Genomic DNA, 52,634 nt, shown 5'->3' with positions numbered 1-52,634 from the left:
GCACGTTTGAAAGGGTCGCAAGGACCGGACACTTCGTAGTGAAGGGCCACGCAATCAAGCGCGCTTTATAACCCATCGTTATAGGCGAGTCAACTCAGCGGCTGATATGGCCTGACCGAACCTCAGCACTCACTGGGCAGTAGGCCACAATTGCTAAAGGTGTAATTGACACATTGCCAGCATTAGGCCACTGTTCGAAACTTTGGATCCAATGAGCTAAATGTCATGTCTGCGGACCTCTCGTCTGTACCATCATCGCGTGTCGTACGGCCTAGGCTGTTTTGGCGCATAGTGTTTGCTCAGGTCTTCGTTCTAGCGGCTTTCCTTTACTTCAGCCTGTTGTGCCTGGGCGGCTATCTGCTGATGATCGGCTTTGATGCACAGCACACCGTTGAGCAGAGGGGGCTGGCCATCGCGGCTGGCGGCGGCGTTGTGTTGGCATGCCTGTGGCTGCTTAAGGTATCGATGCCACGCAGACTCAGCCCGGTTTTGGTCGAGCGTGAGACCTGAAGAGTTTCGCTTGATGGCCTGAGGGCGAGTAGACTCTGAACTACGCTCAACTTGTCTTTCCCTGCGGTGCCCGTGGAGCTTGCATGGTTTCAATCGACCGCCTGGACCAGCCTGAAGTGCCCACCAACCGCTATGAACAGCTGGTTCAGTCGGTAGTGGACTACGCCATCTATATGCTCGACCCTGCCGGTACCGTGGTGTCGTGGAACGCCGGCGCTGAGCGCATCAAGGGCTACCGCGCCGATGAAATCATCGGCCAACATTTCTCGGTTTTTTTTACCCACCGAGATTGTGTCGAAGGGCGCCCTGGGCAATTGCTGCGCCAGGCACTGGAGCAGGGCGTTGCCCAGGATGAGGGCTGGCGAGTACGCAAGGACGGCACGCAGTTCTGGGCCTTGGCGGCCCTGGATGTGATTCGTGACGAGCAGGGCCAGATTGTCGGCTTGGCCAAAGTTACCCGTGACATCACCGATCGGCGCGAGTCGGCACTGCAACTGGATGCCATGCGTGCCCAACTATTCCAGGCGCAGAAGCTCGAAGCCTTAGGGCAGTTGACCGGCGGCTTGGCGCATGACTTCAACAATCTGCTGACCATCATCCTCAGTTCTGCGCGCCTGGCTGCAAATAGCCAGGATCCTGAGCGCGTGCGGCGCCTGCTCGAGCATATTCTTGACGCTGGCCAGCGCGGAACCCAGCTCACCCAGCGCTTGCTCAGCTTTGCTCGTCATCAGCAGTTGAACGTCACGCGTATCGCGCCAGCCGAGCTGATCGATTCGACCCGTGGCCTGTTGGAGCACGCGCTGCCCAGTGAGATAGTACTTGAGCAACATCTGCAACCGGATGTACCGATGATCCAAGCCGATGCCGGGCAGTTGCAGATGGTCCTGCTCAACCTGTTATTCAATGCCCGTGACGCCATCGACGGTGAGGGGAGTATTCGGCTTGAGGTGAACGCTGTTGAGTTGTCAGGCGAAGTTGAGGGGCTGCACGGCAGCTTTGTGTGTTTCGATGTGCAGGACACCGGTCAAGGTATCGAGGCGAAGGTGCTGCCACGCATCTTCGAGCCGTTTTTTACCACCAAGGCCTTCGGCAAAGGCACTGGGCTTGGTTTGAGCCAAGTCTATGGTTTTGCCAAGCAAAGCAATGGTGCGATCTGTGTAACCAGCGAAGTGGGGATTGGCACGCGCATGAGACTGTACTTGCCCGTTGCCCAGATCGGCCCATAGCACGACATCCAATTAGGTGGACACCATGGTAGAAGCACTCAAGCGCCTGACCACCGGCATAGACGGGCTAGATGCGCTGCTCAAGGGCGGCTTGGTGGTAGGCGCCTCCTACATCGTCCAGGGGCCACCTGGCGCAGGCAAGACGATCTTGGCCAACCAGTTGGCCTGGGGGCATGTGCGTGAGGGCGGCAGAGTGCTGGTGGCCACCTTGCTTAGCGAGTCTCACGAGCGCTTGTTTCAATACCTTTCGACACTGGAGTTCTTCGATCAGGCCCTGGTCGGCGATCAGATCCAGTTCGTCAGTGCCTTCGATACCCTGGAGCAGGAGGGGCTGGAGGCGGTGGTCAAGCTTTTGCGTCAGGAAATCGCCCGGCAGCAGGCGACCTTGCTCATCGTCGATGGGTTGCTCAACGCCCGGGTGCGCGCTGAAACGACCCTGGATACCAAGAAATTCGTTGCTGAACTGCAGGGCCATGCCGCCTTCGCCGGTTGTACGGTGTTGCTGTTGACCAGTGCCCGCCTACAGGAAGGCAGCCCCGAGCACACGATGGTCGATGGGGTGGTTGAGCTCAGCGAGCAGTTGGTTGGAAGCCGCGCAATACGCCATATCCAACTGCGCAAGACCCGCGGCAGTGGTGCTCTGGCAGGGTTGCATGAGTGCCTGATCGACGAGGCTGGGCTCAAGGTGTTTCCACGTCTGGAGTCGCTGTACAGCCATCCTAGCCAACCAGGCACCGCGACCCTGAACCAGGTCACCACCGGTGCGCCTACGCTGGACGAGATGCTCGGTGGTGGTGTGGCCACAGGCTCAACCAGTCTGGTGATGGGGCCCTCGGGGATTGGCAAGACATCGCTGGGGCTGGCCTTTCTCGGCGCTGCCACCGCGCAGGCGCCTGGTTTGCATTTTGGCTTCTATGAAACCCCAGCGCGTTTGCGCCTGAAGGCCGCCGCGTTGGGTTATGACTTTGCCACTCTGGAACGCTCGGGCGCTGTGCAGCTGTGTTGGCAACCGACCACCGAAGGTTTACTCGATCAGCTGGGCGCGCGGTTGCTCGCTCAAGTTAAGGCGTTGGGCGCCAAGCGAGTGGTCATCGATAGTCTGGGGGCGTTCAGTCGGCTGGCTGCGGACTCCACGCGACTCAATGGTTTTTTCCGTGCGCTGATCGGCGAGCTGCGCGCTCAGGACGTCAGCGTGCTGATGACCTGGGAGATGCGTGACCTGTTCGGCGCCGAGATCAGTGCACCCGCGCCGGATCTGTCGAGCATTGTCGACAACCTGTTGCTGACTCGCTTCGTCGAGCTGGATGCGCAGTTGCGCCGCATGCTGTCAATTCTCAAAGTGCGCGACAGTCACCACGACCCTGCGCTTCATGAGCTGTGCCTGGGGCCTCCTGAGGGTGTCACTCTGCGCAAAGCGTTCGAGGGTGCCTCGGGAGTGCTCTCCGGTAGCGCTGTGCCGCAGGAGGGTGGGTGATGGGATGAGGCGATGAATACCATCCTGATCGTCGATGACGAGTACCTGATAGTCGAAATCCTTGCCTATGCATTGGAGGATGAGGGCTTTGCGGTTGAAAAAGCGGGCGATGGCACCAAGGCACTGGAAGCCTTGAAGGAGAAGCGGGTAGACCTGGTCATTACTGACTTCATGATGCCGAAGAAAAACGGCGAAGAGCTTGCCAGGGCAATCCGTGACGAGCTGGAGCTTGCAGACCTGCCGGTGATTCTCATGAGTGGCGCGCAAGCCAGTCAGGCGAGCCCTGAGCTGTTCGTTGCGGTGTTTGAAAAGCCATTCAATCCGATAGAGCTGATCGCCAAAGTGCGGGAACTGCTGGGCAGCTGAAAGCCAGGCAAAATCCCGCATCGGCGGGCCGATCGGTCAAGCGCATCCGTGCGGCTTCAAGCGATGCAGATCAGTGCTATTCGTCGTTATGTTTTTCCGGCGCCGGGTTGCCAGCCTGGATACGTTTGAAAATCTCTTCACGATGAACCTGAACATCCTTCGGTGCATCGATGCCGATCCTCACTTGCATCCCTTTAACGCCCAGAATGGTGACTTTGATGTCATCGTTGATGACGATGCTTTCGCCAACCTTGCGGGTGAGTATCAGCATGTAGTTCTCCTTGGTAATGATGAAAACCGCGCGGCTATTTACCGCTGCGGCGGGAGCTTGTCCCTCTTCCTTCTCATTAAAGACGCTTTCGGCGGACAGGAATTCCCCCGCTGACAAAATCTGTTGCTTGTCTCTAGTTGCAGGTGCCGATTTAACCCATTAAGGCGCCATCGGCGAAGGTGCTCGGTGGCAAGAATAGGGGGCTTACGCTCATATTGGAAATTTCTCTGCTTGATGGTGAGGATAGGGTGAGTCAATCGAGGGTTTGCAGGTCCTGCAGAAACCGCAGCAAGGCGACTTCTTCAGGCTCCAGGCCCTTGCGCGTGCGGGTTTTGGGCAATGCGGCGAGTCGGCCCAGGTGGAAGTGCTCCAGCACCGCTGGGTGAATGTAGCAACGCCGGCACACCGCAGGGGTGTTGCCCAAGCGGCTGGCAACCTGGCGAACGATTGCGCTGACCTGGCGCTTGGCTTCGCTGTCCGGCTCCCAGGCCAGGGGGCGCAGCAGGCTCAGGGCCAAGCTGCTGCCGGCCCAGGTGCGGTAGTCCTTGGCCGTGAAGTCGGCACCGGTCAGCTGTTGCAGGAACAGGTTGATTTCACTGGAACCGACGCTGTGACGTTGGCCATTTTCATCCAGGTATTGAAACAGCGACTGCCCTGGTAGCTCCATGCAACGCTTGATCAACCCGGCTAGACGACGGTCGCGCAGCGTCACGTTGTGCTCCACGCCGCGCTTGCCGCGAAACTGAAAACGAATCGTGCTGCCCTCGACCTTGACGTGCCGCGCGCGCAGGGTGGTCAGACCATAGGACTTGTTATCGCGCAGGTATTGGCGGTTGCCGATGCGAATCAGCGTGGTGTCGAGCAGGCTGACAACCAGCGCCATGACCTTTTCCCGGTCCAGGCCTGGCCGGCGCAGGTGGCTGTCCAGTTGCTGGCGCAGCGCGGGTAATACTTGGGCGAACGCCAGCATTCGGCCATATTTGTGCTGGTCACGCAGCTCGCGCCACTGGCTGTGGTAGCGGTACTGCTTGCGCCCGCGTGCATCACGCCCTGTCGCCTGCAAATGGCCCTGTGGGTCGGCGCAAATCCAGACGTCGGTATAGGCGGGTGGGATTACCAGCGCAGCGATGCGCGCCAGGGTCTGGTTATCTCGCACGCGATTGCCGTCGGCGTCCAGATAAATGAAGCGGTCGCGCCAGCGGCGCCGGCTCAATCCGGGCTGGCTGTCGTCGACATAATGCAGGGTGCGGGGCAGGGGGCAATCGAGCATGAGGCGCCATCCATCGACCAGTTACCTGATCAGTGGACAGCGGCAAAGTCGCTGATGCTCAGATCAATAGCGCCACTGATTTGATCTGTGCCCAGAGCATCTGCCCAGGGCGCAGGCCGAGCTGGTCTGCCGAGTAACGGGTAACACGTGCGAGCAGGGCACTGCCGGCGGCGTCCAGGCTGACCAGTACATGGGCGGGGTTGTCGGCTTCGCGGTATTCACGCACCCGCACTGGTAAGCGATTGAGGATGCTTGACGCGCTGTCGGCAGCCAGGGCCAGGCTGACGTCGCGCGCCTGCACCTTGAGCCGGTGGGTGCTGCCGACCACCAGCGACGGGTGGGCGATACGCAACAACTGAGTGTCACTGCCGGGTAGGCGCAGATCGAACAGCTGATAGTGCGGATCATGTCCCACCACCACGCCCTCGAGCACCACGCCCGCATCTTCGCCTTGGGCCAGCGACAGGTCGAGGCGGGCCAGGGTCTGGCCAATCGGCCCGCTGGCCATGGCCTTGCCCTGCTCGAGCAGTACCAGATGATCAGCCAGGCGGGCGACTTCATCCTGCGCATGACTGACGTACACCACGGGGATGTCCAGTTCATCGTGCAGCCGTTCCAGGTAAGGCAGGATCTCGCGCTTGCGCGGGCCGTCCAGGGCTGCCAAGGGTTCATCCATCAGCAACAGCCGTGGGCTGCTGAGCAGGGCCCGGGCAATGCCCACTCGTTGCGCTTCGCCGCCTGACAGCGTGGCTGGCTTGCGCTCGAGCAAATGGCCGATACCGAGCAGTTGGCAGGCCTGATCCAGGCTGACTTTGCGCTCATTGGCCTTGATGCGTCGCCAGCCGAACTCAAGGTTGCCGCGCACCGAAAGATGCGGGAACAGGCTAGCCTCTTGGAACACATAGCCGACCGGGCGCAGGTGCGGGGCCAGAAACAAGCCGCGTGCGCTGTCTTCCCAGACCTCGCCATTGACTTCGATGTAAGCGCTGCTGGCGCGCTCAAGCCCGGCCAGGCAGCGCAGGCAGGAGGTCTTGCCGGAGCCGGAGTGGCCAAACAGCGCGCTGATCCCGCGCCCTGGCAGCTGCAGGTCGACATCCAGGGTAAAATCGTCGCGGCCAAGGGTCAGCCGCGCCACTATCGATGAACTCATTTCAGCTCCAGCCAGCCTTGCCACGCCGGCCCGCATAGAGCAGGAGCAGCACCAGGAAGGAGAATACCAGCATGGCCCCGGCCAGCCAGTGCGCTTGCGTATAGGCCATGGCCTCGACGTGATCGAAGATCTGCACCGAGACCACCCGGGTCTTGTCCGGAATATTGCCACCGATCATCAGCACCACGCCGAATTCGCCCACGGTGTGGGCAAAGCCAAGGATGCTGGCGGTGACAAAGCCGGGTCGGGCCAGCGGTAGCACCACGTGCACGAAGGTATCCCAAGGGCTGGCGCGCAAGGTTGCGGCGACTTCCAATGGGCGTGGGCCGATGGCGTTGAATGCGTTTTGCAACGGCTGCACCACGAACGGCATCGAATACACCACCGAGCCGATCACCAGCCCGGTAAAACTGAACACCACGCTACCCAGGCCGAGCGCCTGGGTGGCCTGGCCGATCCAACCGTGCGGCCCTAGGGCGATCAGCAGGTAGAAGCCAATTACCGTCGGCGGCAGCACCAGCGGCAAGGCCACCACCGCGCCGATTGGCCCGCGCAGCCATGACTGGGTACGCGCTAGCCACCAGGCGATGGGCGTACCCACCACCAGCAGGATCAAGGTGGTCAAGCTGGCCAGTTTGATGGTCAGCCAAATCGCCCCCAGGTCACTGGCGTCGAGTGGCATCAGATTTCATAGCCGTAGGATTTGATCAGCGCAGCGGCTTTTGGGCCCTTCAGATAATCGACCAGAGCTTTGGCCGCCGGATTGTCCTTGCCTTTGTTGAGGATGACTGCGTCTTGACGGATCGGCTCGTGCAGATCGGCAGGCACGATCCAGGCCGAGCCGTTCTCGACCTTGCCGTCCTTGTAGATTTGCGACAGGGCGACGAAGCCCAGTTCGGCATTGCCGGTGGAGACGAATTGGAACGCCTGGGTGATGTTCTGACCTTCGACGATCTTGCCTTTGGTGGCGTCGGTCAGTTGCAACTTGTCCAGAACCTGGGTAGCGGCCAGGCCGTAGGGCGCGGTCTTCGGGTTGGCGATGGACAGGTGCTTGTAGTCATTACTTTTCAATACAGCGCCTTTGTCGTCGACATAGCCAGGCTTGGCCGACCATAGCGCCAGGGTGCCGATGGCATAGGTGAAGCGCGAGCCTGCGACGGTTTCTTTTTCCTGCTCCAGTTTGGCCGGGGTGCTGTCGTCGGCGGCGAGGAACACTTCGAATGGCGCGCCATTCTTGATCTGCGCATAAAACTGCCCGGTGGCGCCATAGGCAGCCACCAGTTTGTGGCCGGTGTCCTTCTCGAAGTCCTTGGCAATGGCCTGGATCGGAGCGGTGAAGTTGGCGGCGACGGCAACCTGGACCTCATCTGCCCATGCACTATTGAGGGTAATCAGGCCGGCCAGTGCGGTGACGGCCAGGTGTGACAGATGAATACGCATGAAGCAGCTCCAGAGGGCAGGTTATCGTTATGTGGCTGACTATATAGCGATAACCCGCTGAGCGGGAAGAGGCGCGCCGTACTTGTAGAAGCAGGCTTGACCCGCGATAGGGGCCAGAACGATAACAATCCCTGACTCAGCGCCCCAATTGGGCCAATGCTTTCTCTGCAATGTCCCGGGTCAAGTCGCCCGCCGGCATCGCCCGCCCCAAACGCAACGCCTGGCCCGACCACAGATTGCTGAAATCACTGCTGCCTTTGGCATCACTGATTGCCCGCAACGGCATTAACGCACCGCCGGCCAGCGGAAAGCGCGGCGCCAGCTCACTCATCGGCCCCAGCTCGCGCATGATCCGATTATTGATGCCACGCGCCGGTCGCCCGGTGAACAGGTTGGTCAGTGCCGTATCGCTGGCAGGTGCGCTGTCCAGCGCCTGCCGGTGGGCAGGCGACACCTTGGCCTCGGGGCAGAACAGGTAGGCTGTGCCAATCTGCACTGCCGAGGCGCCCAGGGCCAGGGCCGCGACCAGCCCGCGGTGGTCGCTGATACCGCCCGCGGCGATCACGGGCACGCGCACCGCATCCACCACCTGCGGCACCAGGGCAAAGGTGCCGATCTGGCTGGTGATGTCCTCGCTCAAGAACATGCCGCGATGCCCACCCGCTTCATAGCCCATGGCGATGATCGCGTCGCAGCCATGGGCCTCTAGCCACAGCGCCTCTTCTACCGTGGTGGCACTGGACAGCACCTTGGCGCCCGTTGCCTTGACCCGTTGCAGCAGGTCGGCACGTGGCAGGCCAAAATGGAAGCTGACCACTTGCGGCAGTAACTGTTCGACCAATTGGCAGCTGTGCTCATCGAACGGCGCGCGGTTGGAAACAGGCGTGGGGGCGTCAAAGTCTGCCCCGACTTCTTCATAGTACGGCTTGAGTGCCTGCTTCCAGCGCGCGGCACGCTCAACGTCGGCGACTGGCGGTTGGTGGCAGAAGAAGTTGAGATTCAGCGGTCCCAGGCAGGCCGCGCGGAAAGCGTCGATCTCGCTGCGCACCTGCTCCAGGCTGAGCATGGCGCAAGGTAACGCTGCCAGCCCCCCGGCATTGCCCACCGCAATCGCCATGGCCGAGCCCGTGGCGCCGGCCATGGGCGCTTGGAGAATGGGCACATCGATGCCCAACAGATCGAGAATGCGGCGGTCTGACCAGGTGCTCATGCGCGACTCCTTGTGCGGTGTGACGACGGGGGCTTACCTCTGGGGGGTTACAGGGCCTTGCTGACCTGGATGTCGCTGATCTTCTCAGCGTCATCGCCATGGATCTTGCGCAGCGCTTGCAGGGCCTGCTCGGTGGAGCTGTCGGGCATCAGGGCGAAGTCCCAACGGCGCTCGCCATCGAGTTTGTACTTGATCACGTATTTGATGGTCTGGGTCATGGGGCTTATCTCAGTTGCGACGACGAGCGACGGATGATCTTGATCTTGTGGGTGAAGGTCGGCTTACGCGTGACCGAGATCGGGCGCGGGGTGACGGTATCGATGGTGATGTTCCAGAAACCGGTGCTCGGCACGGTGATCTTGGCCGGGAAGCGATCGAAGGCGCCGCCGTGGTAGGTGTGACGACCGCCATTCTTGAAGCTGCGGAAGTTGGCGTCGTTCATCAGGCGGATGTTGCAGCGCTGGGAACACTCGATAACGACGATATCGTCCTCGTTGAGATGCTCGCGCTGGTGTACGAATTTCATGTGATGCTCCGCAAGGTTTATCTCTGCAAACGCGAAAGATATCACGATGTAAGGGTACACTCGCGCCCCTGTTGACCGGGCTAGGGATAAATCCGCCAAAGCAGGGAGCAAATCCGCCCGGGCGTTGTCATACACAATCTTTAAAGGGCAGAGGTACAACGAATGAAGTGGGTGGTGGCGGCGATGACCTTGACTTTGGGCGGCTGCGTCAGTGTTTCGGAACTGGAGCAATCGCGAGAAACCATGGATGTGATTTCTGGCAAGACCCCGCGTGCTTACGCTGACTGCGTCAAAGCCGAGCTGGCTGACAGCCGCGATGCGTTGCAGGAAGAGCAGCGTGGTGATGGCTTGCGCTTGATCGTGCCGCAAAAGCTGACCGCAGGTACCGGCCCGGCCGCGCTGCTGGACATCGACAAACGCGGCAGCGGCAGCAGCATCAAGCTGCGTGAGCGTTTGAACAACTTCCCCCTGCGGTTGGGCGACGTGCGTAGCGCCGCGACCAAGTGCATCTCAGGATCTTGATCTAGCTCAGCTCAGGAGCAATTAACGGGCAGATTGCCATCTTCTTGTCCGGTAGGCGTTGTTCCCTGCCGGAGGATAAGCCTAGACTTTTTGTGCTTATACCCATTAAGCCTAAGCTTATAACAAGGAAATGGAGCGTCCCGTGATCAAACCGTTGAGTCGCGTCGCGATCAGCACTGCGCTGATCCTGGCCTGGCCTGCGGCGCATGCCGCCGATGGCCAGAAAATCTTCACGCAAGGCGGGCAGAATCCTGCCGCCATGGCTTGCCTGGGCTGTCATGGCGCCGATGGCAAAGGCATTGCCGCCGCAGGCTTCCCCCGCTTGGCTGGACTCCCCGCCGGATACCTCAACAAGCAATTGGGCGACTTTCGCAATGGCAGTCGCAAGCAGGCGGTCATGGAGCCGCTGGCCAAGGCCTTGAGCGAAGAAGAAGCCAAGGCCGTCAGTGCCTACCTGGCCAACCTGCCCAGTGACCCTGCCCCCGAGCAGCGCCGGCAACAGATCGCCACCGATCCGGTGACGCGCCTGGCGCTGTATGGCGACTGGAGTCGGCACATCCCAGGTTGTGTGCAGTGCCACGGGCCGGGCGGTAGCGGCGTTGGTGAGCACTTTCCGCCGTTGGCCGGGCAGCCGGCCAGTTACTTGGTGGCGCAACTCAATGCCTGGCGCGATGGCAGCCGCAGCAACGACCCCAACCAGTTGATGGTCGGCGTGGCCAAGGCGATGACCGATGCTGAGGTTACGGCGGTTGCCGCGTTCTTCGCCGAGCCTCGCGGCCAGGAGGCCAAGCCATGAAGCCGATGATCCCAGCCCTGTTACTGTTGGCCGTGGGCAGCCTTCAGGCGGCGCCGATTGCTATGGAAGATCAGTCCCAGCTCAAGGTGCCAGGCATGCAGGCTGCCCCGCAGTTCACCCCGCCAGCGGAAAGTGAGCTGCCAGACAATGCGTTTGGCAAAATGGTCCGCGAAGGTCATGCGCTGTTTGTCGATACCCGCAGACTGATGCCCGAGGCCGTGGGTAATGGCATGAACTGCAGCAACTGCCACCTTGACCAGGGGCGCATGGCCTTCTCTGCGCCGTTGTGGGGTGCGTATCCGATGTATCCGGCGTATCGCAAGAAGAACGACAAGGTCAACACCTTCGCCGAGCGCATCCAAGGCTGCTTCCAGTTCAGCATGAACGGCAAGCCACCGGCTGCCGACAGCCCGCAGATGACTGCACTCAGTGTCTACGCCTACTGGCTCTCGACCAAAGCGGCTACCGGTATCGAGACACCTGGTCGCGGCTACCCGGAGGTTCCTAAGCCCAAGGGCGGCTATGACTTCAAGCGTGGCCAGCAGGTGTATCGCGAGCAATGCGCGATTTGTCACGGCGACCAGGGCGAAGGCCAGCAAGTGGCAGGGGAATACGTGATGCCGCCGCTGTGGGGCAAGGACTCCTACAACTGGGGCGCAGGGATGCACCGGATCAACACCGCGGCGTCGTTCATCAAGTACAACATGCCGCTGGGCCGGCCCGGCAGCCTGAGCGATCAGCAGGCTTGGGATGTCGCCGCCTGGATCAATCGTCACGAGCGCCCGCAGGATCCGCGCCTGGTCGAGGGTTCCATCGAGAAGACCCGGGTGAAGTTCCACGCCAATGACGGGGTGAACCTTTATGGACAGACGGTCGAAGGATTGCTGATCGGCCAGGGCAGCGAGTAATCGTCCGGACGATAGGGGGGGGCTGCAAGGCAGCCCCTGTGCGTGTACCGCGGTTGCTGAATTCTTTGCTTCAACAGGCGAACCAAAGCGCTTCGAACAGCTGCAATCCCCTCAAAATCTTGGGGGTGATTGGTTTTCACTGAGTGCAATATTTACGATTGGTCGGAACTATCTACACTGGGTTATCTCTATCATGGCATCGGTCGCCCGAGGGCGGGGCATTGTAAGGTGCGTGCCGCCTGATTAGACTGCGCCGAATTTCGTACGCAAAGCCCTTGTTAAGGACGTATATGATCAAAAAATGCTTGTTCCCGGCAGCCGGCTACGGCACTCGCTTCCTGCCCGCTACCAAAGCCATGCCCAAGGAAATGCTGCCGGTGGTCAACAAGCCACTGATCCAGTATGGCGTTGAAGAGGCACTGGACGCTGGCCTGAACGAGATTTCCATCGTTACCGGCCGCGGCAAGCGTGCCCTGGAAGACCATTTCGACATCAGCTACGAGCTGGAAAACCAGATCAAGGGCACCGACAAGGAAAAATACCTGGTCGGTATCCGTCGCCTGCTTGACGAGTGTTCATTCTCCTACACCCGTCAGACCGAAATGAAAGGTCTGGGTCACGCGATCCTCACCGGCCAGCCGCTGATCGGCGATGAACCGTTCGCCGTGGTGCTGGCAGACGACCTGTGCGTCAACCCGGAAGGCGATGGCGTGCTGACCCAGATGGTCAAGCTGTACAACCAGTTCCGCTGCTCGATCATCGCCATCCAGGAAGTCGATCCGCAGGAAACCAACAAGTACGGCGTCATCGCCGGCGACATGATCCGCGACGACATCTTCCGTGTGACCAACATGGTCGAGAAGCCGGCTCCAGAAGACGCTCCGTCGAACCTGGCGATCATCGGTCGTTACATCCTGACCCCGGATATCTTCGATATCATCAAGAATACCCCGCCGGGCAAAGGTGGCGAGATCCAGATCACCGACGCCTTGATGCAGCAGGCGCAGAACGGCTGCGTGATTGCCTACAAGTTCAAAGGCAAGCGCTTCGACTGCGGCGGCGCCGAAGGCTACATCGACGCAACCAACTTCTGCTTCGAGAACTACTACAAGACCGGCAAGGCTTACTGACTCGCCACGCCAGGTCGACAAGCCACCCCTCGGGGTGGCTTTTTTGTTTGTGGCGGCCAACGGCGGTATGCTGAGCGCCAGCCAAGGAGACTGAATACATGGCCTACGATTTTGATCTGTTCGTGATTGGCGCCGGTTCCGGCGGTGTGCGTGCCGCGCGCTTTGCAGCGGGCTTCGGTGCTAAGGTCGCTGTGGCCGAGAGCCGCTACCTGGGCGGTACGTGCGTAAACGTTGGCTGCGTGCCGAAAAAACTGCTGGTCTACGGGGCTCACGTGGCCGACGAGCTGGAGCAAGCTGCAGGCTTCGGCTGGACCTTGGAAGAAGGGCACTTCGACTGGGGTACCCTGATCGCCAACAAAAACCGCGAGATCGAGCGCCTCAACGGCATCTATCGCAACCTGCTGGTCAACAGTGGAGTCACCCTGCTGCAAGGCCATGCTCGCCTGACCGGCGCCCACGAAGTGGAAGTCGAAGGCCAGCGCTACAGCGCCGAGCACATCCTCATCGCCACCGGTGGCTGGCCGCAGGTGCCGGACATCCCTGGCAAGGAGCTGGCTATCACCTCCAACGAGGCGTTCTACCTCAAGGAGCTGCCACGGCGGATCCTGGTAGTGGGTGGCGGCTATATCGCTGTCGAATTCGCCGGCATCTTCCAGGGCCTGGGCAGCGATACCACGTTGCTTTATCGCGGCGACCTGTTCTTGCGCGGCTTCGATGGCTCGGTGCGTACCCATCTCAAAGAAGAGCTGGATAAACGCGGCCTGAATCTGCAATTCAACAGCGATATCCAGCGCATCGACCAGCAGGATGACGGCAGCCTCAAGGCCACCCTCAAGGACGGCCGCGAGCTGATCACCGACTGCGTGTTCTACGCCACCGGTCGACGGCCCATGCTGGATAACCTCGGGCTGGAAAATACCGGTGTGGAGCTCGATCCGCGTGGCTTCGTGCGCGTCGACGAGCAGTACCAGACCACCGAGCCGTCGATCCTGGCCATTGGTGATGTCATCGGTCGCGTACAGCTGACGCCGGTCGCGCTGGCTGAAGGCATGGCGGTGGCGCGGCGGTTGTTCAAGACTGAGCAATACCGCCCAGTGGACTATCAGAACATCCCGACTGCGGTGTTCAGCCAGCCGCCGATTGGCACGGTGGGACTGACCGAAGAGCAGGCGCTGGAAGCCGGGCACAACGTGCAGATATTCGAGAGCCGCTTCCGGGCGATGAAGCTGACCCTGACCGACATCCAGGAAAAGACCTTGATGAAGCTGGTGGTCGACGCTGACACCGACAAGGTACTGGGTTGTCACATGGTTGGGCCTGATGCCGGCGAGATCATCCAAGGCTTGGGTATCGCGCTCAAGGCGGGTGCTACCAAGCAGCAGTTTGACGAAACCATCGGCGTCCACCCAACGGCGGCCGAAGAGTTCGTGACCATGCGTACGGTAACGCGATGAGTAACCGCCCAGATACGTTCTGCTATGCATGTTTCTGATCAGCACGGTCGAGCTTTCCTGCCTGTTTTCTCTGCTTGTCTTACAGCGTGCTACTGACGCCTTCTTGATACTGCCCTGGCGCTGCCCAAGCAGCGTCGGTCGGTATTGGCTGATCGTATTCATCAGCGTTGAGAGGAAAGTGAACATGAGCACTTTGTCCAAGGTATTCTTTGTCGCGAGCAGTTTGCTGGTCTGGTCAGGGCAAGCGTCGGCTGATCGTGGTCAGATTAACTTCCAGGGTGAGTTGCGCTCATCGACTTGCGCCGTCAGCAACGAGAACGGAAACCCACAGGTGCAGCTTCCTGTCATCGATACCAGTGAGCTGAGCAGGGTAGGTAGTGTTGCTGGGCCGATACTGTTCCGACTTGAAGTGGAAAACTGTCCACCTGGGTTGAGTGAGATTTCTGTGCACTTCGAGGGCCAGAACATAAGCCCGGAGGGACGCCTTAATGTCGCAGAAGGTGGCGCTGAGAATGTTCAGCTGCAGTTGCTCAATAACCAACAGCAGCCAATGGACCTTGCCGCCGCGAAAGGTTCTCAAAATGTGCAACGCATTGATGTGCAAGACGGACGAGCCAACTTGGCCTTCTTCGTACGCTACTACTCAACCGGAAATGCCACGCCAGGCCCAGTAAGCTCCAACGTCCAGTACTCCCTCGACTACCTCTGAGTACTTCGCGCAGCGCGCATGCGGCTGCATTTTCCTGCGTATTCAAAGTGAAAGTTCATGGAACGTTTTCTCAACGTATTCAGGCGTGGAGCGCTGCTGGCTGGCTGTTTGCTTTCCATGCAGACCGACGCCGGTGTGGTCATCGGCGCTACGCGCGTCATCTTTCCTGCTGAACAGCGTGAAGTCACCGTGAAGATGACCAATGTTGGCAGTCACCCATCATTGGTCCAGTCCTGGGTCGATGATGGCCACCCTGAGGTCCCCCTGGAGCATCTGCGCGTTCCGTTCAGGCTGACGCCGCCGTTGTTTCGTCTTGACCCCGGCAAGGCGCAAAGTCTCAGGCTGTTTCACACGGGCGAAGTGATGCCAGGGGACCGGGAAAGCCTGTACTGGCTCAATGTCCTGGAGGTCCCTCCCAAGGGGGCGGGCAATTTCCTGCAGTTTGCTCTGCGCTCTCGGATCAAGCTGCTGTATCGCCCGCAGGGCCTGCCGGGCAAAGCCACTGATGCACATAGAGCTGTCACCTGGCAGGTGGTGCGTGATGGCCACGCCTGGGCGATGCAGGCAGACAACTCCGGGCCTTTTTTCGTCAATCTGGCAAGGTTGGAGATAATCCAGGGTGAGCAGGTAATCAGCCTTAAGCCTGCTCATGTTGCGCCTTTCGCGAGCGTTCGCTTTGCGCTAGAGGCTGGCGATCGGCCCGCCGCCATTGAACTGCGTTATGCGGTCATTGATGACTATGGTGCGGTGCGTGACGCACCTGCGGTTTCTGTGGCGCAATGGGAGCAGTGAGGTGGTGTGCTTCAGCCCTGGCAAGGGCCGGCTCCTTAGCCCCTGTGGCCAAGTGCTTGTTGGATCGCTTAGCGCACTTGGTGCTGCTGTAGCAGTGGCTGTCGAATTCGACGCCGCATTGTTACGCCAGGGTTCGTCGGCTGACTTGCGTCGCTTTGAGCAGGGCGCTCAAGCGCCGCAAGGGAGCTTCAGTATCGATATCACTCTGAACCAACAGTGGAAGGGGCGCCACGTCGTGGTGCTCAAGGTTCCACCGGGTGCCGTAGAGAGCGCGGCTTGTTACAGTGAAACGCTGCTGCACAGACTGGGGCTGGATACGCAGCGGTTTGGTGATAGTGTCCGCGAGGCGTTGGCAGGCAGAGGCGCGTGTATTGCCCTTGACAGGCTCGGCGTAGTTGCCACTGAAACGCTGGACTTCGACAATCTGCGTCTGGAACTACAGATCGCGCAGGACGCTTTGCGCCGACAGCCAAGCGGCTATCTACCCCCTGATCAATGGGACAGTGGAGTCAGCGCGGGCTTCATCAATTACAGCTTCAGCCACTATCAACGTCAGGACCGACAACAGCGCAGTAATTTGCAACAGAGCTTTCTGGGGCTGCGCACTGGGCTGAATACGGGTAACTGGTATTGGCGTCACGATGGCAGCTGGCAGGCTTCAAGTACCGGTGCGACCGGTTACCAAGCGGGTGCTACTTCAGTCAGAACCGACGTCCCGATCTGGTCGGCGCAGATTACCGTAGGTGATGGCTACAGCAGTGCGGGTGTGTTTCCCGGTAGCGCATTTCGCGGAGTACTGCTGGGCACTGATGAGCGCATGCTGGCACAGGAGCTGCGCGGCTTTGCGCCGACGGTAAAAGGAGTGGCCAACAGCACCGCTTTATTAACTGTTCGTCAGCGAGGTGTATTGCTTCATGAGTCTACGATCGCGCCAGGCCCCTTCGAGATCGATGACCTGCATGCCAGCGGTCTGAGCGAAGAGCTTGAGGTGAGCTTGCGCGAGGCCGATGGCAGCGTGCGCACGTTTTTTCTGCCAAATCAGGTAGCCCCTCTAGCCTTGCGGCCTGGTGCCAGCCGGTTCGAATTTAGCAGTGGCGTCTGGCGCAACGATTCAGGGCGGACCGGTCCAGGCTTCATTCAAGGTAGCTGGCAGCAGGGCTTGGACAATCGCTTGAGCTTGCATGGCGGCGTCTGGCTCGCTGAGGATTATCTTGCCAGCGCTATGGGGGCCGCAATCAATAGCGGTGTCGGCGCCTTTGGCTTGACCCATTACCACAGTCGCACCACGTTATCCTCAGGGCAGGCTGGCAGAGGCGATGCCATGCGCCTGAGTTGGCGTCATCGGCTGTCAGGGGCGGGAACGGACCTCGGTGCCACCCTTACCCAAAGCAACAGCGCGGATCACTACAGTTTCGATGAGTTCGCCAACGAAAGTCACAGAGGCCGCGCAAGGCCGCTGCGAAGACGCCTGCAGTTGAGCGTGCATCAGCACTTGGGCGACAAGGCCGGGCGTTTGAGCTTCACCACCAGCGACCGGCTTAATTGGTCGGGAGGTGGGCGCAGGATGGGCTACAACCTGGGCTACAGCAACTACCTTGGCGCGTTGACCTATGGGCTCAATATCAATCGTGAACAGGGCGCCTTGGGGCAAGCCTTCACGAACTATACGTTCAACGCCAGTGTGCCATTTGGTGAGCGCCGACGCTCGACACTCAGTAGTGGTGTCAATGTCGATTCCCTGGGACGTAGTACCTCCAACCTGCGCTGGAGTGCTGTCGATGGCGAGCAGGGACAATGGGGGTATGGACTTGCAGTGGCCCAGCAGCAGGGCGTGCGCAACGATGCAGGGCTGGATGCCACTTTGCGCCACAATGGCGCTGGCGGTCAGATCAGTGGCTCGCTGGTCAACCGCCGTGGCTATCGCCAGGCGGCGGTGGGGGCGCAAGGCGCGTTGGTCGCCCATGGGGGAGGGGTAATTGCCGCACCGCCGTTGGGCGATAGCTTCGCCATCGTGCAGGCGCCTGGCGCCGCCGGCGCGGGTATCCGCCAGCATCCACAGGTGCGCCTCGATCGACGCGGATACGCCGTGCTACCGTCGCTCGCGCCTTACCAGCTCAATAGCGTGGAACTCGACCCTAAGGGCACCGCTCAGGATGTCGAACTGCAACTCACTGGCCAGTCGGTGGCGCCGCGGGCCGGCGCCGCCACGCTGCTGCATTATCCGACGCGTGTTGGCAGTCTGCAGGTGATCGAAGCTCGACTGAACGATGGCACAGCGCTGCCGTTTGGCGCACAGGTCTTTGATGAGCAAGGCCTGGAGCTGGGTTTGGTTGGGCAGGGTAGCCAGTTGTATGTACGTAGCGCTGGCGATCAGCCTAAATGGCAGGTGGTGTGGGGCGATACTGAGGGTGAACAGTGCTGGATCGCATCCGAACCGAGGACTGAGCAAGAGCAGTCCGCGATCATTTGTACGCCGAGTGTTCGGGGCGGGTCTTAGGTGTGCCGGTAGCCTAGGAATCAAACAATCTATCGGTAACCCAGCTTTATAGCCAAAACCAATCAGCAGCATCAGGTTTGCCAATGAGCCTTTATCGGGATGAGCGGTTAGGATTCTCTGCGTCAACCCATTTCAAACCCCATGAAGGAGCGCATCTCATGCCTATCATCAACAGCCAGGTCAAACCGTTCAACGCTACTGCCTTCCACAACGGCGAATTCGTTCAGGTGAGCGAAGCCGATCTGCAAGGCAAGTGGTCTGTCGTGTTCTTCTACCCGGCCGACTTTACCTTTGTCTGCCCAACCGAGCTGGGCGACCTGGCCGACAACTACGCTGAGTTCCAGAAGCTGGGCGTGGAAATCTACGGCGTGTCCACCGACACCCACTTCACCCACAAAGCCTGGCACGACACCTCGGAAACCATCGGCAAGATCAAGTACCCGCTGATCGGTGACCCGACCCACGTCATCTCGCGCAACTTCGACGTGCTGATCGAAGAAGCCGGCCTGGCCGATCGCGGTACCTTCGTGATCAACCCAGAAGGCCAGATCAAGATCGTCGAAATCAACGACGGTGGTGTAGGCCGCGACGCCAGCGAGCTGCTGCGCAAGGTCAAGGCTGCCCAGTACGTTGCCGCCCACCCAGGCGAAGTCTGCCCGGCCAAGTGGAAAGAAGGCGAAGCTACCCTGGCGCCATCGCTGGACCTGGTTGGCAAGATCTAACGCCATGCCCCAGCTGCGGGCGGTGAGCAACCGCCACTTCTAAGTTGTCACCGCCCCGTAGAAAACGCCCGGGCGACCTCGCCTGGGCGTTTTTATTTACACGTTTGAACAAGGAATCGCCCGTATGTTGGACGCCACGCTTAAATCGCAACTGAAAACCTACCTGGAGCGGGTCACCCAGCCGATCGAGATCGTTGCCTCCCTCGACGACGGCGCGAAGTCCCGCGAATTGCACGACCTGCTGGTGGAAATCGCCGGCCTGTCGAACCTGATTACCTTGAGCAAGGATGGCACCGACGCCCGTCGCCCGTCGTTCTCGCTTAATCGCCCTGGTGCGGACATTAGCCTGCGTTTCGCCGGCATCCCTATGGGGCATGAGTTCACCTCGCTGGTACTGGCGCTGCTGCAAGTCGGTGGCCATCCGTCCAAGGCCAGTGCCGAAGTGATCGAGCAGATCCAGGCGCTGGAGGGTGAATTCACCTTCGAGACTTACTTCTCGCTGTCATGTCAGAACTGCCCGGACGTGGTCCAGGCGCTGAACCTGATGGCCGTGCTCAACCCTAACGTGCGCCATGTGGCCATCGACGGTGCCCTGTTCCAGGAAGAGGTCGAGGCGCGCAAGGTTATGGCCGTGCCGAGCATCTACCTCAACGGCGAAGTGTTCGGCCAGGGCCGGATGGGCCTGGAAGAGATTCTCGGCAAGATCGACACCAACTCCGGTGCTCGCCAGACCGAGAAGATCAACGCCAAGGGCGCTTTCGACGTGCTGGTGGTCGGCGGTGGCCCGGCCGGCGCTGCAGCGGCGATCTACGCCGCGCGTAAAGGTATCCGCACCGGTGTTGCCGCTGAGCGCTTCGGCGGTCAGGTGCTCGACACCATGGCCATTGAGAACTTCATTTCGGTTCAGGAAACCGAAGGGCCGAAGCTGGCTTCGGCGCTGGAAGAGCACGTCAAGCAGTACGACGTCGACATCATGAACTTGCAACGCGGCGAAGCGCTGATCCCGGCCACCGATGGCGGCTTGCATGAAGTGCGTCTGGCTGGCGGTGCGTCGCTCAAGGCCAAAGCCGTGATCCTGGCCACGGGCGCCCGCTGGCGCGAAATGAACGTGCCCGGTGAGCAGCAATACCGCGCCCGTGGCGTGGCCTACTGCCCGCACTGTGATGGCCCGCTGTTCAAAGGCAAGCGCGTGGCAGTGATCGGTGGCGGTAACTCTGGCGTGGAGGCGGCCATCGACCTGGCTGGTATCGTGGCCCAGGTGACCCTCATCGAGTTCGACAGCCAACTGCGTGCAGATGCTGTATTGCAGCGCAAACTGCACAGCCTGCCCAACGTCAAGGTGATCACCAGCGCACTGACGACTGAAGTGCTCGGTGATGGCGAGAAGGTCAACGGTCTGCGCTATAAGGACCGCACCACCGACCAACAGCACGATCTGGCGCTGGAAGGCATCTTTGTGCAAATCGGCCTGCTGCCTAATACCGATTGGCTCAAGGGTACGGTCGAGTTGTCGCCGCGCGGTGAGATCATCGTCGACGCCAAGGGCCAGACCAACATCCCGGGCGTGTTCGCTGCAGGTGACGTGACCACGGTGCCGTACAAACAAATCGTGATCGCGGTGGGCGAGGGGGCCAAGGCATCGTTGTCGGCGTTCGATCACCTAATCCGGACCTCTGCGCCAGCTTGATTGCGCTAGCTCAATGACAAACGCCGCCTGTTTGGGCGGCGTTTTTTTGCGCCAGTCAGTCCCGCCCTCATCGCGGGGCAAGCCCGCTCCCACGCCGACTTGCCCCGCGGTAAGCTTGGACTGACACTCGATGATCAATCGTACAGAGCGTTCCAAGTGGTGTGTCTATAGTGAAGACAGACACCTGCCAATGAGGCCCCTGATGCGTTTGATCAGCCGCGAACCCTGGTGGTTAGTGCCACCCCAGCCTGGGCAGAAAGAGCAGGACCTGCATTGGGGCTATCTGGAAATCTACGCCGACGGTAGCACCGTTTTTGTCGACCAGCGCCCCAGCGATCAGGAGCTGGCCGAGCGCAAGAGCTGCCGCAACTTCCCCGACCCCGCACCGCCCTGATTCAGCCTTCGAGCTGCGCCAGGCGCTCTTCCAGCGCAGCGATGCGTGCCTCGAGTGCTTCGATGCGCTCTTGCGAGACACCCGTTGCAGGGCTTCTCTCGCCACCACTTTGTTGGCGCGCAGCCAGAATGGCCTCGATTTCCGCCGGGTCACCCAGGGCATGGGTGTAGCGGTCTTCACGCTGCCCTGCCTGACGTGGCAAATGCACCGCCAACTCACGGGAAATCAAGCGCTCCAGCTGATGCTGAACCTGCTCGCCATCCTCGAATTCATGCAGACGATTGCTGCGTGTCAGCAGCTCATTGATAGTCTGTGGCCCACGCAGGAACATCAGGCCCATCAACACCAACTGCGCTGGCACCAACTCCAGCGCCTTGTCCACCCGCTGCTCCCAGCGGTCGGCACGGCTGCCCATCTGCAGGCGGGCAAAACCTTGCCCTTCGAGTGTGCGCAGGGCCTGGCCGACCTGGCCTGGAGAGAGGTTCATGACCGGCTCACGGCTGGTTTTCTGGTTGCAGGCCAGGACCAGGGCGTTGAGGGTCAAGGGGTAACTTTCAGGGCTGGTGGCCTGCTTTTCGATCAGCGAGCCAAGAATGCGGATTTCGGTGCTGGTGAAGCGGCCTTCGCTGGCGTTTTGGTGTTCTGACATGGCCCTGTCTCGTTGCGAGGAAAGGCCCCTAGACTAGGGGCCTGGCAGGGTAAAGACAAGCAGCCTCAGGCGCCGCGACGCGCCTGGGCTTCGCAGGCAGCAGCGGTGAAGATGACGTCGGTGGAAGAGTTCAGGGCTGTTTCCGCCGAGTCTTGCAGCACGCCGATGATGAAGCCAACCGCCACCACCTGCATGGCGATCTCGCTGGGGATGCCGAACAGGCTGCAGGCCAGTGGAATCAGCAGCAGCGACCCACCCGCTACACCCGAGGCGCCGCATGCGCATACCGCAGCGACGATGCTGAGCAGCACTGCGGTCGGCAGGTCGACAGCGATTCCCAAGGTGTGCACTGCGGCCAGAGTCAGTACGGTGATGGTGATAGCCGCGCCGGCCATGTTGATGGTCGCACCCAGGGGGATCGACACCGAATAGGTATCCTCGTGCAGGCCGAGCTTCTGCGACAGTGCCAGGTTGACCGGGATGTTGGCCGCTGAGCTGCGGGTAAAGAATGCGGTGATACCGCTTTCGCGCAGACACAACAGCACCAGCGGGTAGGGGTTGCGGCGGATCTTCCAGAACACGATCAGCGGGTTCATCACCAGCGCCACGAACAGCATGCAGCCAATCAGTACCGCCAGCAGGTGCAAGTAGCCAAGCAGCGCTTGCAGGCCGGACTGGGCCAGGGTCGAGGCGACCAGGCCGAAGATCCCCAGCGGCGCGAAGCGGATCACGACGCGTACGATCAGGGTTACCCCGTTGGACAGGTCATCGACCACGCTGCGGGTGGTTTCGCCGGCATGGCGCAGGGCAATGCCCAGGCCGATGGCCCAGGTCAGTACGCCGATGAAATTGGCGTTCATCAAAGCGCTGATGGGGTTGTCTACGGCGCTGAGCAGCAGGTTTTGCATCACCTCGGTGATCCCCCCAGGGGCACTCAGCGAGGCCTCGCTGGCGCTCAACACCAAGGAGGAGGGGAACAGCATGCTGGCGACTACCGCGACTACGGCAGCGGCGAAAGTGCCCAGCAGGTAAAGCCACAGAATGGGGCGGATGTGGGTTTCCTGACCGTGACGATGGTTGGCGATAGACGCCATGACCAGGATGAACACCAGCACTGGCGCCACCGCTTTGAGGGCGCTGACGAAGACCTTGCCCAGAAACGCCATATCACGCGCCACGGCGGGGGCGAGCAGGGCCAGGGCAATGCCGGCGACCAGGCCGATGACGATCTGGGTCACCAGGCTGGTACGGTTGAGCAGACGAAGGACGGGGGACATGTGCAGCACAATCTCAGGGACTTGGACGGGCGCGACTTTACCATAGACCTTTGTCGGCAGGTTTGGGCCTCTGCGCCGGTAATCGCTGCGCCGGACCGCTGGCGAACGCCCTGGCCATCACCAATTGAACAGCTCCCGCCGCGCGCCTTCGGTAATGGCCACGATCCCCGGATGCTTGACCTTGCGCTCCACCGAGATCGCATAGAAGGACTCGTTCACTGCCTCGGTCTGGCCGATCAGCACCACCCCATACTGGCGGCAGACCTCCTCGGCAATCACGCTGGGGGCGACGAAAATGCCGCTGCCAGACTGGCCGAAGGCCTGCATCAAGGCACTGTCGTCGAACTCGCCAATGATCCGCGGTTGCACATGTTGCTCGGATAACCAACGCAGCAGCCGGCTGCGCACCACGGTTTCCTGACCTGGGATCAGCAGCGGAGCATCGTTCAGGCAGGCGGGAAAGGGCTGGTGGTGGCGTTCGGCCAGGGCAGGGGTAGCGAAGAAGCTCAAGCCACATTCGCCGAGCTTTTGGCTGTAGCCCTTGATATCCAGGTGGCTAGGCATCGGGCTGTCGGAAATCACCAGGTCCAGGCGCTGGATGGCCAGGTCCGCCAGCAGTCGCTCAAGCTTGTCTTCCCGGCAATTGATGCGCAGCACGCCTTCAAGCTCCATGGTTGGCGCCAGTAGTCGATAGACGATCGACTTGGGCACCACGTCAGCCACCCCGACCCGGAACAGGATCTGCTCCTGCGGCCCGGCGCGCAGCATGGCCTCCAGCTCGCCGCCAATCTGAAACATCTGCTCGGCGTACACCAAGGCCTGGCGCCCGGTTTCGGTCAGCTCAAGCTGCCGACCGACCCGCTGGAACAGCTCCAGGCTGTGGGTCTGTTCGAACAGGCTGATCTGCCCGCTGATGGTCTGCGGGGTGAGGTTCAATTGCTCGCTGGCGCGGGCAATGCTGCCTGTGCGGGCGACCACCCAGAAATAATGCAACTGCCGGTAGTTAAGCATCTCGGGATTACCATTATTCGGAATAACCGAAGTATAACCGCTAAAAAAACGAATTTTCCGGATGTTTCCATTTCACTAGAATGCCTTCCCATCAGGCATCGTGCGTGCCGCCCGGACATGACAAGTGAGGAACCCATGCTACAACTGAAATCCATTGGCACCCCATTGGTGCTGGCTTTGGCGCTGTTCACCATGGCAGGCTGCGACCAGGCGGAAAAATCTGCCCAGCAGATGCTCGATCAGGCCGCCGAATCGGCCAAGCAGGCGATCGACGACACTAATAAAGCCGCCCAGCAGGCTTTGAATGACGCCATCGGCGGCGAGGGCGAGAAGTCGTCCAAGCCAGCCGCTGAGCAAGACAAGACCCAGGACATCTGATTTACAGACCCCAAACAGGATTGATTCATGGAATATTTGCTGGAACTCGCCGCAAGCCCGACCGCCTGGGTTGCCCTGGCCACTCTGGTGGCGATGGAAGTCGTACTGGGTATCGACAACCTGATCTTCATCTCGATCCTGACCAACAAGCTGCCGGTGGAATATCGCTCCAAGGCTCGCCGTATCGGTATCAGCATGGCCTTGATCATGCGCCTGGCGCTGCTCAGCACCGTGGCTTGGATCGTCCAGTTGACCGATCCTGTGATCGAACTGTTTGGTAATGCCTTCTCCTGGAAGGACATGATCCTGATTGCCGGTGGTCTGTTCCTGCTGTGGAAGGCGACCAAAGAAATCCACGAAAGCGTCGACCCGCATGGTGCCAAGGAGGAGGCCAAGGTTTCCAGCACCGTCACCCTGGGCTTCGCTGCAGCGATCTTCCAGATCCTGCTGTTGGACATCGTGTTCTCGGTCGATAGCATCATCACCGCCGTGGGCATGACCGAGCACTTGCCGATCATGATCATTGCCGTGATCGCTGCCGTGATCGTGATGATGGTTGCGGCCGATCCGCTGGCCAACTTCATCAACGACAACCCGACGGTAGTCATGCTGGCCTTGGGCTTCCTGATCATGATCGGTATGACCCTGATCGCCGAAGGTTTCGGTGCGCATGTACCGAAGGGCTATGTGTATGCGGCGATGGCCTTCTCGACCGTGATCGAGATGCTCAACATCTTCGCTCGTCGGGCGCGGTTGAAGCGTGAGGCGGCTGAAGGTTAAGCAACAGTTAGCTGCAAGTTGCACTCAGTATTGGGGCCGCAAAGCGGCCCCAAGTCTTTTAAGAGCAATAGCAGTTAGGGGCGGTGAAGGCTCAATGCGCCCCAGCATGCCGTCGAGCGCGGCGCACAGACTGCTGCTTGGGTTGGACCTGCGGCGGCAGGTGATGGTGCGAGTGACGACGCACGATGCGCAGTACACCCCAGAGCATGGCGGCAGCGACACTGATCCACATACCCACCAGCATAAGAATTGCCATTGTCAGGCTCATGTGTGCCTCCTTCTCTCAGGCAAGCCCCAGGCTCGCCCTCCAGACACTGCTTTAGTCTAGCTCGCCCCCCGTGACGTTCCATTGACCAAAGGTCTATCCCTTGGGTCGATTTGTTCCAAGCCGGTGTCGGACTATACCCATGCGCGTCTGCGATCTATGATCTATGCCCACGGCCGGGCGCTGCCTGCCTGGCATCCAGACAAGCGAGTGTCCATGTTGCAACACCCCCTCAATTCGTCGGGCAGCCTGCCGCGTCATATCCTCGCTGCGTGTCTGCTGATCGCCAGCCTGGCTGGTTGCGCGGGCGGCCCTGCGCCTGCATCCAAGGGCCTGCCACAGCGGGTCGAAATCAGCAGCGTGCCGTTCTTTCGTGGCAATGCCAACCACAGTGGCGCCATGGCCCTGGCAATGGCTTTGTCCCAGCAGGGCGTGCGCATTACCCCAGGCTTGCTCGATAAACCCCTGAACTTGCCACAAGGCGTTGACTCGCTACAGACGACCATTCCTGCAGCTGCGCGTGACTACGGCATGTTGGTCTACCCGTTGGACCAGCGCCTGGATGCCTTGTTGGCACAGGTGGCCGCCGGTAATCCAGTCTTGCTGCGCTATCAGGAAGGCTCTGCCTGGTGGAGCGAGCCGCGTTACGCCGTGTTGGTCGGTTATGACAGTTACAAGCAGCGGGTGCTGCTGCGCTCGGGCATGCATCGGCGCCAGCTGATGGCGTTCGACGACTTTGCCGCGGCGTGGGAGAGTGCAGGGAGTTGGGCGGTGCTCGTTCAGTCGCCACTGCAATTGCCGGCCCAAGTAGATCGCCAGCGCTGGCTGAAGGCCGCGGACGAACTGGCCCGCGCAGGCCAGGAAACTGCCGCCAAGCAGGCCATTGGCAGTATCGGCCAGTAACTAAAGACATAAAAAAGCCCACTCCTACCAAGACGCTATCGTCCCTGTAGAAGCGGGCTCTCCCGCGATGGGGCTGTTAAAGCCCCCGTACCTCTATCAGAAGCCCAGGCGATCGCGCAGGCTGTAGTACCAGGCCCCCATGGCGCTGAACGGTACGCGCAGCAGCTGGCCACCCGGGAACGGGTAGTGCGGCAGGCCGGCGAAGGCATCGAAACGCTCTGCCTGGCCACGCAAGGCCTCAGCCAGCACTTTGCCCGCCAAGTGGGTGTAGGTCACGCCGTGACCCGAGCAGCCCTGCGAGTAATAGATGTTGTCGCCGATGCGACCAACTTGCGGAAGGCGCGACAAGGTCAGCAGGAAGTTACCGGTCCAGGCGAAGTCGATCTTCACATCTTTGAGCTGCGGGAAGGCCTTGAGCATCTTCGGTCGGATGATCGCCTCGATGTTGGCCGGGTCGCGCGCGCCGTAGACCACGCCACCACCGAAGATCAAGCGCTTGTCGCCCGTCAGGCGGTAGTAGTCGAGCAGGTAGTTGCAGTCTTCGACGCAGTAGTCTTGTGGCAGCAGCGTGTGTGCCAGTTCATCGCTCAGTGGCTCGGTGGTGATGACCTGGGTGCCGCACGGCATCGACTTGGAGGCCAGCTCAGGGACCAGGTTGCCCAGGTAAGCGTTGCCCGCAACGATGATGAACTTGGCACGGACTTTACCCTGCGGTGTATGAACCACTGGATTGGCGCCGCGCTCGATGCGCACGGCTGGAGTCTGCTCGTAGATCACGCCACCGAGCGATTCGACCGCTGCCGCTTCGCCCAGCGCCAGGTTGAGCGGGTGGATATGGCCGCCGCTCATGTCCAGCATGCCGCCGACATAGCTATCGCAAGCGACCACTTCGCGTATGCGTTTTTGGTCCATTAGCTCTAGTTGGGTGTGGCCGTAGCGTTCCCACAGGCGCTTTTGCGATTCCAGGTGGCCCATCTGCTTGCTGGTCAGGGCAGCGAATACACCGCCATCTTTGAGGTCGCACTGGATGTTGTACTTGGCCACGCGCTCACGGATGATGCGTCCGCCTTCAAAGGCCATCGCGCCCAGCAGTTCGGCTTGCTTTGGGCCGACGGTGCGTTCGATGACGTCGATATCACGGCTGTAGCTGTTGACGATCTGACCGCCGTTGCGGCCCGATGCGCCGAAGCCAACTTTGGCTGCCTCGACGATAGTCACCTTGAAGCCGTTTTCAAGCAGGAACAATGCGCTGGAAAGACCGGTGTAGCCGGCGCCGATTACGCAGATATCAGTCTCCACCTCACCCTGCAGCGCCGGACGTGGCGGCACCGGGTTAGCCGAGGCGGCGTAGTAGGACTGGGGGTAGGGGGTATTGGCCATGCTCGAGAAACCTCGTGTTTTATATTTTTAACGAATGTACCGATGCTATCAATAATAATAAACACCCGCTAGTCGTATGGTGAAAATCCTTTACGAGCGGCGCTTCTTTAGTCGTGAGCAATAACGTTTAAGATTCAGGGGGTTAGCGTGAAAAAAAGTGTTGACAGCTAATCTGGAATGCGTAGAATGCGCCCCACGACAGGCACATAGCTCAGTTGGTTAGAGCACCACCTTGACATGGTGGGGGTCGTTGGTTCGAGTCCAATTGTGCCTACCAAATCGAAGAAGGGCGATCCGAAAGGATCGCCCTTTTTGCATTTCGGCCGGTGGCTTTTGCCTCGTGGCTGCGGCGCTTTCGCGGGCAGGCTCGCTGCCCTAGGCTCAGTTACTACAAATCGCAAAGTTTTTGATTTTTCTGAAAAAAACGCTTTACAGCTTGGTGCATCACTCGTAATATGCGCCCCACACGACAGGCACATAGCTCAGTTGGTTAGAGCACCACCTTGACATGGTGGGGGTCGTTGGTTCGAGTCCAATTGTGCCTACCAAATCAGAAGAGGGCGATCCGAAAGGATCGCCCTTTTTGCATTTCGCATTCCAGTTGGAAATACCCTGCGGCAGCCTGCCCATCGGCGGGAGAGGGGCGTCATGCTAGACTGCGGCCCTTCAAATTTGGAGATACACGCGTGCGCAAACTGGCAGTGGTAATGGCAGTGCTGGCCCTGGCGGGCTGTAACAACGAAGTTGACGGCGTGCATAAAAAGGTGGCCGAACACCTGAGCAATCCCAAGACCGCCAAGTTCGCCAACGTGCGCTTCGACACCCAGGGCTCCATCTGTGGTCAGTTCCGCGGCAAAGACGACGCGGGCAAGTTTGAGGCCTATCGCAGCTACGTGGCGATCAAGCGCGATGGGCAGTACGAAATTATCGTCGATGACACCGGCAATAATCTGCGCATTCGTGAGATTTGCGGCGGTGCCGACTTGCAGCGGCGTGCCGAGGCAGTGGCAGATCAGCCGGCGCCTGAAGGTTGGGATGTGGAAGTGATCCAGGGGGCCAACATGGGCGCCTTGAGCGACATGACTGCGCGCCTGATCGAGAAGGGCATCCCCTCTTCGGTCGAATACCGAGATGGCAAACCGGTGGTATTGATGGGGCCTTTCCCGACCAAAGAAGAGGCTGAGGCGCGCAAGGCCGATGTCATGGCGCGGCAGGGTACTGATTCGATCGTTATTCAGCACGGCGTCCAGCGCTGAGCTTCATTGGCTTTTCGGGCTCTTTCGCGGGGCAAGCTCGCTCCCACGCCGATCGCGCCAACCTTTCGTTTGTGGTGAGCCTGTGGGAGCGGGCTTGCCCCGCGATGAGGCTCACATCGGCGATAGAGCCTGCGCTTGCCATGTGCGGGCTGTCCTGCAACGCCCGTCCCAGCTATGCTTGCTCCTGAGGGCGCAGAGCAGGGAGGGGCCTCATGTCTACACTGGAGCGGGCCATCGTTGTGGCCGCCAGAGCGCATGAAGGGCAGTACGACAAGGGTGGCGCGGCGTATATCCTTCACCCGTTGCGGGTGATGATGCGGGTGTCCACGCCTGAGCAGCGCATTGTAGCCGTGCTTCACGACGTGTTGGAGGACACCCAGCTGACCGTTGCCGATCTAGCACGCGAAGGTTTTCCACTGAAGATTCTCGCGGCGCTGCTGTCGCTGAGTCGGCGCAGGGGGGAGAGCTACGAGGCATTCGTGGTGCGCCTGGGTGATGATCCATTGGCCAGAGAGGTCAAGTTGGCCGACCTTGCCGACAATAGCGATCTCACCCGCATTGCGTGTCCAGGGCCTGCTGACTTGGCCAGGTTGATCCGTTATCAGGAGGCCAGCGCCTACTTGCAGGCGCTGGCTTGAACTTCAGCTGCAGGCCTTGAGGTTCACCGGACCGACAAACTCGTTGCCGCGCCCCATCACGCAGGCCACCTGCTGATTACGTTGCAGCTCCCAGGTTTGCGGCGGGTAGGTCTTGTTCCAGGCTTCGAACAGTTGCCGGTCCTGTTTGGACAGGCGCAAGTTGTACTGCTTGCTCATATAGAAGTAGGTGCGCGCGATCATCCCGCGGATCGAAGGCCGCGGCATGACTTTCTTGGCCTTGAAATCCACTTGGGTCAGGCAGCTGCCATATTGCCCATGCTGCTCCGGTAGCCAGCCGAAACTGTAGTTGCTGCGGTCGCCATTCACCTCGCCAATACTGGGTACCAAGTTGTGCAGGTCAGCTTCTGCACGCTTGTACACGGTGTCATTGCGCGAGCAATTCTTGCGTCCGCCGTCTTGCCAGCACTGGCGTTGATGGCCAATCTGCCAGGCCGGAACGATGTGCTCCCATTCAATGCGCGAGGCGCGCTGGGCATTCTTGCGCGGCTGGTAACCGCAGGAGGCTAGGTCAACTTTGTTGCCGTTGTACTTGCAGCCGCAATAGAACTCGGTGGATTGCGGTGCATACAGTCGCCACGCGACCTTCTTGGCTTCTTGGAAGGTGCGCGGGGCGTCGGCGTGGGCAATGGGGGTGGTAAACAGCAGGCAAGCGGCGGCGAAAAGTGAAACTCTCATGTGCGATCAATCTTCCTTCGGCACGGTCCAGAAGATTTGCACGCCGCCGTCATCGCGGTGGGCGAGGGTGACGTTGTCGTTCTCGGCGATCTCATCGAGCAAGGTTGCCCAGTCTTCGGGTAGTTCATGTTCAAGGCGGAAGATCAGTGCGGCGCGGCTGCGCTGGGCGGTAGGGCTGTTGATGATCTTCTGAATGCGCTCCCCAAGCAGCTGATAGGGCGTAGGGGTGGCTTGAGAGGTACTGGCCATTGGGCTTTTCCTTGTTTTGCTGTATGCGCATACAGTATTTCACTGTAGGTTATTTCGCAACAGCATGTAAGTCGAAAAGCCTATAAGACCGTGGTAGAGAGTTTCGTTCCGAGCGATTCGAGATTTTGCTTACTCAAAAGAAGGTAAAAGCTGATTGCTCTTGGGGCGGGCCTGCCCGGGCGATAGGGTCGCAATGGTTCACATTGCGACCCCACTGACGCGCCTATCAGTATTCCCAGAAAATCCGCTGCAGCTCTTTACTGTCCTGGGTCTTGGTCATCGCGACCATGGCCAGGATCCGCGCCTTCTGCGGATTCAGGTCATGGGCCACCACCCAGTCATTCTTGTCATCGGGCTGTTCTGCGTTGCGCAGGACAAAACCGCCAGCATTGACGTGCGAAGAGCGAATGATCTGCACGCCATTCTTGCGCAGCTCTTGCAGGGCAGGGACTACCCGCGACGACACCGAGCCATTACCCGTACCGGCATGGATCAGTGCTTTGGCGCCGTTTTGTGCCAATGCCTTGTAGGCGGTATCGGTCACGTTGCCGTAGCCATAGGCGATGTCCACTGCGGGCAGGCTGCTGATCTGTTTGATGTCGAACTCGGAATTGACCGTATGGCGCTTGGCTGGCAGGCGGAACCAGTACGACTTGCCCTCGACCACCATGCCCAGCGGCCCCCAGGCGCTCTTGAACGCTTCGGTCTTGATGTTGACCATCTTGCTGACATCGCGGCCCGACTGGATTTCATCGTTCATGGTCACCAGTACGCCTTTGCCACGCGAATCTTTATTGCTGGCCACGGCGACCGCGTTGTACAGGTTGAGCATGCCATCAGCGGACATGGCGGTGCCTGGGCGCATCGAGCCAACTACTACGATCGGCTTATCGGTCTTTTCCACCAGATTGAGGAAGTAGGCGGTCTCTTCCAGGGTGTCGGTGCCGTGAGTGATGACGATGCCGTCGACATCATTGCTCTCGGCCAGCTCTGCAACACGCTTGCCGAGCTTGAGCAGGTCTTCATTGCTGATGCTCTCGGAGGCAATCTGCATCACCTGCTCGCCACGCACGTTGGCCAGTTGCGCCAGTTCAGGTACCCCGGCAATCAACTTGTCGACCCCAAGCTTGGCGGCCTGGTAGGTGGCGCTGTTGGCAGCGCTGGCACCGGCGCCAGCGATGGTTCCGCCGGTGGCGAGGATCACCACATTGGCCAGTTTCTGTTGTTGCTCGGCTTCTTTGGCCGAGACGGCGGTGGGCAGAATTAGCAGTAGGGCGAGTGCCCCAGGGGCGAAGGATTTCAGTGCGGTTTTCATCGTTATTGTTCTCTCTCTTCCTAATGAGATTTATGAGTCGCACAGCTGTGAAGGCAGTTTTCGTACCAGACAGCGGCATGCATCCTGTTGAACCAGCAGCAATTGCTTCTTTGTCAATTCGCCCCCCTCAGGTACAGGGGAAAGCAGGGGTGTGTGCGAAGTCTACGGCCGATGTTTTGAGCAGCAAAAACCAGGCAGCAGCCACTGTCATTCGGCTTCCCGAACAAGCGTAGGAAAAGATGTTCGGTTTTCCGGGTATTTTCCGGATATTCTCCACGCTCATGGCCAGGCGACACTACGGCAGAGGGATTTGACAAACGCGGGTCTTGTTTCCATAGTTATTTACCGCAAACGTTTGCGATCCGATAAAAAACACAAAATTCGGAGTCATCTTCCATGAAACTGCCGTTCCCCGCTCGTCTGTTGACCCTCGCTGTCGTCTCCACGCTGTCCTTGGCATTGCCTTTCTCGGTTCAGGCTGAAGACAAACCTAAAGTCGCCTTGGTGATGAAGTCGCTGGCCAACGAGTTCTTCCGCACCATGGAAGACGGCGCCAAGGACTACCAGAAACAGCACCCCAACGACTTCGACCTGGTGGCCAACGGCATCAAGGACGAGTCCGATACCGGCAACCAGATCCGCATCGTCGAGCAGATGATCGCCACCGGCGCCAAGGCCCTGGTAATTGCTCCGGCGGACTCCAAAGCCCTGGTGCCGGTGATCAAGAAGGCCATGGACGCGGGCATCACCGTGGTCAATATCGACAACCGCCTCGACCCTGACGTGCTCAAGAGCAAGAATCTCAGCGTGCCATTCGTTGGCCCCGACAACCGTAAGGGCGCGCGCCTGGTCGGTGATTACCTGGCCAAAGAGAAGCTCAAGGCAGGTGATCAGGTCGGCATCATCGAAGGCGTACCGACCACCACCAACGCCCAGCAGCGCACCGCCGGCTTCAAAGATGCCATGGACGCTGCGCAGATGAAGGTCGTCTCGGTGCAGTCGGGCAACTGGGAGATCGACAAGGGCAATGCCGTGGCCGCCGCCATGCTCAACGAATACCCTGAACTCAAGGCGCTGCTAGCGGGTAACGACAGCATGGCCCTGGGCGCGGTGTCTGCGGTACGTGCCGCTGGCAAGACTGGGCAAGTGCAGGTGGTTGGCTACGACAACATCAATGCCATCAAGCCGATGCTCAAGGATGGCCGCGTGCTCGCCACCCTCGACCAGGATGCCAAGAAACAAGCGGTCTACGGCATTCAGGCGGCGCTGCAGATGATCAAGGGCGAAAAGCCTGAAGTGGATGCCGATAACGTCATCCAGACGCCGGTCGAACTGATCACCAAGCCTTGAGCCCAGCAGGAGATACGGCCATGTCTGCATCGGCCTATGAAACGGTGCTCGCTGTCAGCGGCCTAGGCAAGAGTTACGCCCAGCCGGTACTTGGCGACGTTGCCCTGAGCCTGCGCGCCGGTGAAGTGCTGGCGCTGACCGGCGAGAACGGCGCCGGCAAAAGCACCCTGTCCAAGCTGATCAGCGGCCTGGAGACCCCCACCACCGGGCAGATGACTTACCGCGGCCAGGTCTACTCTCCAGGTAGCCGTAGCGAGGCCGAGGGTCTCGGCGTGCGCATGGTCATGCAGGAGCTCAATCTGCTGCCGACCCTGACCGTGGCTGAGAACCTGTTTCTCGACAACCTGCCCAGCCGCTTTGGTTGGATCAGCCACAAGCGCCTGCGCCAGTTGGCTGGCGCCGCCATGGCTCAAGTCGGCCTGGAGGCGATCGATCCGGATACGCCGGTCGGCGAGCTGGGCATCGGTCATCAACAAATGGTCGAAATCGCTCGTAACCTGATCGGCGATTGCCATGTGCTGATCTTCGATGAGCCGACTGCAATGCTCACCGCCCGCGAGGTGGAGCTGCTGTTCACGCAAATCGAGCGTCTGCGCCAGCGCGGGGTGGCCATCGTCTATATCTCCCACCGCCTGGAGGAGCTGCAGCGGGTGGCTCAACGCATCGCCGTATTGCGCGATGGCAAGCTGGTGTGTGTCGAGCCGATCCAACGATATAGCAGCGCCGAGCTGGTCAACCTGATGGTTGGTCGCGAGCTGGGCGAGCATATCGACCTGGGGCGCCGCGACATCGGTGCGCCGTTGCTCAAGGTCGACAAGCTCAGCCGCGGTGACAAGGTCCGCGAAGTGTCGTTCGAGGTGAGGGCAGGGGAGATCTTCGGTATTTCCGGCCTGATTGGCGCCGGACGCACCGAGCTGCTGCGGCTGATCTATGGCGCTGACCGTGCCGACAGCGGCAGCGTTGCCTTGGGCCTGCCGCCGGCGCCTGTGACCATCGATTCGCCCAAGGCTGCGGTGCGCGCGGGCATTGCCTTGATCACCGAAGACCGTAAGGGCGAAGGCCTGCTGCTGACCCAGTCGATCAGCGCCAATATCGCCTTGGGCAACCTGGGTGCGGTGTCCCGCGCTGGGGTGCTTGATGGCGCCGCTGAAAGGGCTCTGGCTGAACGCCAGATCAACGCCATGCGCATCCGCAGTGCCAGCCCCGCCCAGCTGGTTGGCGAGTTGTCGGGCGGCAATCAGCAGAAAGTGGTGATTGGCCGCTGGCTGGAGCGCGACTGCCAGGTGTTGCTGTTCGATGAGCCGACCCGTGGCATCGACGTCGGCGCCAAGTTCGACATCTATGGCTTGCTCGCCGAGTTGGCGCGCCAAGGCAAGGCATTGGTGGTGGTGTCTAGCGACTTGCGCGAGCTGATGCTGATCTGTGATCGCATCGCTGTGCTGTCCGCTGGCCGTCTTATCGAGACCTTCGAGCGCGATGACTGGAGCCAGGACCAGCTGCTTGCCGCCGCATTTGCCGGCTACCAGAAACGTGACGCACTGCTGCACGACGCAGCCCCCAGGATGGACGCATGAAGACCACCCCCCTGCAAAACTCAGGTGCCGCTCCCGCGCGCCGGACTGCTACCTACTTTGGCCTGGGTACCTACCTCGGGCTGGCTGGCGCCTTGGCGGCAATGATCGTGCTGTTCTCGCTGTTGAGCAGCCATTTCTTGTCCTACGCGACCTTCAGTACCTTGGCCAACCAGATCCCCGACCTGATGGTGCTGGCAGTAGGGATGACGTTCGTACTGATCATCGGCGGCATCGATTTGTCGGTGGGCTCGGTATTGGCCCTGGCGGCCTCGGCGGTGAGCGTGGCGATCCTCGGCTGGGGCTGGAGTGTACTGCCTGCGGCGTTGCTCGGCATGGCAGTGGCGGCACTGGCCGGTAGCGTCACTGGCAGTATCACCGTGGCGTGGCGCATCCCCTCATTCATCGTCTCGCTGGGCGTACTGGAGATGGCACGTGGCTTGGCCTACCAGTTTACCGATTCGCGTACCGCTTACATCGGTGACGCTTTCGCCTGGTTCTCCAACCCCATCGCCTTTGGCATTTCGCCGGCGTTCATCATCGCCTTGGTGGTGATCATCGTTGCCCAGCTGGTGCTGACCCGCACAGTGTTTGGTCGCTACTTGATCGGCATTGGCACCAATGAAGAAGCCGTGCGCCTGGCAGGCATCGACCCGCGGCCATACAAGATCCTGGTCTTCACCCTGATGGGCCTGCTGGCTGGCCTGGCCGCGCTGTTTCAGATATCGCGCCTGGAGGCGGCCGACCCCAATGCGGGTTCTGGCCTTGAGCTGCAGGTGATCGCCGCCGTGGTGATCGGCGGTACCAGTCTGATGGGCGGGCGTGGCTCGGTCATCAGTACCTTCTTCGGCGTGCTGATCATCTCCGTGCTGGCCGCAGGCCTTGCGCAGATTGGCGCTTCGGAACCTACCAAACGCATCATCACCGGGGCGGTCATCGTCATCGCCGTGGTGCTCGACACTTATCGCAGCCGGCGCGCGAGCCGGCGGAACTGAACCCATGGCAACCATCAAAGATGTCGCGGCACTGGCGGGTATCTCCTACACCACCGTGTCGCATGTACTGAACAAGACCCGTCCGGTCAGCGAGCAGGTGCGTCTCAAAGTCGAGGCGGCTATCGTCGAGCTGGATTACGTGCCCAGTGCCGTCGCCCGCTCGCTGAAAGCTCGTAGCACCGCCACCATTGGCTTGCTCGTGCCTAATAGCGTCAACCCGTACTTTGCCGAATTGGCCCGGGGTATCGAGGATGGCTGCGAACGCAATGGCTATTGCGTGATTCTGTGTAACTCCGACGACAACCCGCAGAAGCAACGCAGCTACCTGCGGGTGTTGCTGGAAAAGCGCATCGATGGCTTGGTGGTGGCGTCGGTGGGCGAGGACAGCGATCTGCTGCAGAGCCTGTCTGGGGTGCGCACTCCGATGGTCATCGTCGACCGCGCGTTGGAGGGGGTGGATGCTGATCTGGTGCGCATCGACCATGAGCAGGGCGCCTACCTTGCCACGCGCCATCTGTTGGAATTGGGCCATCGCGATATCGCCTGTATCGGTGGCCCTGCCGAGACCGGCGTCAGCCAGTTGCGTCTGGCCGGTTACCGTCGGGCGATGGCTGAGGCCGATGCGCCGATCGCTGCAGACCGTGTGCTGCACTGCGACTTCACCAGCCCCGGGGGGCATGCGGCCGCCGCGCGCTTGCTCGACGGCCCGCGCCCCACGGCGATTTTCGCGGGCAACGACATGATCGGCTTTGGCGTGCTGCGCGCGGCGGCCGAACGTAATATCAACGTGCCCGGCGAATTGTCGGTGATCGGCTTCGACGATATCGAGCTCAGCCGTTACGTCTATCCGCCGCTGACCACCGTTGGCCAATCGATCCGAGAACTGGGTGAAAGCGCGGCTGAGCTGTTGCTCTCGCGGATCGCTACGCCCCGACGCGAGGCGGCGCAAGCCGAGCAGCGGATCGTCGCGCCGCGCATCGTCATGCGTGAGTCCACCGGACCGCGCCCAGACTTGTTCAATGATTACCGCTAAGGAATTGCCATGCACGCCAAGGTAGTAGTGGTCGGCAGCCTCAACATGGACCTGGTGGCCCGTGCCGCGCGCTTGCCGCGCGGTGGTGAAACGCTGGCCGGCGACAGTTTCTTCACTGTTCCGGGAGGCAAGGGTGCCAATCAGGCGGTGGCGGTGGCACGCCTGGGTGGCAGCGTAGCGATGATCGGCAACGTCGGCGATGATGCCTACGGCCAGCAGTTGCGTCAGGCGCTACAGGTCGAAGGTGTTGATTGCCAGGCTGTGAGTGTGTGCGACGGCGTGTCCAGTGGGGTGGCGTTGATCGTGGTGGATGCCTCGAGCCAAAACGCCATTGTCATCATTCCCGGCGGCAATGGGTTGCTCAGCGCTGAGGCGGTGCAGCGTTTCGACGCCTTGTTGCAGGCTGCCGAGATCGTCATCTGTCAGCTTGAGGTGCCGCTGGAGACGGTAGGTTGGACCCTGGCCCGCGCCCGCGAGCTGGGCAAGACCGTCATTCTCAATCCTGCGCCGGCTAGCGGGCCGCTGCCGGCGCAGTGGTTTGCCCATATTGACTACCTCACCCCCAATGAAAGCGAGGCCGAGGCCCTGACTGGCCTGCCCGTGACGGACCAGGACAGCGCCCGTCGCGCCGCAGAGCAGTTGCTGAAGCTGGGCGCGGGCAAAGTGATCGTCACCCTCGGCGCTCAAGGTGCCTTGTTCGTCAGTGCCAACGGCAGCCAGCACTTCCCGGCGCCGCACGTCGAACCGCTGGACACCACTGCGGCCGGGGACACCTTCATTGGTGGTTTTGCGGCAGGGCTGTCGCAGGGGATGGGGGAGGGTGAGGCGATTGCTTTTGGTCAGCGCGCCGCGGCGTTGTCGGTCACCCGAGCGGGCGCCCAGCCGTCTATTCCTTACGCCAGGGAGTTGCAGTCGTGAAGAAAACCGCGCTGCTCAATATCGCCTTGTCCCGCACCATTGCCGGTTTGGGGCACGGCGACGTGGTGGTTATTGGTGACGCGGGGCTGCCGGTGCCAGCGGGCGTCGAATTGATCGACCTGGCCCTGACCCCTGGAATTCCTGATTTCGCCAGTGTGCTGCGCGCGGTGCTGAGCGAGATGCAGGTCGAGCGACACGTGCTCGCCGAAGAGCTGTTTCAGGTTTCGCCGCCGGCCCTGGCGGAGATCGAGCAGCTCTATGCGCAAGGCTTGCTCGGCGGGCGTGAACGTCTGCACCACAGTGAGTTGAAGGATCTGAGCAGGCAGGCCAAGGCTATCGTGCGCACGGGAGAGTGCCAGCCCTATAGCAACATTGCCCTGATCGCTGGCGTTACCTTTTAAGTTCAGGGTGCCAGTCATCATCCATCACGCAGCAAGGAGTGCTCGATGCTCAAACGTTTGCTACAAGGAGTCTTGCTGATGTCCACCATCGCCGCCGCCAGCCTGCAGGCCGCGCCTCGCGACCTGATCATCGATACCGACCCCGGGGCGGATGATCTGGTGGCGCTGTTTCTGGCCATGGCCTCGCCTGACGAGCTGAACATTCGCGCCATCACCACCGTTGCCGGTAATGTGAGATTGGAAAAAACCTCACGCAATGCTCGCCTGGCGCGCGAATGGGCGGGCCGGGAGGAGATCCCTGTATATGCTGGCGCCGGCCGCCCGCTGGTGCGCCCGCCAATCTACGCCGCCCAAGTGCATGGCGAAGAAGGGCTTACGGGCGTCAGTGTGCACGAGCCAAAACAGGGCCTGGCCAAGGGCAATGCGGTGCGGTACCTGGTCGATACCCTGGGCGCTGCCGAGCCGCATAGCATCACCATCGCCATGCTCGGGCCGCAAACCAACCTGGCTTTGGCGTTGATCCAGCAACCCGATATCGTCGACGGCATCAAGGAAGTGGTGGTGATGGGTGGGGCGCACTTCAATGGCGGCAATATCACCCCGGCTGCGGAATTCAACCTGTTCGCCGACCCGCATGCCGCGCAAGTGGTGCTGGCCAGTGGCGTCAAGCTCACCTATCTGCCGCTGGATGTCACCCACAAGCTATTGACCAGCAAGACTCGCCTCAAGCAATTGGCTGCGGTGAATAATCGGGCGAGCAAGCAGGTGGTGGCTATTCTCAACGCCTACATCAAGCACGATATGGACCTTTACGGCATGCCCGGCGGCCCGGTGCATGATGCCAGTGTCATTGCCTACCTGCTCAAGCCCGAGTTGTTCAGCGGGCGGCAGCTCCACATGACAGTCGATAGCCGCGAAGGGCCAACCTTCGGCCAGACCGTGGCGGATTGGTACGGTGTGCTCAAGCAACCGGCCAATGTGCTGTGGATCGGTGAGGGCGATGCCCAGGGCCTGTTCAACCTGCTCAGCGAGCGTCTGGCTCGATTGCAATAGCTTCATGTGGCGCATAGCGCTCGAGCACCTGTTCGATGAAGCTGCGCGTCGCCTCACTGCCGCGATCGCGCACCAGTAAATCGACGGCAATCAATAGCAGCTCCTCGGGTGTGCCTGGGCTGTAGGCGCTCTGACCCTCGGCCCATTTGACCTTGATATCGGCATCGATGGTGTGACTGCTCATGGGAGATTCTCGTGACGGCCCGGGCTGTGAGGCGAACACCTGACCCTGGTGTTCGTGGGGAGGCATGCTGCGCTCCACTTATTGCAGTAAATCATGCCTTTGCGTCAATAGCCCTGCGACTTAGGCATAAGAACGCTCGGCTGGCAAACTATCGGTGTGGTGCAAAATCCGGTCACGATTAGCGTTTCGCCTCAAGCGGCCGATTCAGGCAGACTTGTGCGGTTTTGCAACAAATTTTGCGTGGAGCTGTCGCATAGAGCAGTTCCCATGATGATTAGGAGGATTCATGTTCCGTACCCGTGCTTCCCTGGCAACCCTGCTGGTGGCTACAGTCCTGGCAGGTTGCAGCACAGGCGGTTCTTCCGGCACTGCTGGCAACGCCCCGGCGGCTCCAGCCGGTAACGACGGCCGCTGCGAAGCCAGTGGCGCCGACTTTGCAGTTGGCAAGCCGGGCACCCCAGACCTGCTCGAGCAGGCGCGCAAGGCCAGTGGCTCGCAGATGGCGCGTATCCTCAAGCCACACGATGTGATCACCCTGGAGTATCGCTCTGAGCGCTTGAACTTGAACGTTGATGAGCAGGGCAAGGTTATTCGCGTGAACTGCGGCTGATCCGGCCCTGCCGTCGGGCGCAAGTCCGCTGCCACGTATTGGTTTGAACGATTGAGTGGGAGTGGGCTGCCCCGCGATGGGAAGCCCTGCCACTAGCGGCGCAAATCCCAGGCATAAAAAAACCCGCCACAAGGGCGGGTTTTTTTACAGCAATCCGAATTACTCCGGACGAACCTGTGCAGCCTGCATGCCCTTCTGGCCGCGTTCAGCGACGAAGGAAACAGTCTGGCCTTCTTTCAGGCTCTTGAAGCCGTCGGTTTCGATGGCTTTGAAGTGTACGAACAGGTCGTCGCCGCCGCCTTGAGGAGTGATGAAGCCGAAGCCTTTCTCATCGTTGAACCACTTGACGGTGCCGGTTTGGCGATTGGACATGGGGTGAATCTCCAGAAACATGATTTTTTATCGAGGTGCAAATGTGGCCGAAGCTACGTGCGCCAGGTACATCATAGTCTAATTCTGCGGATGTCGCGCCTTTTACCTTCGGATTATGCTGATCCATCGCAAATAAAAGCGCAGTAAGCCACAAAATCGTCGTGTCAATTAGCCTTGCAGGCCTGCTGGACAACGGTTTGCGCCTTTTGCATCAATTTGGCGTCCACCCCGTCCTGGCTGTCCAAATCCTTGATTTCATCGTCTGTGAAATTCTTCTTGATGGCTTGTGCGCCACATTCACAGTGTTTTTTGGCCGTATTGGCGTCGACGCCCTGGCCGGTCGCCACCTGCTGGCACTGTGTCATATAGGCCGCTTGCTTGCCGGCCGGGAAATCGCCAGCGGTTGCAGCCATGGGCAGCAGCAGGGCGCTGGCGGCAGTCAGGGCCAAAAGAGACTGAAATCGCATAACCAGACACTCCTTGGGTTAGGTCTCATACAGAGTAGGATGCTTCAGAAAGTCTGATAGGCAAATTTCCGCACAAGTTCAGCCTGGGGCGTAATTTCCAAATATTTCTGCCTGGGGTGCAACCCGCGTGCTAGCATGCTTGGCTTGCGGTGGGCCTGGTGCCGGCTGCAAGCCATTTTATTTTCCAGTCACTCTGGTTCGTCCCTGGCAAGCCGAAAGGCTTCTGCCACTGTGAGGCAGGCTTTCCCGCGGGAAAGGCAGGTCGGATCTTGTACTGGCTCATCCCAACCCACGTGACCTTTGGTAGGGGTCACCACTAGGAGAGGAGGCGCCATGCCCACTATTACTCTTCCCGATGGCAGTCAACGTTCGTTCGATCACGCCGTATCCGTAGCCGAAGTCGCTGCCTCTATTGGCGCAGGCCTGGCCAAGGCCACCCTGGCCGGCAAGGTCGACGGCAAATTGGTCGATGCGTGCGATCTGATCGAGCACGACGCCACCCTGCAGATCATCACCCCTAAAGATGAAGAGGGACTGGAGATCATCCGTCACTCGTGCGCCCACCTGATCGGCCACGCAGTGAAGCAGCTGTACCCGACCGCCAAGATGGTGATCGGCCCGGTGATCGACGAAGGCTTCTATTACGATATCGCCTACGAGCGCCCCTTCACTCCTGACGACCTCGCGGCCATCGAAAAGCGCATGCAACAGCTGATCGAGAAGGACTACGACGTCATCAAGAAGATGACCCCGCGCGCCGAAGTCATCGACGTCTTCCACAATCGCGGTGAAGACTACAAGCTGCGCCTGGTCGAAGACATGCCCGATGAGCAGGCCATGGGCCTGTACTATCACGAAGAATACGTCGACATGTGCCGCGGTCCGCACGTGCCGAACACCCGCTTCCTCAAGGCATTCAAGCTGACCAAGCTGTCCGGCGCCTACTGGCGCGGCGATGCCAAGAACGAGCAATTGCAACGTGTGTACGGCACTGCCTGGGCTGACAAGAAGCAGCTGGCGGCCTACATCCAGCGCATCGAAGAAGCCGAAAAACGCGACCACCGCAAGATCGGCAAGCAGCTGGATCTGTTCCACCTGCAGGAAGAAGCCCCGGGCATGGTCTTCTGGCACCCGAACGGCTGGACCGTGTATCAGGTGCTCGAGCAATACATGCGCAACGTCCAGCGCATCAATGGCTACCTTGAGATCAAGACCCCGCAAGTGGTCGACCGCATCCTGTGGGAGAAGTCCGGTCACTGGTCCAACTACGCCGAAAACATGTTCACCACTTCGTCGGAAAGCCGCGACTACGCGGTAAAGCCGATGAACTGCCCATGTCACGTGCAGGTGTTCAACCAGGGCCTGAAGTCGTACCGCGACCTGCCGCTGCGCCTGGCTGAATTCGGTGCTTGCCACCGCAATGAGCCATCCGGCGCCCTGCACGGCATCATGCGTGTGCGCGGCTTCGTGCAAGACGACGCGCACATTTTCTGCACCGAAGATCAGGTGAAGAAAGAAGCCGCCGACTTCATCAAGCTGACCTTGGATGTGTACAAGGACTTCGGTTTCACCGACATCGCCATGAAGCTCTCGACCCGTCCGGTCAAGCGCGTCGGCTCCGAAGAGCTGTGGGATCGCGCTGAAGGTGCGCTGGCCGATGCCCTGAACGAGTCGGGCCTGGAGTGGGAATACCAGCCGGGCGAGGGCGCGTTCTACGGTCCGAAGATCGAGTTCACCCTGCGCGACTGCCTGGGCCGTAACTGGCAGTGTGGTACCCTGCAGTACGATCCGAACCTGCCTGAGCGTCTGGACGCCAGCTACATCGCCGAAGACAACGCCCGCAAGCGTCCGGTGATGCTGCACCGCGCCATCCTCGGTTCGTTCGAGCGCTTCATCGGCATGCTCATCGAGCATTATGCCGGTGTCTTCCCAGCCTGGCTGGCGCCAACCCAGGCGGTGATCATGAATATCACCGACAAACAGGCCGATTTCGCCCTTGAGGTGGAAAAAAACCTGACCGATAGCGGTTTCCGTGCCAAGTCTGACTTGAGAAATGAGAAGATCGGCTTTAAAATCCGCGAGCATACTTTGCTCAAGGTCCCGTACCTTTTGGTTATAGGGGACCGTGAAGTCGAAACGCAAACCGTCGCTGTGCGTACTCGCGAAGGCGCTGACCTGGGCTCCATGCCCGTCGCCCAATTCGCTGAGCTCCTTGCGCATGCGGTTTCCCGGCGTGGTCGCCAAGAATCGGAGTAATAACTATTAAGCGTGAAATGAGAAACGATAAACGAACTGCACCGAAGGCCCCGATCAACGAGAATATCTCGGCCCGCGAGGTTCGGTTAATTGGCGCTGACGGCGAGCAGATTGGCATCGTCTCGATTGATGAAGCGCTTCGTATCGCTGAAGAAGCGAAGCTGGATCTGGTAGAGATTTCTGCTGACGCCGTACCTCCTGTCTGCAAGGTCATGGACTACGGCAAGCACCTCTTCGAGAAGAAGAAGCAGGCCAACGAGGCCAAGAAAAACCAGAAGCAGATCCAGATCAAAGAAATCAAGTTTCGTCCAGGGACGGAGGAAGGGGATTACCAGGTAAAACTACGCAACCTGGTACGTTTCCTTAGTGATGGGGACAAGGCCAAGATCTCTCTGAGATTCCGTGGTCGTGAGATGGCCCACCAGGAGCTGGGCATGGAGCTGTTGAAGCGGGTTGAAGCTGACCTGATCGAATACGGCACCGTTGAGCAGCATCCGAAGATGGAAGGACGCCAGCTTATGATGGTCATCGCCCCCAAAAAGAAGAAGTAATCTCCCGGGCACGGCAGGCCTGATGATTATTGTGTAATTTTATCGAATGCGGAGTTCCAACATGCCAAAAATGAAAACCAAGAGCGGTGCTGCGAAGCGTTTCCTGAAAACGGCTTCCGGCTTCAAGCACAAGCACGCTTTCAAGAGCCACATCCTGACCAAAATGTCGACTAAGCGTAAGCGTCAACTGCGTGGTAGCAGCCTGCTGCACCCGTCTGACGTGGCAAAAGTCGCGCGCATGCTGCGCGTTCGTTAATTCTGGTCTAGATAGAGGAAGTTACTCATGGCTCGTGTAAAGCGCGGCGTAATCGCTCGTAAGCGTCACAAGAAAATTCTGAAACTGGCTAAAGGCTACTACGGTGCACGTTCGCGCGTATTCCGTGTTGCCAAGCAGGCTGTCATCAAGGCTGGTCAATACGCCTACCGTGACCGTCGCCAGAAAAAGCGTCAGTTCCGCGCTCTGTGGATCGCTCGTATCAACGCCGGTGCCCGCACCAACGGTCTGTCTTACAGCCGTCTGATTGCTGGCCTGAAAAAAGCGTCGATCGAAATCGACCGCAAAGTTCTGGCTGACCTGGCAGTGAACGAAAAAGCGGCGTTTGCTGCGATTGTCGAGAAGGCTAAAGCCGTTCTGGCTTAAGTACCCACGACAATCACCCGGCGATGCTAGCGTCGCTGGGTGTTGAACGTCATCGATAGGGGAAGAGCCTTCAAAGCTCTTCCCCTATTTTCGTATCTGGAGTCTGTACATGGAAAACCTGGATGCGCTGGTCTCCCAAGCCCTGGAAGCTGTGGAGCGCGCTGAAGACATCAATGCCCTGGAACAGATCCGGGTTCAATTTCTCGGCAAGAAGGGCGAGCTGACCCAGGTGATGAAGACCCTGGGCAACCTGCCAGCCGAAGAGCGCCCCAAGGTTGGAGCGCTGATCAACGACGCCAAGGAACGCGTCACCGAAGTGCTCAACGCACGCAAAGCTGCCTTTGAAGAGGCCGAGCTCAGCGCTCGCCTGGCGGCCGAATGCATTGATGTGACCTTGCCAGGTCGTGGCCAGACCACCGGTGGCCTGCACCCGATCACCCGCACTCTCGAGCGTATCGAGCAGTTCTTCACCCACATCGGCTACGGCATTGCCGAAGGCCCTGAGGTCGAAGACGACTACCACAACTTCGAAGCGCTCAACATCCCCGGCCACCACCCGGCGCGGGCGATGCACGACACCTTCTATTTCAATGCCAACATGCTGCTGCGTACCCACACCTCGCCGGTGCAGGTGCGGACCATGGAGTCCACTCAGCCGCCAATCCGCATTGTTTGCCCAGGCCGCGTCTATCGCTGCGACTCGGATATCACTCACTCGCCGATGTTCCACCAGGTCGAAGGCCTGCTGATCGATCGCGACATCAACTTCGCCGACCTCAAGGGCACCATCGAAGAATTCCTGCGGGTGTTCTTCGAAAAACAACTGGACGTGCGTTTCCGTCCGTCGTTCTTCCCCTTCACCGAGCCGTCTGCTGAAGTCGATATCCAGTGTGTGATGTGCTCCGGCAAAGGCTGCCGCGTCTGCAAGCAGACGGGCTGGCTGGAAGTCATGGGCTGCGGCATGGTCCACCCGAACGTGCTGCGCATGTCCGGTATCGATCCGGAAGAGTTCCAAGGCTTCGCCTTCGGCATGGGTGCCGAGCGCCTGGCCATGCTGCGCTATGGCGTCAACGATTTGCGTCTGTTCTTCGACAACGACCTGCGGTTCCTCGCCCAATTCCGCTAGGCCCAATCGACGCAACTTTCAGGAGAACAGCATGAAATTCAGTGAACAGTGGCTGCGCGGTTGGGTCAACCCGCAAGTCTCCCGTGACGAGCTGGTCGCTCGTCTGTCCATGGCCGGCCTCGAAGTCGACAGCGTTACCCCGGCTGCTGGCCAGTTCAGCGGTATCGTCGTTGGCGAAATCCTGAGCACCGAGCAACACCCGGACGCCGATAAGCTGCGCGTCTGCCAGGTGAGCAGCGGCCAGGAAACCTTCCAGGTGGTCTGCGGCGCGCCCAATGCCCGTCCGGGCATAAAAATCCCGTTTGCCATGATCGGCGCCGAACTGCCGGGCGACTTCAAGATCAAGAAGGCCAAGCTGCGGGGTGTCGAGTCGTTCGGCATGCTCTGCTCGGCGGCCGAACTGCAGATCAGCGAAGAAAACGATGGCCTGCTCGAACTGGCAGCCGATGCCCCGGTTGGTGAAGACATTCGCCAATACCTGAACCTGGACGACGCCAGCATCGAAATTGGCCTGACCCCGAACCGCGGCGACTGCCTGTCGGTAGTCGGTCTGGCGCGCGATGTCAGCGCTCTGTACAACGTTCCGGTCACTCGTCTGGCGGTGCCTGCAGTCGCGCCCGCCCACGACGAAGTACGCTCGGTCGAAGTCAGTGCTCCGGCTGCGTGCCCGCGCTACCTGGGCCGGGTCATCCGCAATGTCGACCTGTCCAAGCCAAGCCCGCTGTGGCTGGTCGAGCGCCTGCGCCGCAGTGATGTGCGCAGCATCGACGCCGCCGTTGACATCACCAACTACGTGATGCTTGAACTCGGGCAACCGATGCACGCATTCGACCTCGCCGAAATCAACGGCGGCATCCGCGTGCGGATGGCCGAAGAGGGCGAGAAACTGGTCCTGCTCGACGGCCAAGAAGTGGCCCTGCGTAGCGATACCCTGGTCATCGCCGACCACACCCGGGCCCTGGCTATCGCTGGCGTCATGGGGGGCGAGCATAGCGGTGTCAATACTGAGAAGACCCGCGACCTGTTCCTTGAGAGCGCCTTCTTCGAGCCTATTTCGGTCGCTGGCAAGGCCCGTTCCTACGGCCTGCACACCGATGCCTCGCATCGCTACGAGCGCGGCGTCGACTCGCAACTGGCCCGCGAAGCCATGGAGCGGGCTACCGCGCTGGTGCTGGAGGTCGTTGGTGGCGAAGCTGGCCCGATCATCGAGAGTGTCAGCGAGCAGCACCTGCCTAAAGTGGCGCCGATCACCCTGCGCGCCGAACGCATCACCCAGATGCTCGGCATGGAGATGGAGCCAGCACAGGTCGAGCAACTGCTCAACGCCCTGGAACTGACGACCACCAGCAGTGGGGCAGGGCAGTGGACAGTCAACGTTCCAAGCCACCGCTTCGACATCAGCCTGGAAGTCGACCTGATCGAAGAACTGGCCCGCCTGTACGGCTACAACCACCTGCCGGTCCGCTACCCGCAAGCGCGTCTGGCGCCAAAAGGTGCTCCGGAAGCCCGTGGCGAGTTGCCAACCCTGCGCCGCTTGCTGGTTGCTCGCGGCTACCAGGAAGCAATCACCTACAGCTTCATCGATCCGAAGCTGTTCGAGCTGTTCACCCCTGGCGTCGAGCCGCTACTGCTGGCCAACCCGATTTCCAACGACATGGCTGCCATGCGCGCCTCGTTGTGGCCGGGCCTGGTCAAGGCACTGCAGCACAACCTCAATCGCCAGCAAGATCGCGTGCGCCTGTTCGAGAGCGGCCAGCGCTTCGTCGGCCAGCTGGGTGATCTCAAGCAACAGCCGATGATCGCCGGCGTCGTCACTGGCACCCGCCTGCCGGAAGGCTGGGCCAACGCCCGTGACAACATCGACTTCTTCGACGTCAAGGCCGACGTAGAGGCTCTGCTGGGCTACTCTGGCGCGCTCAACGACTTCACCTTCGTTGCCGGCAAGCATCCAGCCCTGCACCCAGGTCAGACTGCTCGCATCGAACGTGACGGCAAGGAAGTCGGCTACCTCGGCGCACTTCACCCAGAACTCGCCAAGACCCTCGACCTGGACCGCCCGGTGTTCGTCTTCGAGTTGATCCTGGAAGAAGTGGTCGAAGGTCGCCTGCCAAAATTCAGCGAACTGTCCAAATTCCCTGAAACCAGGCGTGACCTGGCTTTGATCGCAGGACGTGATGTAGCTTCGAGCTCGGTCCTTGAAGTAATTCGTGACAATGCAGGCGAATGGCTCACAGACCTCAGGCTGTTTGATGTCTACCAGGGTAAAGGTATTGATCCTGATAGAAAAAGCCTGGCCGTCGGCTTGACCTGGCAGCATCCATCGCGCACTCTTAATGACGATGAGGTGAACGCCACCCTGCAGTTGATCCTCACCTCGCTCGAACAAAGGTTGAACACCACGTTAAGGAAATAACGGCATGGGTGCTCTGACGAAAGCTGAGATGGCCGAAAGGCTGTACGAGGAGCTGGGGCTCAACAAGCGCGAAGCAAAGGAACTGGTCGAGTTGTTCTTCGAAGAGATCCGCCACGCGCTTGAAGACAACGAGCAGGTCAAGTTGTCCGGTTTCGGCAACTTTGACCTTCGCGACAAACGCCAGCGGCCGGGCCGCAACCCCAAGACTGGGGAAGAGATCCCGATCACCGCACGCCGCGTCGTCACCTTTCGTCCAGGGCAGAAACTGAAAGCCCGGGTTGAGGCCTATGCTGGAACCAAGCCATAACGACGAGCTGCCCCCCATACCGGGCAAACGCTACTTCACCATTGGTGAAGTCAGCGAGCTCTGTGCGGTAAAACCGCACGTGCTGCGTTACTGGGAGCAAGAGTTCCCGCAACTCAACCCGGTCAAGCGCCGCGGTAACCGGCGGTATTATCAGCGCCAAGATGTTCTGATGATCCGCCAGATCCGTGCGCTGCTGTACGACCAAGGCTTCACCATCGGCGGCGCGCGGTTGCGTTTGTCCAGTGATGAAGCCAAGGACGATACCACCCAGTACAAGCAACTGATCCGGCAGATGATTGCTGAATTGGAAGATGTACTGGTGGTGCTGAAGAAGTGACCCGATCCGACGAGTGGAAAGTTTTTTGAAAAAAAGCTTCCATTAATCAGACGCTTAGGGTAGATTTCTCAACGTTCTCAGCAGTATCGAGAGCAGTTCGGGGCGTAGCGCAGCCCGGTAGCGCACTTGCATGGGGTGCAAGGGGTCGAGTGTTCGAATCACTCCGTCCCGACCAAAAATCCCTAAAGAATCCAGTCACTTAGCGGTGACTGGATTTTTTTATGGGCGGGCCTGCGCAAAACTTGCGCAAAACCCGCGCAAAACTATCCGGCGATTTCGCCAATATCTAGGTCCGCTTCGACCTCGGACCAGATCACATCTTCATGCCCCTTCTGATAATTTCTGGTCATACCTTCAGTGGTGTGACCCGCAATCTTCTGGCCGTCTTTTCCTGCTCGCTTGTACAGGTGCAGGGAGAGTGCGCGCACCTCATGAAACCCTGGCATTTCCTCTTCTTTGAGGTCTCGATAACAGCCGGCGGCATCTCTCGCGTCTTTGAAGGCGCGGGTCAAAAACCTCTCGTCTACCTTCGTCCAGTGATCCTTCCCTTCACGCTTCTTCTTCCGCTCCGGCCGTCTATGCACTAGGTAGGGCGACAGAATGTCGTCTCGGCACCTTGCGAGTACATCAGCGAGCTGATCAGTGATTTTGATCTTCAGCCAGCCGGCGTCTGACGCTTTCTCGGTCTTGCTCTGCACAACGTATAGATATCCTTCGCGTGCATCCTCAAACTTCATATCCAAGATGTCGCCGCGCCGCTGCGCAGTGATCAGGGCCAGATCGATTGCGTTTTGAAGCCAGCGCGGCGACTTCTCACGTATTGCCTTTAACCCTTCCACTGTGTGTCGCTTGCGCTGTTTCTTCTCGATTTTGGGAATGGTGTTCCCGGCGGGGTTGTCGGGGCAGAGCCCCTTTGCCGCCGCATGATTGAACAGATCGATGAGTATTGCGCGCGCCTGGTTGCTGGCGCGGGCAGTGAGTGGCTCAAGAAATTCCGCAATCATTCGGATCGTGATCTGGTCAATCGGCTTCTCTCCCAGGGCCGCTCTGATCTGCTTAAACCGAACGGCATACAGATCGAGCGTGGCCTTTGCCAGCTCTCTTGGAGGCAGAACGTCTTTCTCATAGGTGTGGAGAAATTCAGTCACTGTCACCGATGTTTCACCCAGGACCGCTGCCACCAGGTCACCGCCACGGAAGAACGCCGTGTTCAGCTGGGAAGCCGCGTCGATTGCTCGACCACGGTCTTCTCCAAACTGGAACCACTTGCCATCGGTGGGGCGGCGGTAGCGATACGTCCCGCGCCTGGCATCGAAGTAGAGGTTTATGGGCAAGCCCTTATTGGCTTTGTTCCTTGGTCGGGGAACCATCACGCAGCTCCTTTCAGCACCATATCAACCAGTGCGCTTCCTGTGGTCCTTTGATAGGCGGCCCAATCAACGTACCAAATGTTGCCGATACGCTCGCCGGGCAGCTTGCGATTTCGAAGGTAATTGCGGATCGCCTGGGAGCACAGAGGCGTGCCGTTTTCGCCCCATTTGCGGCGCTGAAACTCGCTGATCTTAATCAGTTCTTTCTTCATGAGGGTCTCCACGCCGCCGGTGGCGGCAGGTTGGTCACTTGGTGCGGAATACTTCGTCGCATACAGCGCGCATCTCGCTTCTGGTCTTTGCTGGCTCGCGTCCAAACCACTCTTCAGCCAGGCGCGCCAGATCATCACGGATCGTTTGCCAGCCATTGGCGCGGCGCATGGCGACCACGCGCACTTGATCGCCAAGCGACTGGCATTTGCTGAGCTTCGTGCATGAGCAGATGAAAATGGCCATGGGGAATCCTCGCCCGCGCATGTCGGCGGGCTTGAGTGGTAGAGGGATGGGTTAGGCTGAAGCCGGGCGCTTCATGAAGGTGATCCAGTGCGTCTTTTCGCGCTTGCCTGACTTGTGGCCAAACAGGGGCTTTTCGGGAGTGAGGGCCAGCAACTCACTCACCAGCACCTGGGTTTCGTTCCACTTGAAGATCAAGATGCCCTCGGGCTCCAGCACACGGAAGCACTCGGCGAAGCCCTGACGGATGTCTTCGCGCCAGTCGCTGGTAAGCAGGCCGTACTTCGCGCGCATCCAGCTGTCCACTCCGGCCCGAGTGAGGTGTGGCGGGTCGAATACGACCAGGCGGAAGGTTGAGTCCTCGAAGGGCAGTTGCCGGAAGTCCATGAGCACATCGGGTTCGACTTTCAGCACACGACCATCGCACAGCAGGTGCTCCTCGTCGCGAATGTCGCCGAACAACGCGCGCTGGTCTTGCTTGTCGAACCACATCATGCGGCTGGCGCTACAGGGGTCGAGCACCTTGGCTGCAGCACTCATCGCGGCCCCCTGTAGATCAGGTAGGCCATGAGCAGTGGTGCTGCGATCGGTATCAGGATCATGCGCCACCTCCGGTGGCCAGGGCCTCGGCCTTCAGCGAGGAATAGGCCACCCCATCCAGCGCGCTGTCCTCGTGGTACTTGTCGGGGTTCTGCCACTGGCGCACGTCCTTGACGATCTGCATCAGCAGCCAGCCTTCGGCCTCGGTGAGGTCGCGGCCGGTGATGGCGTTGAATGCCTTGACGGTCTTGACCATGCTGCGCGTGCCGTCCGGTGCGTCGTACTGCTTACCACGCTCGGCCTGCACGTCGATGGCAGCCTGAAGGAAGTCGGTCGATATCTTCACAGCTCATACCTCTCATCAATCCAGCGCCCCTGAGCGGCTGCTGGGGTAGGGGAGTTGTCTTCTTGTTCGTGCGGGGAGAGCTGGCGCTGGTTGCCGGCCTGCAGCTGGCTGTCGGGGATGCAGCTGATGCCTACCCCATTGAGCAGGTAGCAGGTGACGCCGCGCTGGCTGTCGTGCTGCACGTCAATGACGTTCTCGGTTGCGCTGGCGCCGGTGGCCAGCAGTAGGAGGCAGAGGGCGAGGCGGGTCATCATGGCCACTCCCTACTGGTCCGCTCGCATTGGGCAGCCAGCTTCAGCAGGTTAATGGTGGTTGGGCGGAATCCTTCAATTTTGGGGTATCCCTCCAGGCGATGGCCGTTCGGATAAGCCTCAAATGGCCCGTGCCAGCACCAGTTCATCTGCCAATCCTCCCAGACGGTGAAGGCGTCCTGTCCTTCACCCCAATAGTCCAGCCCGCCGCCCACGCTCAAAACGTGTCGCACGTTCGAACCTTGCTCATACGCCAGCTCCGACGGTTCCTGATCACGCCAGGCCTTGCGGTAGACCGATGGCAGCAGAGCGACCAAGCGCTTACTCAGCTTCTTTTCGATGCGGGCCTTCATGGCGTCACCACGCGGCGCGCCCACTGCACATGCGGGCCGTCTTCCGTGTCGAAGATGCCCATCAGGAACCACTCCGGGCCAGACGATTCCGGCTCCCAGCCGTTGCAGTGGCCGGCGCCGTCGAAGTAGGGGTGCTCAACCAGATCCGAATCCATATCCCAGGTCTTAAGCTCCAGACTTTGCTCAGCTAGCCAGGCTTTGAAGGGGGCCGGGTCTTCCGTCCCGCCAAAGTTAGGGATGCCTGGGTGGCACCACCACCCGTTTTCATCGCGCGCGACACGGGCTGGCTGGATCAATTGCTTTTCTTCAGGCATGACTTCGTCCTTGGCCCCCGTTGGGCGGCCTGTTAATAGGTTGACTGGTATTTATTGACTTATGCTGGCCTGGGGCGGTCCACCGAATGAGGGCGTCAATCGACTGCCCAAATATTTGGTGGCGGCAGTGGCGCAAATGAACAGAGAAAAGCAATTCCGTGCTTACGAGCTTCTTCGGAAGCTTGATGCGCAGACCGCCACCGCGATGAGCCAGATAGCCTACGGCCATATTTCCGGTGCTGAGTGGGATTACATCTGCGGCCAGCATCGCAAAGCATTTGAAGATTGGATGATCTTTGCGGCGACAATTGGAGGTCCGGAGGGTGACGTTTAGAACCGCTTGTCCAATTCACATCTCGAACGTGCCCGCTCAGATTGATTCGCGCTGCGGCTTCGCTATGGTGGCTATTACATACCCCAAAAAATGAGAGTCGTAGGAGTACGGCATGCGAATTCGCGGTGATGTTTTTTGGTCCTGGGCTGACCCGACGCTTCACCATCGCGTTCACGACGAGACGCTCGACGATGGAACCTTTATCGACGTTCAGGTGCGACTGTCGCGGACAGGCAAC

65 protein-coding genes and 4 tRNA genes (2 of these 69 cut by a window edge) are annotated in these 52,634 nt (G+C 60.0%); 41 read left to right on the top strand and 28 right to left on the bottom strand.

The window, feature by feature from the left end; all coding sequences use genetic code 11:
- Positions 1-2: transfer RNA gene (locus ACF8K2_RS01820), tRNA-Leu, on the bottom strand; it reaches 83 nt to the left of the window's first position.
- A gap of 223 nt (positions 3-225) precedes the next feature.
- Here ACF8K2_RS01820 and ACF8K2_RS01815 point away from each other — a divergent pair.
- The 4 genes from ACF8K2_RS01815 to ACF8K2_RS01800 all read left to right on the top strand — a co-directional run bounded on the left by ACF8K2_RS01815 (position 226) and on the right by ACF8K2_RS01800 (position 3,576).
- Positions 226-510, top strand: coding sequence for a hypothetical protein (locus ACF8K2_RS01815; protein WP_392463243.1), 285 nt, complete (start codon positions 226-228; stop codon positions 508-510).
- Between the two features lie 83 nt (positions 511-593).
- The gene (locus tag ACF8K2_RS01810; protein WP_392463242.1) at positions 594-1,736 is read left to right on the top strand and encodes a nitrogen regulation protein NR(II); all 1,143 of its coding nucleotides are present in this window, start codon (positions 594-596) and stop codon (positions 1,734-1,736) included.
- Positions 1,737-1,761: 25 nt separating this feature from the next.
- The gene (locus ACF8K2_RS01805) at positions 1,762-3,210 is read left to right on the top strand and encodes an ATPase domain-containing protein (RefSeq protein ID WP_392463240.1); all 1,449 of its coding nucleotides are present in this window, start codon (positions 1,762-1,764) and stop codon (positions 3,208-3,210) included.
- Between the two features lie 12 nt (positions 3,211-3,222).
- Positions 3,223-3,576 (top strand): response regulator, encoded by a 354-nt coding sequence (locus ACF8K2_RS01800; protein ID WP_392463239.1) that lies wholly within the window; start codon positions 3,223-3,225, stop codon positions 3,574-3,576.
- A gap of 76 nt (positions 3,577-3,652) precedes the next feature.
- On the opposite strand, the gene csrA is transcribed toward ACF8K2_RS01800, so the two are convergent.
- The 8 genes from csrA to ACF8K2_RS01760 all read right to left on the bottom strand — a co-directional run bounded on the left by csrA (position 3,653) and on the right by ACF8K2_RS01760 (position 9,443).
- Complete coding sequence (gene csrA, locus ACF8K2_RS01795) at positions 3,653-3,847, bottom strand: carbon storage regulator CsrA (protein WP_186556731.1); 195 nt, start codon at positions 3,845-3,847, stop codon at positions 3,653-3,655.
- A 253-nt stretch (positions 3,848-4,100) separates the two neighbouring features.
- Complete coding sequence (locus tag ACF8K2_RS01790) at positions 4,101-5,117, bottom strand: DNA topoisomerase IB (protein ID WP_392463237.1); 1,017 nt, start codon at positions 5,115-5,117, stop codon at positions 4,101-4,103.
- Positions 5,118-5,175: 58 nt separating this feature from the next.
- Positions 5,176-6,267, bottom strand: coding sequence for a molybdenum ABC transporter ATP-binding protein (gene modC, locus ACF8K2_RS01785; protein WP_392463235.1), 1,092 nt, complete (start codon positions 6,265-6,267; stop codon positions 5,176-5,178).
- Position 6,268: 1 nt separating this feature from the next.
- On the bottom strand, positions 6,269-6,949 hold the full coding sequence (gene modB / locus ACF8K2_RS01780; protein WP_392463233.1) for a molybdate ABC transporter permease subunit: 681 nt from the start codon (positions 6,947-6,949) through the stop codon (positions 6,269-6,271).
- Complete coding sequence (gene modA, locus ACF8K2_RS01775; RefSeq protein WP_392463231.1) at positions 6,949-7,707, bottom strand: molybdate ABC transporter substrate-binding protein; 759 nt, start codon at positions 7,705-7,707, stop codon at positions 6,949-6,951. The genes modB and modA overlap by 1 nt, the downstream gene beginning before the upstream one ends.
- Positions 7,708-7,843: 136 nt before the next feature.
- Positions 7,844-8,917, bottom strand: a complete 1,074-nt coding sequence (locus ACF8K2_RS01770) for an NAD(P)H-dependent flavin oxidoreductase (RefSeq protein ID WP_392463229.1) — start codon at positions 8,915-8,917, stop codon at positions 7,844-7,846.
- Positions 8,918-8,964: 47 nt separating this feature from the next.
- The gene (locus tag ACF8K2_RS01765; protein ID WP_186556725.1) at positions 8,965-9,135 is read right to left on the bottom strand and encodes a hypothetical protein; all 171 of its coding nucleotides are present in this window, start codon (positions 9,133-9,135) and stop codon (positions 8,965-8,967) included.
- Positions 9,136-9,140: 5 nt separating this feature from the next.
- A complete protein-coding gene (locus ACF8K2_RS01760; RefSeq protein ID WP_186556724.1) occupies positions 9,141-9,443 on the bottom strand; it encodes a DUF1883 domain-containing protein in 303 nt (100 codons plus the stop codon).
- Positions 9,444-9,605: 162 nt separating this feature from the next.
- Here ACF8K2_RS01760 and ACF8K2_RS01755 point away from each other — a divergent pair, with 162 nt between their 5' ends.
- From ACF8K2_RS01755 to ACF8K2_RS01705, 11 genes are all read left to right on the top strand, one after another.
- A complete protein-coding gene (locus ACF8K2_RS01755; protein ID WP_392463227.1) occupies positions 9,606-9,965 on the top strand; it encodes a hypothetical protein in 360 nt (119 codons plus the stop codon).
- A 145-nt stretch (positions 9,966-10,110) separates the two neighbouring features.
- Positions 10,111-10,761 (top strand): c-type cytochrome, encoded by a 651-nt coding sequence (locus tag ACF8K2_RS01750; RefSeq protein WP_392463261.1) that lies wholly within the window; start codon positions 10,111-10,113, stop codon positions 10,759-10,761.
- Complete coding sequence (locus tag ACF8K2_RS01745; RefSeq protein ID WP_392463225.1) at positions 10,758-11,669, top strand: c-type cytochrome; 912 nt, start codon at positions 10,758-10,760, stop codon at positions 11,667-11,669. Before ACF8K2_RS01750 ends, ACF8K2_RS01745 begins: the two co-directional genes overlap by 4 nt.
- Before the next feature lie 290 nt (positions 11,670-11,959).
- Positions 11,960-12,799, top strand: coding sequence for a UTP--glucose-1-phosphate uridylyltransferase GalU (gene galU / locus ACF8K2_RS01740; RefSeq protein WP_016391540.1), 840 nt, complete (start codon positions 11,960-11,962; stop codon positions 12,797-12,799).
- 98 nt (positions 12,800-12,897) lie between these two features.
- Positions 12,898-14,253 (top strand): glutathione-disulfide reductase, encoded by a 1,356-nt coding sequence (gene gorA / locus ACF8K2_RS01735; RefSeq protein ID WP_392463224.1) that lies wholly within the window; start codon positions 12,898-12,900, stop codon positions 14,251-14,253.
- Between the two features lie 28 nt (positions 14,254-14,281).
- The gene (locus ACF8K2_RS01730; protein WP_392463222.1) at positions 14,282-14,962 is read left to right on the top strand and encodes a fimbrial protein; all 681 of its coding nucleotides are present in this window, start codon (positions 14,282-14,284) and stop codon (positions 14,960-14,962) included.
- A gap of 57 nt (positions 14,963-15,019) precedes the next feature.
- The gene (locus ACF8K2_RS01725) at positions 15,020-15,754 is read left to right on the top strand and encodes a molecular chaperone (RefSeq protein ID WP_392463221.1); all 735 of its coding nucleotides are present in this window, start codon (positions 15,020-15,022) and stop codon (positions 15,752-15,754) included.
- Positions 15,755-15,848: 94 nt separating this feature from the next.
- Positions 15,849-18,251: a fimbria/pilus outer membrane usher protein gene (locus ACF8K2_RS01720; RefSeq protein ID WP_392463220.1), complete on the top strand. Its 2,403-nt coding sequence runs from the start codon at positions 15,849-15,851 to the stop codon at positions 18,249-18,251.
- Between the two features lie 158 nt (positions 18,252-18,409).
- Positions 18,410-18,973, top strand: coding sequence for an alkyl hydroperoxide reductase subunit C (ahpC, locus tag ACF8K2_RS01715; RefSeq protein WP_186556717.1), 564 nt, complete (start codon positions 18,410-18,412; stop codon positions 18,971-18,973).
- A gap of 124 nt (positions 18,974-19,097) precedes the next feature.
- Positions 19,098-20,660 (top strand): alkyl hydroperoxide reductase subunit F, encoded by a 1,563-nt coding sequence (ahpF, locus tag ACF8K2_RS01710; RefSeq protein ID WP_392463218.1) that lies wholly within the window; start codon positions 19,098-19,100, stop codon positions 20,658-20,660.
- Positions 20,661-20,862: 202 nt separating this feature from the next.
- Complete coding sequence (locus ACF8K2_RS01705; protein ID WP_392463216.1) at positions 20,863-21,054, top strand: hypothetical protein; 192 nt, start codon at positions 20,863-20,865, stop codon at positions 21,052-21,054.
- Position 21,055: 1 nt separating this feature from the next.
- Here ACF8K2_RS01705 and ACF8K2_RS01700 read toward each other — a convergent pair whose 3' ends face one another.
- The 3 genes from ACF8K2_RS01700 to nhaR form a co-directional block, all read right to left on the bottom strand.
- Positions 21,056-21,703 (bottom strand): YceH family protein, encoded by a 648-nt coding sequence (locus tag ACF8K2_RS01700; protein WP_392463215.1) that lies wholly within the window; start codon positions 21,701-21,703, stop codon positions 21,056-21,058.
- Between the two features lie 65 nt (positions 21,704-21,768).
- The gene (sstT, locus tag ACF8K2_RS01695) at positions 21,769-22,980 is read right to left on the bottom strand and encodes a serine/threonine transporter SstT (protein WP_392463213.1); all 1,212 of its coding nucleotides are present in this window, start codon (positions 22,978-22,980) and stop codon (positions 21,769-21,771) included.
- A 117-nt stretch (positions 22,981-23,097) separates the two neighbouring features.
- A complete protein-coding gene (gene nhaR, locus ACF8K2_RS01690) occupies positions 23,098-23,991 on the bottom strand; it encodes a transcriptional activator NhaR (RefSeq protein WP_392463212.1) in 894 nt (297 codons plus the stop codon).
- Between the two features lie 135 nt (positions 23,992-24,126).
- Between nhaR and ACF8K2_RS01685 the strand changes: the two genes are divergently transcribed.
- Positions 24,127-24,369 carry a hypothetical protein gene (locus ACF8K2_RS01685; protein ID WP_186556711.1) on the top strand — a complete coding sequence of 81 codons (243 nt, stop codon included), beginning with the start codon at positions 24,127-24,129 and terminating at the stop codon, positions 24,367-24,369.
- Positions 24,370-24,396: 27 nt separating this feature from the next.
- Positions 24,397-25,149, top strand: a complete 753-nt coding sequence (locus tag ACF8K2_RS01680) for a TerC family protein (protein ID WP_186556710.1) — start codon at positions 24,397-24,399, stop codon at positions 25,147-25,149.
- 91 nt (positions 25,150-25,240) lie between these two features.
- Here ACF8K2_RS01680 and ACF8K2_RS01675 read toward each other — a convergent pair whose 3' ends face one another.
- Positions 25,241-25,417: a hypothetical protein gene (locus ACF8K2_RS01675; protein WP_186556709.1), complete on the bottom strand. Its 177-nt coding sequence runs from the start codon at positions 25,415-25,417 to the stop codon at positions 25,241-25,243.
- A gap of 156 nt (positions 25,418-25,573) precedes the next feature.
- Between ACF8K2_RS01675 and ACF8K2_RS01670 the strand changes: the two genes are divergently transcribed.
- Positions 25,574-26,317, top strand: coding sequence for a PA2778 family cysteine peptidase (locus ACF8K2_RS01670; protein WP_392463211.1), 744 nt, complete (start codon positions 25,574-25,576; stop codon positions 26,315-26,317).
- Positions 26,318-26,413: 96 nt separating this feature from the next.
- Here the strand turns inward: ACF8K2_RS01670 and ACF8K2_RS01665 are convergent, their stop codons facing one another.
- The gene (locus ACF8K2_RS01665) at positions 26,414-27,697 is read right to left on the bottom strand and encodes an NAD(P)/FAD-dependent oxidoreductase (protein WP_392463210.1); all 1,284 of its coding nucleotides are present in this window, start codon (positions 27,695-27,697) and stop codon (positions 26,414-26,416) included.
- 200 nt (positions 27,698-27,897) lie between these two features.
- Here ACF8K2_RS01665 and ACF8K2_RS01660 point away from each other — a divergent pair.
- The 4 genes from ACF8K2_RS01660 to ACF8K2_RS01645 all read left to right on the top strand — a co-directional run bounded on the left by ACF8K2_RS01660 (position 27,898) and on the right by ACF8K2_RS01645 (position 29,591).
- Positions 27,898-27,974: transfer RNA gene (locus tag ACF8K2_RS01660), tRNA-Val, on the top strand.
- Between the two features lie 194 nt (positions 27,975-28,168).
- Positions 28,169-28,245: transfer RNA gene (locus ACF8K2_RS01655), tRNA-Val, on the top strand.
- Between the two features lie 138 nt (positions 28,246-28,383).
- Entirely contained in the window at positions 28,384-28,953 is a 570-nt protein-coding gene (locus ACF8K2_RS01650; RefSeq protein WP_312154634.1) for an SPOR domain-containing protein, read from the top strand.
- A 212-nt stretch (positions 28,954-29,165) separates the two neighbouring features.
- Positions 29,166-29,591 (top strand): GTP pyrophosphokinase, encoded by a 426-nt coding sequence (locus tag ACF8K2_RS01645; protein WP_186556135.1) that lies wholly within the window; start codon positions 29,166-29,168, stop codon positions 29,589-29,591.
- Between the two features lie 3 nt (positions 29,592-29,594).
- Here the strand turns inward: ACF8K2_RS01645 and ACF8K2_RS01640 are convergent, their stop codons facing one another.
- The 3 genes from ACF8K2_RS01640 to ACF8K2_RS01630 all read right to left on the bottom strand — a co-directional run bounded on the left by ACF8K2_RS01640 (position 29,595) and on the right by ACF8K2_RS01630 (position 31,851).
- Positions 29,595-30,287: an endonuclease gene (locus ACF8K2_RS01640; RefSeq protein WP_186556134.1), complete on the bottom strand. Its 693-nt coding sequence runs from the start codon at positions 30,285-30,287 to the stop codon at positions 29,595-29,597.
- Between the two features lie 6 nt (positions 30,288-30,293).
- Entirely contained in the window at positions 30,294-30,536 is a 243-nt protein-coding gene (locus ACF8K2_RS01635; RefSeq protein ID WP_186556133.1) for a DUF1654 domain-containing protein, read from the bottom strand.
- Between the two features lie 226 nt (positions 30,537-30,762).
- Positions 30,763-31,851: an asparaginase gene (locus tag ACF8K2_RS01630; protein WP_368971904.1), complete on the bottom strand. Its 1,089-nt coding sequence runs from the start codon at positions 31,849-31,851 to the stop codon at positions 30,763-30,765.
- Positions 31,852-32,247: 396 nt separating this feature from the next.
- On the opposite strand from ACF8K2_RS01630, the gene ACF8K2_RS01625 reads away from it, so the two are divergent.
- Genes ACF8K2_RS01625 through ACF8K2_RS01595 form a run of 7 tightly spaced genes read left to right on the top strand, consistent with a single transcriptional unit; the run spans position 32,248 to position 39,172 of the window.
- Positions 32,248-33,201 carry a sugar ABC transporter substrate-binding protein gene (locus tag ACF8K2_RS01625; RefSeq protein WP_392463209.1) on the top strand — a complete coding sequence of 318 codons (954 nt, stop codon included), beginning with the start codon at positions 32,248-32,250 and terminating at the stop codon, positions 33,199-33,201.
- 20 nt (positions 33,202-33,221) lie between these two features.
- Positions 33,222-34,775, top strand: coding sequence for a sugar ABC transporter ATP-binding protein (locus tag ACF8K2_RS01620; RefSeq protein WP_392463208.1), 1,554 nt, complete (start codon positions 33,222-33,224; stop codon positions 34,773-34,775).
- A complete protein-coding gene (locus tag ACF8K2_RS01615) occupies positions 34,772-35,767 on the top strand; it encodes an ABC transporter permease (protein ID WP_186556129.1) in 996 nt (331 codons plus the stop codon). The genes ACF8K2_RS01620 and ACF8K2_RS01615 overlap by 4 nt, the downstream gene beginning before the upstream one ends.
- Before the next feature lie 4 nt (positions 35,768-35,771).
- Positions 35,772-36,800, top strand: a complete 1,029-nt coding sequence (locus ACF8K2_RS01610; protein WP_264235960.1) for a LacI family DNA-binding transcriptional regulator — start codon at positions 35,772-35,774, stop codon at positions 36,798-36,800.
- A 9-nt stretch (positions 36,801-36,809) separates the two neighbouring features.
- Complete coding sequence (gene rbsK, locus ACF8K2_RS01605) at positions 36,810-37,718, top strand: ribokinase (RefSeq protein WP_392463207.1); 909 nt, start codon at positions 36,810-36,812, stop codon at positions 37,716-37,718.
- Positions 37,715-38,119 carry a D-ribose pyranase gene (rbsD, locus tag ACF8K2_RS01600; RefSeq protein ID WP_392463206.1) on the top strand — a complete coding sequence of 135 codons (405 nt, stop codon included), beginning with the start codon at positions 37,715-37,717 and terminating at the stop codon, positions 38,117-38,119. The genes rbsK and rbsD overlap by 4 nt, the downstream gene beginning before the upstream one ends.
- A 45-nt stretch (positions 38,120-38,164) precedes the next feature.
- Positions 38,165-39,172 carry a nucleoside hydrolase gene (locus ACF8K2_RS01595; RefSeq protein WP_392463205.1) on the top strand — a complete coding sequence of 336 codons (1,008 nt, stop codon included), beginning with the start codon at positions 38,165-38,167 and terminating at the stop codon, positions 39,170-39,172.
- Here ACF8K2_RS01595 and ACF8K2_RS01590 read toward each other — a convergent pair.
- Positions 39,144-39,356 (bottom strand): hypothetical protein, encoded by a 213-nt coding sequence (locus ACF8K2_RS01590; protein WP_264235964.1) that lies wholly within the window; start codon positions 39,354-39,356, stop codon positions 39,144-39,146. The genes ACF8K2_RS01595 and ACF8K2_RS01590 overlap by 29 nt on opposite strands.
- Before the next feature lie 286 nt (positions 39,357-39,642).
- Here ACF8K2_RS01590 and ACF8K2_RS01585 point away from each other — a divergent pair, with 286 nt between their 5' ends.
- Positions 39,643-39,966, top strand: a complete 324-nt coding sequence (locus ACF8K2_RS01585; protein ID WP_368971898.1) for an I78 family peptidase inhibitor — start codon at positions 39,643-39,645, stop codon at positions 39,964-39,966.
- A 159-nt stretch (positions 39,967-40,125) separates the two neighbouring features.
- On the opposite strand, the gene ACF8K2_RS01580 is transcribed toward ACF8K2_RS01585, so the two are convergent.
- Both ACF8K2_RS01580 and ACF8K2_RS01575 read right to left on the bottom strand, forming a co-directional pair.
- Positions 40,126-40,338, bottom strand: coding sequence for a cold-shock protein (locus ACF8K2_RS01580; protein ID WP_110993890.1), 213 nt, complete (start codon positions 40,336-40,338; stop codon positions 40,126-40,128).
- 164 nt (positions 40,339-40,502) lie between these two features.
- The gene (locus tag ACF8K2_RS01575; protein ID WP_186556122.1) at positions 40,503-40,805 is read right to left on the bottom strand and encodes a hypothetical protein; all 303 of its coding nucleotides are present in this window, start codon (positions 40,803-40,805) and stop codon (positions 40,503-40,505) included.
- 333 nt (positions 40,806-41,138) lie between these two features.
- On the opposite strand from ACF8K2_RS01575, the gene thrS reads away from it, so the two are divergent.
- The 9 genes from thrS (at position 41,139) to ACF8K2_RS01530 (ending at position 48,610) form a co-directional block, all read left to right on the top strand.
- On the top strand, positions 41,139-43,061 hold the full coding sequence (gene thrS / locus ACF8K2_RS01570) for a threonine--tRNA ligase (protein ID WP_186556121.1): 1,923 nt from the start codon (positions 41,139-41,141) through the stop codon (positions 43,059-43,061).
- The gene (gene infC, locus ACF8K2_RS01565; RefSeq protein ID WP_186556145.1) at positions 43,061-43,612 is read left to right on the top strand and encodes a translation initiation factor IF-3; all 552 of its coding nucleotides are present in this window, start codon (positions 43,061-43,063) and stop codon (positions 43,610-43,612) included. Before thrS ends, infC begins: the two co-directional genes overlap by 1 nt.
- 61 nt (positions 43,613-43,673) lie before the next feature.
- Entirely contained in the window at positions 43,674-43,868 is a 195-nt protein-coding gene (rpmI, locus tag ACF8K2_RS01560) for a 50S ribosomal protein L35 (protein ID WP_008100408.1), read from the top strand.
- Between the two features lie 27 nt (positions 43,869-43,895).
- A complete protein-coding gene (gene rplT / locus ACF8K2_RS01555; RefSeq protein ID WP_003250671.1) occupies positions 43,896-44,252 on the top strand; it encodes a 50S ribosomal protein L20 in 357 nt (118 codons plus the stop codon).
- 109 nt (positions 44,253-44,361) lie between these two features.
- On the top strand, positions 44,362-45,378 hold the full coding sequence (gene pheS, locus ACF8K2_RS01550) for a phenylalanine--tRNA ligase subunit alpha (RefSeq protein WP_186556120.1): 1,017 nt from the start codon (positions 44,362-44,364) through the stop codon (positions 45,376-45,378).
- A 31-nt stretch (positions 45,379-45,409) separates the two neighbouring features.
- Positions 45,410-47,791 (top strand): phenylalanine--tRNA ligase subunit beta, encoded by a 2,382-nt coding sequence (gene pheT / locus ACF8K2_RS01545; RefSeq protein WP_392463203.1) that lies wholly within the window; start codon positions 45,410-45,412, stop codon positions 47,789-47,791.
- A 4-nt stretch (positions 47,792-47,795) separates the two neighbouring features.
- A complete protein-coding gene (gene ihfA, locus ACF8K2_RS01540) occupies positions 47,796-48,098 on the top strand; it encodes an integration host factor subunit alpha (RefSeq protein ID WP_009394049.1) in 303 nt (100 codons plus the stop codon).
- On the top strand, positions 48,079-48,435 hold the full coding sequence (locus ACF8K2_RS01535; protein WP_043213594.1) for a MerR family transcriptional regulator: 357 nt from the start codon (positions 48,079-48,081) through the stop codon (positions 48,433-48,435). Before ihfA ends, ACF8K2_RS01535 begins: the two co-directional genes overlap by 20 nt.
- A gap of 98 nt (positions 48,436-48,533) precedes the next feature.
- Positions 48,534-48,610, top strand: a tRNA-Pro gene (locus ACF8K2_RS01530).
- Positions 48,611-48,698: 88 nt separating this feature from the next.
- Here the strand turns inward: ACF8K2_RS01530 and ACF8K2_RS01525 are convergent.
- Genes ACF8K2_RS01525 through ACF8K2_RS01490 form a run of 8 tightly spaced genes read right to left on the bottom strand, consistent with a single transcriptional unit; the run spans position 48,699 to position 52,062 of the window.
- Positions 48,699-49,805, bottom strand: a complete 1,107-nt coding sequence (locus ACF8K2_RS01525; protein ID WP_392463201.1) for a phage integrase Arm DNA-binding domain-containing protein — start codon at positions 49,803-49,805, stop codon at positions 48,699-48,701.
- The gene (locus ACF8K2_RS01520) at positions 49,805-50,017 is read right to left on the bottom strand and encodes a hypothetical protein (protein ID WP_368971893.1); all 213 of its coding nucleotides are present in this window, start codon (positions 50,015-50,017) and stop codon (positions 49,805-49,807) included. Before ACF8K2_RS01520 ends, ACF8K2_RS01525 begins: the two co-directional genes overlap by 1 nt.
- Positions 50,018-50,051: 34 nt before the next feature.
- Positions 50,052-50,261 carry a hypothetical protein gene (locus ACF8K2_RS01515; protein ID WP_392463200.1) on the bottom strand — a complete coding sequence of 70 codons (210 nt, stop codon included), beginning with the start codon at positions 50,259-50,261 and terminating at the stop codon, positions 50,052-50,054.
- A gap of 51 nt (positions 50,262-50,312) precedes the next feature.
- Positions 50,313-50,798, bottom strand: a complete 486-nt coding sequence (locus ACF8K2_RS01510) for an SAM-dependent methyltransferase (RefSeq protein WP_392463199.1) — start codon at positions 50,796-50,798, stop codon at positions 50,313-50,315.
- 58 nt (positions 50,799-50,856) lie between these two features.
- Entirely contained in the window at positions 50,857-51,144 is a 288-nt protein-coding gene (locus ACF8K2_RS01505) for a hypothetical protein (RefSeq protein ID WP_392463198.1), read from the bottom strand.
- A complete protein-coding gene (locus ACF8K2_RS01500) occupies positions 51,141-51,395 on the bottom strand; it encodes a hypothetical protein (protein ID WP_392463260.1) in 255 nt (84 codons plus the stop codon). The genes ACF8K2_RS01505 and ACF8K2_RS01500 overlap by 4 nt, the downstream gene beginning before the upstream one ends.
- Positions 51,395-51,748 carry a hypothetical protein gene (locus ACF8K2_RS01495; RefSeq protein WP_392463197.1) on the bottom strand — a complete coding sequence of 118 codons (354 nt, stop codon included), beginning with the start codon at positions 51,746-51,748 and terminating at the stop codon, positions 51,395-51,397. Before ACF8K2_RS01495 ends, ACF8K2_RS01500 begins: the two co-directional genes overlap by 1 nt.
- Positions 51,745-52,062 (bottom strand): hypothetical protein, encoded by a 318-nt coding sequence (locus ACF8K2_RS01490; RefSeq protein ID WP_392463196.1) that lies wholly within the window; start codon positions 52,060-52,062, stop codon positions 51,745-51,747. The genes ACF8K2_RS01495 and ACF8K2_RS01490 overlap by 4 nt, the downstream gene beginning before the upstream one ends.
- A 61-nt stretch (positions 52,063-52,123) precedes the next feature.
- Between ACF8K2_RS01490 and ACF8K2_RS01485 the strand changes: the two genes are divergently transcribed.
- Positions 52,124-52,396 (top strand): hypothetical protein, encoded by a 273-nt coding sequence (locus tag ACF8K2_RS01485; RefSeq protein ID WP_392463195.1) that lies wholly within the window; start codon positions 52,124-52,126, stop codon positions 52,394-52,396.
- A gap of 112 nt (positions 52,397-52,508) precedes the next feature.
- On the top strand, positions 52,509-52,634 hold the 5' end (the start) of the coding sequence (locus ACF8K2_RS01480) for a hypothetical protein (protein ID WP_392463194.1). It continues 177 nt past the right edge of the window; the window shows 126 of its 303 coding nt (coding positions 1-126); its start codon is at positions 52,509-52,511; the stop codon falls past the right edge of the window.

The sequence above is a fragment of the Pseudomonas sp. xss_2 genome (assembly GCF_043104195.1).
Taxonomy (GTDB): domain Bacteria; phylum Pseudomonadota; class Gammaproteobacteria; order Pseudomonadales; family Pseudomonadaceae; genus Aquipseudomonas; species Aquipseudomonas urmiensis.
Note: the sequence above shows the minus strand (reverse complement) of the source record. Positions and strands in the feature narration are given on the sequence as shown.

Coding starts and splice junctions, on each gene's coding strand:
- ACF8K2_RS01800 (WP_392463239.1), top strand. CDS start 3,223: ATGAATACCATCCTGATCGTCGATGACGAGTACCTGATAGTCGAAATC.
- ACF8K2_RS01635 (WP_186556133.1), bottom strand. CDS start 30,536: ATGGCCAGTACCTCTCAAGCCACCCCTACGCCCTATCAGCTGCTTGGG.
- ACF8K2_RS01685 (WP_186556711.1), top strand. CDS start 24,127: ATGCTACAACTGAAATCCATTGGCACCCCATTGGTGCTGGCTTTGGCG.
- ACF8K2_RS01590 (WP_264235964.1), bottom strand. CDS start 39,356: ATGAGCAGTCACACCATCGATGCCGATATCAAGGTCAAATGGGCCGAG.
- ACF8K2_RS01500 (WP_392463260.1), bottom strand. CDS start 51,395: ATGACCCGCCTCGCCCTCTGCCTCCTACTGCTGGCCACCGGCGCCAGC.
- ACF8K2_RS01670 (WP_392463211.1), top strand. CDS start 25,574: ATGATCTATGCCCACGGCCGGGCGCTGCCTGCCTGGCATCCAGACAAG.
- thrS (WP_186556121.1), top strand. CDS start 41,139: ATGCCCACTATTACTCTTCCCGATGGCAGTCAACGTTCGTTCGATCAC.
- ACF8K2_RS01575 (WP_186556122.1), bottom strand. CDS start 40,805: ATGCGATTTCAGTCTCTTTTGGCCCTGACTGCCGCCAGCGCCCTGCTG.
- csrA (WP_186556731.1), bottom strand. CDS start 3,847: ATGCTGATACTCACCCGCAAGGTTGGCGAAAGCATCGTCATCAACGAT.
- ACF8K2_RS01805 (WP_392463240.1), top strand. CDS start 1,762: ATGGTAGAAGCACTCAAGCGCCTGACCACCGGCATAGACGGGCTAGAT.
- ACF8K2_RS01645 (WP_186556135.1), top strand. CDS start 29,166: ATGTCTACACTGGAGCGGGCCATCGTTGTGGCCGCCAGAGCGCATGAA.
- rpmI (WP_008100408.1), top strand. CDS start 43,674: ATGCCAAAAATGAAAACCAAGAGCGGTGCTGCGAAGCGTTTCCTGAAA.
- ACF8K2_RS01625 (WP_392463209.1), top strand. CDS start 32,248: ATGAAACTGCCGTTCCCCGCTCGTCTGTTGACCCTCGCTGTCGTCTCC.
- ACF8K2_RS01790 (WP_392463237.1), bottom strand. CDS start 5,117: ATGCTCGATTGCCCCCTGCCCCGCACCCTGCATTATGTCGACGACAGC.
- nhaR (WP_392463212.1), bottom strand. CDS start 23,991: ATGCTTAACTACCGGCAGTTGCATTATTTCTGGGTGGTCGCCCGCACA.
- ACF8K2_RS01700 (WP_392463215.1), bottom strand. CDS start 21,703: ATGTCAGAACACCAAAACGCCAGCGAAGGCCGCTTCACCAGCACCGAA.
- ACF8K2_RS01745 (WP_392463225.1), top strand. CDS start 10,758: ATGAAGCCGATGATCCCAGCCCTGTTACTGTTGGCCGTGGGCAGCCTT.
- ACF8K2_RS01770 (WP_392463229.1), bottom strand. CDS start 8,917: ATGAGCACCTGGTCAGACCGCCGCATTCTCGATCTGTTGGGCATCGAT.
- ahpC (WP_186556717.1), top strand. CDS start 18,410: ATGCCTATCATCAACAGCCAGGTCAAACCGTTCAACGCTACTGCCTTC.
- galU (WP_016391540.1), top strand. CDS start 11,960: ATGATCAAAAAATGCTTGTTCCCGGCAGCCGGCTACGGCACTCGCTTC.
- ACF8K2_RS01810 (WP_392463242.1), top strand. CDS start 594: ATGGTTTCAATCGACCGCCTGGACCAGCCTGAAGTGCCCACCAACCGC.
- ACF8K2_RS01490 (WP_392463196.1), bottom strand. CDS start 52,062: ATGCCTGAAGAAAAGCAATTGATCCAGCCAGCCCGTGTCGCGCGCGAT.
- ACF8K2_RS01510 (WP_392463199.1), bottom strand. CDS start 50,798: ATGAGTGCTGCAGCCAAGGTGCTCGACCCCTGTAGCGCCAGCCGCATG.
- ACF8K2_RS01815 (WP_392463243.1), top strand. CDS start 226: ATGTCTGCGGACCTCTCGTCTGTACCATCATCGCGTGTCGTACGGCCT.
- ACF8K2_RS01535 (WP_043213594.1), top strand. CDS start 48,079: ATGCTGGAACCAAGCCATAACGACGAGCTGCCCCCCATACCGGGCAAA.
- ACF8K2_RS01520 (WP_368971893.1), bottom strand. CDS start 50,017: ATGAAGAAAGAACTGATTAAGATCAGCGAGTTTCAGCGCCGCAAATGG.
- ACF8K2_RS01630 (WP_368971904.1), bottom strand. CDS start 31,851: ATGAAAACCGCACTGAAATCCTTCGCCCCTGGGGCACTCGCCCTACTG.
- ACF8K2_RS01680 (WP_186556710.1), top strand. CDS start 24,397: ATGGAATATTTGCTGGAACTCGCCGCAAGCCCGACCGCCTGGGTTGCC.
- ACF8K2_RS01760 (WP_186556724.1), bottom strand. CDS start 9,443: ATGAAATTCGTACACCAGCGCGAGCATCTCAACGAGGACGATATCGTC.
- ACF8K2_RS01615 (WP_186556129.1), top strand. CDS start 34,772: ATGAAGACCACCCCCCTGCAAAACTCAGGTGCCGCTCCCGCGCGCCGG.
- pheS (WP_186556120.1), top strand. CDS start 44,362: ATGGAAAACCTGGATGCGCTGGTCTCCCAAGCCCTGGAAGCTGTGGAG.
- ACF8K2_RS01580 (WP_110993890.1), bottom strand. CDS start 40,338: ATGTCCAATCGCCAAACCGGCACCGTCAAGTGGTTCAACGATGAGAAA.
- ACF8K2_RS01675 (WP_186556709.1), bottom strand. CDS start 25,417: ATGAGCCTGACAATGGCAATTCTTATGCTGGTGGGTATGTGGATCAGT.
- ACF8K2_RS01755 (WP_392463227.1), top strand. CDS start 9,606: ATGAAGTGGGTGGTGGCGGCGATGACCTTGACTTTGGGCGGCTGCGTC.
- ACF8K2_RS01485 (WP_392463195.1), top strand. CDS start 52,124: ATGCTGGCCTGGGGCGGTCCACCGAATGAGGGCGTCAATCGACTGCCC.
- ACF8K2_RS01730 (WP_392463222.1), top strand. CDS start 14,282: ATGTTTCTGATCAGCACGGTCGAGCTTTCCTGCCTGTTTTCTCTGCTT.
- ACF8K2_RS01665 (WP_392463210.1), bottom strand. CDS start 27,697: ATGGCCAATACCCCCTACCCCCAGTCCTACTACGCCGCCTCGGCTAAC.
- modC (WP_392463235.1), bottom strand. CDS start 6,267: ATGAGTTCATCGATAGTGGCGCGGCTGACCCTTGGCCGCGACGATTTT.
- ahpF (WP_392463218.1), top strand. CDS start 19,098: ATGTTGGACGCCACGCTTAAATCGCAACTGAAAACCTACCTGGAGCGG.
- rplT (WP_003250671.1), top strand. CDS start 43,896: ATGGCTCGTGTAAAGCGCGGCGTAATCGCTCGTAAGCGTCACAAGAAA.
- ACF8K2_RS01705 (WP_392463216.1), top strand. CDS start 20,863: ATGCGTTTGATCAGCCGCGAACCCTGGTGGTTAGTGCCACCCCAGCCT.
- modA (WP_392463231.1), bottom strand. CDS start 7,707: ATGCGTATTCATCTGTCACACCTGGCCGTCACCGCACTGGCCGGCCTG.
- gorA (WP_392463224.1), top strand. CDS start 12,898: ATGGCCTACGATTTTGATCTGTTCGTGATTGGCGCCGGTTCCGGCGGT.
- ACF8K2_RS01765 (WP_186556725.1), bottom strand. CDS start 9,135: ATGACCCAGACCATCAAATACGTGATCAAGTACAAACTCGATGGCGAG.
- ACF8K2_RS01525 (WP_392463201.1), bottom strand. CDS start 49,805: ATGGTTCCCCGACCAAGGAACAAAGCCAATAAGGGCTTGCCCATAAAC.
- sstT (WP_392463213.1), bottom strand. CDS start 22,980: ATGTCCCCCGTCCTTCGTCTGCTCAACCGTACCAGCCTGGTGACCCAG.
- ACF8K2_RS01620 (WP_392463208.1), top strand. CDS start 33,222: ATGTCTGCATCGGCCTATGAAACGGTGCTCGCTGTCAGCGGCCTAGGC.
- ACF8K2_RS01610 (WP_264235960.1), top strand. CDS start 35,772: ATGGCAACCATCAAAGATGTCGCGGCACTGGCGGGTATCTCCTACACC.
- ACF8K2_RS01585 (WP_368971898.1), top strand. CDS start 39,643: ATGTTCCGTACCCGTGCTTCCCTGGCAACCCTGCTGGTGGCTACAGTC.
- ACF8K2_RS01595 (WP_392463205.1), top strand. CDS start 38,165: ATGCTCAAACGTTTGCTACAAGGAGTCTTGCTGATGTCCACCATCGCC.
- pheT (WP_392463203.1), top strand. CDS start 45,410: ATGAAATTCAGTGAACAGTGGCTGCGCGGTTGGGTCAACCCGCAAGTC.
- rbsK (WP_392463207.1), top strand. CDS start 36,810: ATGCACGCCAAGGTAGTAGTGGTCGGCAGCCTCAACATGGACCTGGTG.
- ACF8K2_RS01640 (WP_186556134.1), bottom strand. CDS start 30,287: ATGAGAGTTTCACTTTTCGCCGCCGCTTGCCTGCTGTTTACCACCCCC.
- ACF8K2_RS01725 (WP_392463221.1), top strand. CDS start 15,020: ATGGAACGTTTTCTCAACGTATTCAGGCGTGGAGCGCTGCTGGCTGGC.
- ACF8K2_RS01495 (WP_392463197.1), bottom strand. CDS start 51,748: ATGAAGGCCCGCATCGAAAAGAAGCTGAGTAAGCGCTTGGTCGCTCTG.
- ihfA (WP_009394049.1), top strand. CDS start 47,796: ATGGGTGCTCTGACGAAAGCTGAGATGGCCGAAAGGCTGTACGAGGAG.
- modB (WP_392463233.1), bottom strand. CDS start 6,949: ATGCCACTCGACGCCAGTGACCTGGGGGCGATTTGGCTGACCATCAAA.
- ACF8K2_RS01515 (WP_392463200.1), bottom strand. CDS start 50,261: ATGGCCATTTTCATCTGCTCATGCACGAAGCTCAGCAAATGCCAGTCG.